At 69.1% G+C, this 54661-nt stretch carries 54 protein-coding genes; 32 read left to right on the forward strand and 22 right to left on the reverse strand.

Going from position 1 to position 54661, the window contains the following annotated elements; genetic code table 11:
* Window positions 1–530: LacI family DNA-binding transcriptional regulator (locus DW306_RS03520; protein WP_136054264.1), on the reverse strand; the 530-nt coding region annotated here is incomplete at its 3' end.
* A gap of 57 nt (window positions 531–587) precedes the next feature.
* Here DW306_RS03520 and DW306_RS03525 point away from each other — a divergent pair.
* Window positions 588–1433, forward strand: coding sequence for an NAD(P)-dependent oxidoreductase (locus tag DW306_RS03525; protein WP_136054265.1), 846 nt, complete (start codon window positions 588–590; stop codon window positions 1431–1433).
* Between the two features lie 115 nt (window positions 1434–1548).
* On the opposite strand, the gene DW306_RS03530 is transcribed toward DW306_RS03525, so the two are convergent.
* Window positions 1549–2808 (reverse strand): FAD-binding protein, encoded by a 1260-nt coding sequence (locus DW306_RS03530; protein WP_136054266.1) that lies wholly within the window; start codon window positions 2806–2808, stop codon window positions 1549–1551.
* A gap of 80 nt (window positions 2809–2888) precedes the next feature.
* Between DW306_RS03530 and DW306_RS03535 the strand changes: the two genes are divergently transcribed.
* From DW306_RS03535 to DW306_RS03555, 5 genes are all read left to right on the forward strand, one after another.
* Complete coding sequence (locus DW306_RS03535) at window positions 2889–3935, forward strand: LacI family DNA-binding transcriptional regulator (RefSeq protein WP_136054267.1); 1047 nt, start codon at window positions 2889–2891, stop codon at window positions 3933–3935.
* A gap of 142 nt (window positions 3936–4077) precedes the next feature.
* Complete coding sequence (locus DW306_RS03540; protein WP_136054268.1) at window positions 4078–5415, forward strand: extracellular solute-binding protein; 1338 nt, start codon at window positions 4078–4080, stop codon at window positions 5413–5415.
* Window positions 5412–6377 carry a sugar ABC transporter permease gene (locus DW306_RS03545; protein WP_240747042.1) on the forward strand — a complete coding sequence of 322 codons (966 nt, stop codon included), beginning with the start codon at window positions 5412–5414 and terminating at the stop codon, window positions 6375–6377. Before DW306_RS03540 ends, DW306_RS03545 begins: the two co-directional genes overlap by 4 nt.
* A complete protein-coding gene (locus DW306_RS03550) occupies window positions 6377–7300 on the forward strand; it encodes a carbohydrate ABC transporter permease (protein WP_136054269.1) in 924 nt (307 codons plus the stop codon). Before DW306_RS03545 ends, DW306_RS03550 begins: the two co-directional genes overlap by 1 nt.
* 53 nt (window positions 7301–7353) lie before the next feature.
* Window positions 7354–8889: an alpha-N-arabinofuranosidase gene (locus DW306_RS03555; RefSeq protein ID WP_136054270.1), complete on the forward strand. Its 1536-nt coding sequence runs from the start codon at window positions 7354–7356 to the stop codon at window positions 8887–8889.
* A gap of 78 nt (window positions 8890–8967) precedes the next feature.
* On the opposite strand, the gene DW306_RS03560 is transcribed toward DW306_RS03555, so the two are convergent.
* Complete coding sequence (locus tag DW306_RS03560) at window positions 8968–10308, reverse strand: MFS transporter (RefSeq protein ID WP_136054271.1); 1341 nt, start codon at window positions 10306–10308, stop codon at window positions 8968–8970.
* Window positions 10309–10447: 139 nt separating this feature from the next.
* Window positions 10448–11038, reverse strand: a complete 591-nt coding sequence (locus tag DW306_RS03565; protein ID WP_136054272.1) for a PadR family transcriptional regulator — start codon at window positions 11036–11038, stop codon at window positions 10448–10450.
* Window positions 11039–11212: 174 nt separating this feature from the next.
* Here DW306_RS03565 and DW306_RS03570 point away from each other — a divergent pair, with 174 nt between their 5' ends.
* Window positions 11213–12952, forward strand: a complete 1740-nt coding sequence (locus DW306_RS03570; RefSeq protein ID WP_136054273.1) for a sulfatase — start codon at window positions 11213–11215, stop codon at window positions 12950–12952.
* Here the strand turns inward: DW306_RS03570 and DW306_RS03575 are convergent.
* From DW306_RS03575 to DW306_RS03600, 6 genes are all read right to left on the reverse strand, one after another.
* Entirely contained in the window at window positions 12949–14418 is a 1470-nt protein-coding gene (locus DW306_RS03575; RefSeq protein ID WP_136054274.1) for an MFS transporter, read from the reverse strand. The two genes, DW306_RS03570 and DW306_RS03575, sit on opposite strands and share 4 nt — an antisense overlap.
* A 124-nt stretch (window positions 14419–14542) precedes the next feature.
* Window positions 14543–15733 (reverse strand): bifunctional 2-methylcitrate synthase/citrate synthase, encoded by a 1191-nt coding sequence (locus DW306_RS03580; RefSeq protein WP_136054275.1) that lies wholly within the window; start codon window positions 15731–15733, stop codon window positions 14543–14545.
* A gap of 2 nt (window positions 15734–15735) precedes the next feature.
* The gene (gene prpB / locus DW306_RS03585) at window positions 15736–16650 is read right to left on the reverse strand and encodes a methylisocitrate lyase (protein ID WP_136054276.1); all 915 of its coding nucleotides are present in this window, start codon (window positions 16648–16650) and stop codon (window positions 15736–15738) included.
* A complete protein-coding gene (locus DW306_RS03590; RefSeq protein ID WP_136054277.1) occupies window positions 16650–18176 on the reverse strand; it encodes an MmgE/PrpD family protein in 1527 nt (508 codons plus the stop codon). Before DW306_RS03590 ends, prpB begins: the two co-directional genes overlap by 1 nt.
* Window positions 18173–18832 carry a GntR family transcriptional regulator gene (locus DW306_RS03595; protein ID WP_136054278.1) on the reverse strand — a complete coding sequence of 220 codons (660 nt, stop codon included), beginning with the start codon at window positions 18830–18832 and terminating at the stop codon, window positions 18173–18175. Before DW306_RS03595 ends, DW306_RS03590 begins: the two co-directional genes overlap by 4 nt.
* Window positions 18833–19092: 260 nt before the next feature.
* Window positions 19093–20085, reverse strand: a complete 993-nt coding sequence (locus DW306_RS03600; protein WP_136054279.1) for a DMT family transporter — start codon at window positions 20083–20085, stop codon at window positions 19093–19095.
* 39 nt (window positions 20086–20124) lie between these two features.
* Here DW306_RS03600 and DW306_RS03605 point away from each other — a divergent pair, with 39 nt between their 5' ends.
* From DW306_RS03605 to DW306_RS03635, 7 genes are all read left to right on the forward strand, one after another.
* The gene (locus tag DW306_RS03605) at window positions 20125–20661 is read left to right on the forward strand and encodes a CGNR zinc finger domain-containing protein (protein WP_136054280.1); all 537 of its coding nucleotides are present in this window, start codon (window positions 20125–20127) and stop codon (window positions 20659–20661) included.
* Between the two features lie 158 nt (window positions 20662–20819).
* Window positions 20820–21395 carry a glucose-6-phosphate isomerase family protein gene (locus DW306_RS03610; protein WP_136054281.1) on the forward strand — a complete coding sequence of 192 codons (576 nt, stop codon included), beginning with the start codon at window positions 20820–20822 and terminating at the stop codon, window positions 21393–21395.
* An 8-nt stretch (window positions 21396–21403) separates the two neighbouring features.
* Window positions 21404–22894, forward strand: coding sequence for a xylulokinase (gene xylB, locus DW306_RS03615; protein ID WP_136054282.1), 1491 nt, complete (start codon window positions 21404–21406; stop codon window positions 22892–22894).
* Window positions 22894–23847, forward strand: a complete 954-nt coding sequence (locus tag DW306_RS03620) for an NAD(P)-dependent oxidoreductase (protein ID WP_240747043.1) — start codon at window positions 22894–22896, stop codon at window positions 23845–23847. Before xylB ends, DW306_RS03620 begins: the two co-directional genes overlap by 1 nt.
* Before the next feature lie 8 nt (window positions 23848–23855).
* Window positions 23856–24815, forward strand: coding sequence for a shikimate dehydrogenase (locus tag DW306_RS03625; RefSeq protein WP_136054283.1), 960 nt, complete (start codon window positions 23856–23858; stop codon window positions 24813–24815).
* Window positions 24815–25783, forward strand: a complete 969-nt coding sequence (locus DW306_RS03630; protein ID WP_136054284.1) for an aryldialkylphosphatase — start codon at window positions 24815–24817, stop codon at window positions 25781–25783. The genes DW306_RS03625 and DW306_RS03630 overlap by 1 nt, the downstream gene beginning before the upstream one ends.
* Window positions 25784–25900: 117 nt before the next feature.
* Complete coding sequence (locus DW306_RS03635) at window positions 25901–26197, forward strand: putative quinol monooxygenase (protein ID WP_136054285.1); 297 nt, start codon at window positions 25901–25903, stop codon at window positions 26195–26197.
* Between the two features lie 81 nt (window positions 26198–26278).
* Here the strand turns inward: DW306_RS03635 and DW306_RS03640 are convergent, their stop codons facing one another.
* The 4 genes from DW306_RS03640 to DW306_RS03655 form a co-directional block, all read right to left on the reverse strand.
* Window positions 26279–27280, reverse strand: coding sequence for an ABC transporter substrate-binding protein (locus tag DW306_RS03640; RefSeq protein WP_136054286.1), 1002 nt, complete (start codon window positions 27278–27280; stop codon window positions 26279–26281).
* Window positions 27281–27381: 101 nt separating this feature from the next.
* Window positions 27382–28416: an ABC transporter permease gene (locus tag DW306_RS03645; RefSeq protein ID WP_205814090.1), complete on the reverse strand. Its 1035-nt coding sequence runs from the start codon at window positions 28414–28416 to the stop codon at window positions 27382–27384.
* On the reverse strand, window positions 28413–29918 hold the full coding sequence (locus tag DW306_RS03650) for a sugar ABC transporter ATP-binding protein (RefSeq protein ID WP_136054287.1): 1506 nt from the start codon (window positions 29916–29918) through the stop codon (window positions 28413–28415). Before DW306_RS03650 ends, DW306_RS03645 begins: the two co-directional genes overlap by 4 nt.
* A gap of 198 nt (window positions 29919–30116) precedes the next feature.
* Window positions 30117–30986 (reverse strand): sugar phosphate isomerase/epimerase family protein, encoded by an 870-nt coding sequence (locus DW306_RS03655; protein ID WP_136054316.1) that lies wholly within the window; start codon window positions 30984–30986, stop codon window positions 30117–30119.
* 169 nt (window positions 30987–31155) lie between these two features.
* On the opposite strand from DW306_RS03655, the gene DW306_RS03660 reads away from it, so the two are divergent.
* Window positions 31156–32157, forward strand: a complete 1002-nt coding sequence (locus tag DW306_RS03660; protein ID WP_136054288.1) for a LacI family DNA-binding transcriptional regulator — start codon at window positions 31156–31158, stop codon at window positions 32155–32157.
* 24 nt (window positions 32158–32181) lie between these two features.
* On the opposite strand, the gene DW306_RS03665 is transcribed toward DW306_RS03660, so the two are convergent.
* Window positions 32182–33147 (reverse strand): aldo/keto reductase, encoded by a 966-nt coding sequence (locus tag DW306_RS03665; protein ID WP_136054289.1) that lies wholly within the window; start codon window positions 33145–33147, stop codon window positions 32182–32184.
* Window positions 33134–34429: an L-fuconate dehydratase gene (locus DW306_RS03670; RefSeq protein ID WP_136054290.1), complete on the reverse strand. Its 1296-nt coding sequence runs from the start codon at window positions 34427–34429 to the stop codon at window positions 33134–33136. The genes DW306_RS03665 and DW306_RS03670 overlap by 14 nt, the downstream gene beginning before the upstream one ends.
* Window positions 34430–34554: 125 nt before the next feature.
* On the opposite strand from DW306_RS03670, the gene DW306_RS03675 reads away from it, so the two are divergent.
* The 3 genes from DW306_RS03675 (at window position 34555) to DW306_RS03685 (ending at window position 37337) form a co-directional block, all read left to right on the forward strand.
* Window positions 34555–35415 carry a fumarylacetoacetate hydrolase family protein gene (locus DW306_RS03675; RefSeq protein WP_136054291.1) on the forward strand — a complete coding sequence of 287 codons (861 nt, stop codon included), beginning with the start codon at window positions 34555–34557 and terminating at the stop codon, window positions 35413–35415.
* The gene (locus DW306_RS03680; RefSeq protein ID WP_136054292.1) at window positions 35412–36179 is read left to right on the forward strand and encodes an SDR family oxidoreductase; all 768 of its coding nucleotides are present in this window, start codon (window positions 35412–35414) and stop codon (window positions 36177–36179) included. Before DW306_RS03675 ends, DW306_RS03680 begins: the two co-directional genes overlap by 4 nt.
* Window positions 36180–36350: 171 nt before the next feature.
* Window positions 36351–37337, forward strand: a complete 987-nt coding sequence (locus DW306_RS03685) for a hypothetical protein (RefSeq protein WP_136054293.1) — start codon at window positions 36351–36353, stop codon at window positions 37335–37337.
* Between the two features lie 114 nt (window positions 37338–37451).
* On the opposite strand, the gene DW306_RS03690 is transcribed toward DW306_RS03685, so the two are convergent.
* The gene (locus DW306_RS03690) at window positions 37452–38417 is read right to left on the reverse strand and encodes an amidohydrolase family protein (protein WP_136054294.1); all 966 of its coding nucleotides are present in this window, start codon (window positions 38415–38417) and stop codon (window positions 37452–37454) included.
* Between the two features lie 46 nt (window positions 38418–38463).
* On the opposite strand from DW306_RS03690, the gene DW306_RS03695 reads away from it, so the two are divergent.
* Window positions 38464–39141: a FadR/GntR family transcriptional regulator gene (locus tag DW306_RS03695; protein ID WP_136054295.1), complete on the forward strand. Its 678-nt coding sequence runs from the start codon at window positions 38464–38466 to the stop codon at window positions 39139–39141.
* Window positions 39142–39157: 16 nt separating this feature from the next.
* On the opposite strand, the gene DW306_RS03700 is transcribed toward DW306_RS03695, so the two are convergent.
* A complete protein-coding gene (locus tag DW306_RS03700) occupies window positions 39158–39841 on the reverse strand; it encodes a transaldolase family protein (protein WP_136054296.1) in 684 nt (227 codons plus the stop codon).
* Window positions 39842–39934: 93 nt separating this feature from the next.
* Between DW306_RS03700 and DW306_RS03705 the strand changes: the two genes are divergently transcribed.
* From DW306_RS03705 to DW306_RS03715, 3 genes are read left to right on the forward strand one after another with little or no spacing between them, the layout of a single operon-like run.
* Window positions 39935–40897 (forward strand): ribokinase, encoded by a 963-nt coding sequence (locus DW306_RS03705; RefSeq protein WP_136054297.1) that lies wholly within the window; start codon window positions 39935–39937, stop codon window positions 40895–40897.
* Window positions 40898–40920: 23 nt separating this feature from the next.
* Window positions 40921–41325: a D-ribose pyranase gene (gene rbsD / locus DW306_RS03710; protein ID WP_136054298.1), complete on the forward strand. Its 405-nt coding sequence runs from the start codon at window positions 40921–40923 to the stop codon at window positions 41323–41325.
* Window position 41326: 1 nt separating this feature from the next.
* Entirely contained in the window at window positions 41327–42142 is an 816-nt protein-coding gene (locus tag DW306_RS03715; protein WP_136054299.1) for a GntR family transcriptional regulator, read from the forward strand.
* 13 nt (window positions 42143–42155) lie between these two features.
* Here the strand turns inward: DW306_RS03715 and DW306_RS03720 are convergent, their stop codons facing one another.
* Window positions 42156–42467, reverse strand: a complete 312-nt coding sequence (locus DW306_RS03720; RefSeq protein WP_136054300.1) for a YciI-like protein — start codon at window positions 42465–42467, stop codon at window positions 42156–42158.
* A gap of 142 nt (window positions 42468–42609) precedes the next feature.
* Between DW306_RS03720 and DW306_RS03725 the strand changes: the two genes are divergently transcribed.
* The 5 genes from DW306_RS03725 (at window position 42610) to DW306_RS03745 (ending at window position 46201) form a co-directional block, all read left to right on the forward strand.
* Window positions 42610–42966 (forward strand): cytoplasmic protein, encoded by a 357-nt coding sequence (locus tag DW306_RS03725; protein ID WP_136054301.1) that lies wholly within the window; start codon window positions 42610–42612, stop codon window positions 42964–42966.
* Window positions 42967–43197: 231 nt separating this feature from the next.
* Window positions 43198–43884 (forward strand): hypothetical protein, encoded by a 687-nt coding sequence (locus DW306_RS03730; protein WP_136054302.1) that lies wholly within the window; start codon window positions 43198–43200, stop codon window positions 43882–43884.
* Window positions 43885–43906: 22 nt separating this feature from the next.
* Window positions 43907–44965: a PLP-dependent cysteine synthase family protein gene (locus tag DW306_RS03735; RefSeq protein ID WP_136054303.1), complete on the forward strand. Its 1059-nt coding sequence runs from the start codon at window positions 43907–43909 to the stop codon at window positions 44963–44965.
* 54 nt (window positions 44966–45019) lie between these two features.
* Complete coding sequence (locus tag DW306_RS03740) at window positions 45020–45535, forward strand: ACT domain-containing protein (RefSeq protein ID WP_136054304.1); 516 nt, start codon at window positions 45020–45022, stop codon at window positions 45533–45535.
* Window positions 45536–45553: 18 nt separating this feature from the next.
* Window positions 45554–46201, forward strand: coding sequence for a class I SAM-dependent methyltransferase (locus tag DW306_RS03745; RefSeq protein ID WP_136054305.1), 648 nt, complete (start codon window positions 45554–45556; stop codon window positions 46199–46201).
* An 87-nt stretch (window positions 46202–46288) separates the two neighbouring features.
* On the opposite strand, the gene DW306_RS03750 is transcribed toward DW306_RS03745, so the two are convergent.
* Window positions 46289–46972 (reverse strand): FCD domain-containing protein, encoded by a 684-nt coding sequence (locus DW306_RS03750; RefSeq protein ID WP_136054306.1) that lies wholly within the window; start codon window positions 46970–46972, stop codon window positions 46289–46291.
* A gap of 163 nt (window positions 46973–47135) precedes the next feature.
* Here DW306_RS03750 and DW306_RS03755 point away from each other — a divergent pair, with 163 nt between their 5' ends.
* From DW306_RS03755 to DW306_RS03770, 4 genes are all read left to right on the forward strand, one after another.
* Window positions 47136–48371, forward strand: coding sequence for an aminotransferase class V-fold PLP-dependent enzyme (locus DW306_RS03755; RefSeq protein WP_136054307.1), 1236 nt, complete (start codon window positions 47136–47138; stop codon window positions 48369–48371).
* Window positions 48372–48460: 89 nt separating this feature from the next.
* Window positions 48461–49771, forward strand: coding sequence for a sugar ABC transporter substrate-binding protein (locus DW306_RS03760; protein WP_136054308.1), 1311 nt, complete (start codon window positions 48461–48463; stop codon window positions 49769–49771).
* A 3-nt stretch (window positions 49772–49774) separates the two neighbouring features.
* On the forward strand, window positions 49775–50737 hold the full coding sequence (locus DW306_RS03765; protein ID WP_136054309.1) for a sugar ABC transporter permease: 963 nt from the start codon (window positions 49775–49777) through the stop codon (window positions 50735–50737).
* Window positions 50734–51639, forward strand: coding sequence for a carbohydrate ABC transporter permease (locus DW306_RS03770; RefSeq protein WP_205814091.1), 906 nt, complete (start codon window positions 50734–50736; stop codon window positions 51637–51639). The genes DW306_RS03765 and DW306_RS03770 overlap by 4 nt, the downstream gene beginning before the upstream one ends.
* Window positions 51640–51747: 108 nt before the next feature.
* Here the strand turns inward: DW306_RS03770 and DW306_RS03775 are convergent, their stop codons facing one another.
* Together DW306_RS03775 and DW306_RS03780 are read right to left on the reverse strand one after the other, a co-directional pair.
* Window positions 51748–52761 (reverse strand): aldo/keto reductase family protein, encoded by a 1014-nt coding sequence (locus DW306_RS03775; protein ID WP_136054310.1) that lies wholly within the window; start codon window positions 52759–52761, stop codon window positions 51748–51750.
* Between the two features lie 66 nt (window positions 52762–52827).
* Complete coding sequence (locus tag DW306_RS03780; protein ID WP_240747044.1) at window positions 52828–54312, reverse strand: PLP-dependent aminotransferase family protein; 1485 nt, start codon at window positions 54310–54312, stop codon at window positions 52828–52830.
* Between DW306_RS03780 and DW306_RS03785 the strand changes: the two genes are divergently transcribed.
* Window positions 54299–54661: hypothetical protein (locus DW306_RS03785; RefSeq protein ID WP_136054312.1), on the forward strand; the 363-nt coding region annotated here is incomplete at its 3' end. The two genes, DW306_RS03780 and DW306_RS03785, sit on opposite strands and share 14 nt — an antisense overlap.

Consider the following 54661-nt stretch of genomic DNA (forward strand, 5'->3'; position numbering starts at 1 on the left):
ACGGCGAGCCGGGCACCGGCGGCCTGGTCGACCGAGAGGCCGCGCGCGCCGTGGCCGGCCGAGTGCAGTGTGACGACCGGCACGCCGATCCGCAGGTCGTCGAGCGCCTCGAGGGTGCGCGCGTGAGGGGCGACGACGACGATCCCCTCGACCCCCTGGGCGATGAGGTGATCCACCGCCGAGACCACGGCCTCGGCATCCCCCGCATCCGCGAACGCGGCGCTCACCCAATACCCCGCCCTGCGCGCCGACGCCTCGAGCGCGGCGATGCTGCGCGACGGCCCGTACTGCAGCGCATCCGAGGCGAGCACGCCGAGCGTGCGGGAGCGGCGGGTGCCCAGGGCGCGGGCGGCGTTGTTCATCCGATAGCCGAGCTCGGCCATCGCCGCCTGCACGCGCTCGAGGGTCTCGGGCGCGACGTCGGGGTGGTCGTTGAGCACCCGCGACACGGTCTGCCTCGACACCCCGGCGAGCGCGGCGACATCGCGGACGCCGACCGTACGACCGGGGGTGCTGCGCGACTCACTCACGCCGACGAGTGTACGACGGCCGGCCTCCTCGGCTCGCAGTCGTGCCACTCTGGAGACATGCGCATCGCTCTCACGGGATCATCCGGCAAGCTCGGCCGCGTCGTCGCACGCGAACTCAGGTCGAACGGCTACGACGTCATCGGCATGGACGTCGCGGGCAGCCGCGGCCCGGACTTCGTCCAGGTCGACCTCACCGACTACGGGCAGGTCGTCGACGCCTTCACGGCGGTGGGCGACCGGCATGACGGCATCGACGCGGTCGTGCATCTGGGCGCGATCCCGGCCCCCGGCATCCGCTCCGATGTCGCGACGTTCCACAACAACATGCCCGCCACGTTCAACGTGTTCTGGGCGGCCGTGCGTCTCGGCATCCGTCGCATCGTCTACGCGTCGAGCGAGACGGTGCTCGGCCTGCCGTTCGATGTGCCGCCGCCCTACGTGCCGGTCGACGAGGACTATCCGGCCCGCCCGGAATCGGTGTACTCGCTCGTCAAGACGCTCGAGGAGCACATGGCGACCGAGCTCGTGCGCTGGCACCCGGAGGTGTCGATCACGGCGCTGCGCTTCTCGAACGTGATGGATCCTGAGGACTACGCGGCCTTCCCGGACTTCGACGCCGACGCGCTCGCGCGGAAGTGGAACCTGTGGGGCTACATCGACGCCCGCGACGGGGCCCAGGCCGTGCAGCGTGCGCTCGAGAACGCGGCTCCCGGGTTCGACCGGTTCATCATCGCCGCGGCCGACACCGTGATGACGCGGCCGAACGCCGAACTGCTCGCCGAGGTGTTCCCCGACGTGCCGGTGAAGGGCGAGTTCGGTCCGAACGAGACCCTGCTGTCGATCGACAAGGCCCGGCGCGTGCTCGGGTTCGATCCGCAGCATTCCTGGCGTGACCACGTCTGACCGACGCCGCTCCAGCCTGCTTCCGGTCGCAGTTCTTGCCGCTCCGGGACGCTCGTGACGGCCGAAACTGCGACCGGAAGGACGCGTGCCGGCCGAAACTGCGACCGGAACCCGACTACAGCCCCAGGCGCTCCAGGTACGGGTTGACCAGCCGGCGCTCGGGGTCGAAGCGGGCGGCGAGGGCGGCGAAGTCGTCGAAGCGCGGGTACCGCGAGCGCACCTCGGCGCCGTCGAGAGTTGCGACCTTGCCCCAGTGCGGGCGGGCCGTCGGCGGCAGGGCCGCTTCGATCGTCGGCAGCAGTGCGCGGACGGCGTCCTCCTCCGGCTTCCAGGTGAAGTGGATGCCGACGGCATCGGTCTCGAACGACGAGCTCAGCCAGAGCTCGTCGGCGCGCACGGTGCGGATCTCGTTGACGAGCAGCAGCGGGGCGATCTGCCCGGCGAGGGTGCGCACGGCCTGGATCGCGGCGACCGCGTCAGCGCGGGGCACGAGGTACTCCGTCTGGATCTCGGCTCCGGCCGAGGGCGTGAACTCGAGCCGGAAGTGCGGCAGCCGCTCGAACCACGGGCCGGCGACGCCCTGCTGTGCCGTGCAGGCGATCGGGTCGACGCCGAGGATCGGATGCCGCTCACCCTGGGCGGCCTCGGCGCCGAGTCGCTCGAACAGCGACTCGCGCGCCAGCTCGTGCGCCTCGGGAAGGCGCTGCTTGACCCAGATCTGATCGGCGATGTCCGTGCGCTGCCAGGTCGAGAAGATGCTCACGCTGGTGCCGCCGCCGGTCACGTCGTCGAAGTCCCGGAGGATGGCGTCCCAGTCCGGATGCTCGAACACGTGCTGCGCGATCTCATAGGTCGGCTCGACGTCGAGCGTGACGTCGACGACGGCGCCGAGCGCCCCGAGGCTCACGACAGCGCCGTCGAAGTCGGCGTCGCCGCGGCGGAGTGTCCGCGTCTCGCCGGCCGGCGTCACGATCGTGAGGCCGCGCACGGCGCTCGCGAGCGAGCCGATCGTGTCACCCGAGCCGTGCGTGCCGGTGGTGACGGCTCCGGCGACCGAGATGTGCGGGAGGGAGGCGAGGTTCGCGAGGGCGAGACCTTCGGCCTCCAGCTGCGGGGCGATGTCGCCGTAGCGGAGCGCTCCCGAGACCCGGACCGCGTCGCGCGCGTCGTTCACCTCGAATACCGGGGCGAGGGCGTCGAGGGCGATGAGCGTGCCGTCGGTGTCGGCGAGGTCGTTGAAGGCGTGTCGTGATCCCAGCATCCGCACCGGACCGCCCTGTGCGAGCAGCGCGGCCAGCTCATCGACCGACGACGGATGCTCCAGCCGTGATGCGCGATACGTGAGGTTGCCCGCCCAGTTGCGTTCGATGCCCATGGCGCCATGATAGCCAGGCCACGGATCGCTACAACGATGTAGTCCTGTCGTCGACGATGCTCCGCCAGTAGGCTGACCGGATGACTGCGACGCTCCCGCCACGCGCGACGATGAAGGATGTCGCCGCTCTCGCCGGGGTGTCGATCAAGACCGTGTCGAACGTCGTCACCGGCACGGTGTCGGTGCGGGAGGAGACCCGCGCCCGGGTCGAGTCGGCGATGATGCAGCTCGATTTCGTGCCGAATCTGAGCGCGCGGGGCCTCCGCAAAGGCCGCTCGGGCATCATCGCGGTCGCCCTTCCCGACCTCGCCACCGCCTTCTCCGCCGAGCTCATGCACCGCATCGTCGAGGCCGCCCACGAACGCGGTCTGGCCGTGCAGATCGAGGAGACCGCCTCGGTGCCCGAGCGCGAGAAGGAACTCGTCTCGCGGGCCAGGGCACACCTCGTCGACGGGCTGATCCTCAATCCGATCCGTCTCGAGGACAGCGTCATCAAGTACTCCGACCGGCTGCCGCCGCTGGTCGTGATCGGCGAGGTCGAGCAGAATCGCGCCGACCACGTGCGCATCGACAGCCGTCTCGCCGCCGCAGACGCCACCCGTCATCTGCTCTCGCGCGGAGCCACGCGGATCGCGGTCGTCGGCGCCGACGACGACCCGTCCGTCGCGACGGCGACCAGCCGCCTGCGACTCGAAGGCATCCACGACGCCCTGCGCGATGCCGGCATTGCGCGGGATCCGGCTCTCGAGGTGAATCGGCTGCCCTGGTCGATGGCCGGAGGAGCGGATGCCGCGCGCACGCTGCTCGCCCGCGGAGTCGCGTTCGACGGGATCGTGGCCCTCACCGACTCCCTGGCGCTCGGAGCGCTGCACACACTGCATGATCATGGCATCCGCGTGCCCGACGACGTGCTGGTCACCGGGTTCGACGACGTCGAGTTCTCGAAGTACACCTCCCCCTCCCTGACGTCGGTCGCCTTCGACCGCCGCGCGTTCGCGGAGGCCGCACTGGGTCTGCTCGAGTCCCGCATGGACGATCGCAGCACCCCGCCGCGCGCGCTCACCCTGTCGCACCATCTGCTCGAGCGTGCCAGCACCGACGGCCGTCCCCGCGGCTACCGCCCCTGAGCCCGCCTTCGAATCGCGCAACTGGTCGCTTCTTCGGCGACAAAGCGACCAGTTGCGCGATTCGAAAGTCTCGCTGCTTCTTGCGCGTCGATTACATCGATGTAATGATGAGGCGTCCACCCACGGTCACGAAGGAGTGACGATGACGCCCCCACTCGATCTGTCCCGCAGGCAGTTCCTGGCCGCCGCCTCGGTGGCCGCCGGCACGGCCCTGCTCGCCGGCTGCGCTCCCGGCGCCGTCTCTGGCTCCGCAACCCAGACGCTGCAGTTCTGGCACCTGCTCAGCGGAGGCGACGGTGTCACCATGTCGCAGCTGCTCGACGAGGTGAACGGCGCGCAGAGCGCGTTCCGCATCCGCCCCACCGTGCTCGCCTGGGGCACGCCGTACTACACGAAGCTGGCCATGGCGGGGGCCGGCGGTCGCGCTCCCGACGTCGCGATCATGCACGCGACCCGCACGGTCGGTTGGGCGCCCGGCGGACTGCTCGACCGGTGGGACCTCGACGAGCTCGCCTCGCGCGGCATCGACGAGTCGACCTTCCCCCAGCCGATCTGGGAGAAGGGCTTCGTCGGCGAGGGCATGTACAGCGTCGCACTCGACGCCCACCCGTTCGTGATGATGTTCAACACCGACATCTGCGATGCGGCCGGCGTGCTCGACAGCGACGGCAAGCTCCAGGAGACGTCCTCCCCCGAGGAGTTCCTCGACCAGCTGCGCACGGTCGGCGGCACGGCCGAGGGCCACGCGCTCTCGTACGGCTACCTCGGCGACGGCGCCCAGATGTGGCGGCTCTTCTACACCTTCTATACGCAGCACGGCGGTGCCATCGAGCTGCCGCCCGGCGGTCCCGCCGTGATCGACAAGGATGTCGCCGTCGAGTCGCTGTCGCTCATGCGCACCCTCCTCGACGGCGAGATCGCGCTCGCCCAGGCCGACTACGGCAGCGCGATCGCCGAGTTCGCCACGGGCAAGAGCGGGATGCTGTTCACCGGCGTCTGGGAGCTGCGCACGATGCAGGCCGCCGAACTCCCGTTCGACGCGACGATGATCCCGACCCTGTTCGGGACGCCAGCGGTCTACGCCGACTCGCACTCGTTCGTGCTCCCCCACCAGACCAACGCCGACCCGGTCCGCCGCACGCTGACCTATGACTTCGTCGCCGACATGCTGAAGAACTCCTTCGGCTGGGCCGAGGCCGGCCACATCCCCGCGTTCCTGCCCGTCACGGAATCGCCCGAGTACGCCGATCTCGTCCCGCAGGCCAACTACGCCGAAGCCGCGCAGTACGTCGTCTACGACCCGACGGCCTGGTTCACCGGCTCCGGCTCGAACTTCCAGGGCGAGTTCGGCGCCGCCGTGCAGAACGTGCTGCTCTCCGGCGACGACCCGGCCGCCGCGATCGACCGGTTCGAAGCCCGCGTGAACACGCTCCTCCGACAGCCGAACCCCGCCGATCCCGAAGGGACGTTCGGATCATGACCACCTCAGCGACCTCCATGAGCGCCACCGACTCCACCCGCACGATCGTCACCGGATCGAAGACCACGCCCCGCGGCCGCCGCGCCGGATCCCGCAACCGCGAGCAGCTCATCAGCTGGGCGTTCCTCGCCCCGTTTCTGGTGGCCTTCCTGCTCTTCCTGGTCTGGCCGATCATCCACGGCATCATCCTCAGCTTCACCGACCAGTCGCTGACCGGCGCCGGCGGAGCCTTCGTCGGCTTCGCCAACTACGCCGAGGCCCTCGGCGACCCGAAGATGTGGCAGTCGATGGGCAACACGGTGTGGTTCACGCTGCTCTCCACCGTGCCGCTCGTCGTGATCGCCCTCGTCATGGCGGCTCTCGTCGATCGCGGCATCCCCGGCCAATGGCTGTGGCGGCTGTCGTTCTTCATGCCGTTCCTGCTCGCCTCGACCGTGATTTCCCAGATCTGGGTGTGGATCTTCAACCCGCAGGTCGGCGCGGCCAACAACATCCTCGAATTCTTCGGGCTGGAGCCGCTGGCGTGGCTGCAGAATCCCGACACGAACATGATCTCCATCGTGATCGCGACCGTGTGGTGGACCGTCGGCTTCAACTTCCTGCTATACCTCGCGGCGATGCAGAACATCCCGCCGCAGCAATACGAGGCGGCATCCCTCGACGGCGCCGGCGCCTGGCGGCAGTTCTGGTCGATCACGCTTCCTCAGCTCGGCCCGGCCACGGTGCTGATCCTCATCCTGCAGATCCTCGCCTCGCTCAAGCTGTTCGATCAGGCGTACCAGATGCTCGGCGGGGTCGCGAGCGACACCACCCGTTCGATCGTGCAGTACATCTACGAGGCCGGATTCGTCAGCTACCGGTTCGGCTACTCGGCCGCCATCTCCTATGTGTTCTTCGCCCTCATCGTCATCCTCGGCGTCGCGCAGGCGCTCATCACGCGTCGCCGGAAGGAGCAGTTCTGATGTCCACCGCCACTGTCGCATCCCCCGCCACCCACACCGAGGCGATCACCACCGCCGACGCCGGCAAGCCCCGCCGCGCCCACCTCCCGGGACAGAAGCCGTTCGGTCCGCTCCGCATCGTCGCCTTCGTCGTGCTGCTGCTGCTCGCGATCGGCTGGCTGCTGCCGTTCCTGTGGGCGGTCGCGACCGCCTTCAAGACCGAGACGGATGCCGCGTCCGGCGATCCGGGATGGATCGGCGCGAGCGGTCCCACGACCGACGCCTTCACGGCGATCCTGTCGCAGGGCAACGTCTACACCTGGGCGCTCAACAGCCTGTGGACGTCGATCGCCATCACGCTGATCACCCTGACGATCTCGGCCCTGGCCGCCTACGCCTTCTCGCGCCTGGACTTCACCGGGCGCAAGTGGCTGTTCGTCGTCATCATCGCCTCGATCGTGGTGCCGCCGCAGGTGCTGATCATCCCGCTGTTCTACCAGATGCTCGCCTTCAACATGATCGACACCTACTGGGGGCTCATCCTGCCGCAGGTCGTCGCGCCGGCGATGGTGTTCATCCTGAAGCGGTTCTTCGACGCGATCCCGATCGAGCTCGAAGACGCCGCCCGCGTCGACGGCGCCAGCCGCCTGCGCATCTTCTGGTCGATCGTGCTGCCGCTGTCGCGTCCCATCATGGCGTCCGTCGGCATCTTCGTGTTCATCGCCGCGTGGAACAACTTCCTCTGGCCGTTCCTCGTCATCAACGACACCACGCTGATGACGCTGCCGGTCGGGCTGCAGACCGTGATCAGCGCCTACGGCGTGCAGTACGCGCAGGTCATGGCGCAGGCCGTGCTCGCGGCCGTTCCGCTGATCGTCGTGTTCCTCATCTTCCAGAAGCAGATCGTCAAGGGAGTCGCGACGAGCGGCTTCGGCGGTCAGTAGACCTGCCCTCGCGGCATCCGTTCCCCACCCCAGGCCCACTCACGAGGAGAGCTATGTCTCAGGCCCGCATCACCATCGACCGCGACTTCACGATCGCCGACGTCCCCCGGAGGCTCTTCGGGTCGTTCGTCGAGCACATGGGGCGCTGCGTCTACACCGGCATCTACGAGCCCGGCCACCCGCAGGCCGACGCCCGCGGATTCCGGCAGGACGTGCTCGCCCTCGTGAAGGAGATGGGGCCGACGGTCATCCGCTATCCCGGCGGCAACTTCGTCTCGGGATACCGCTGGGAGGACGGGGTCGGACCGGTCGAGGATCGTCCCGTGCGCATCGACGGCGCCTGGCACACGATCGAGACGAACGCCTTCGGACTGCACGAGTTCATGGACTGGGCGAAGGAGGCCGACGTCGAGGTGATGGAGGCGATCAACCTCGGCACCCGCGGCGTCGAGGAGGCCCGCGCGCTCGTCGAGTACGCGAACCACCCCGGCGGCACGTACTGGTCGGACCTTCGCCGCAGGAACGGCGCCGAGCAGCCCTTCGACATCAAGCTCTGGTGCCTCGGCAACGAGCTCGACGGGCCGTGGCAGATCGGCGGCAAGACCGCGTCGGAGTACGGGCGGCTCGCGCAGGAGTCCGCCAAGGCGATGAAGCTCGTCGACCCGTCGATCGAACTCGTCGCGGTGGGGTCGTCCGGTCGCTCGATGCCGACCTTCGGCACCTGGGAGCACACGGTGCTCACGCACGCCTACGACGAGGTCGACTTCGTCTCGATGCACGCGTACTACCAGGAGCACGACGGAGACGCCGAGTCGTTCCTCGCGGAATCCGTCGACATGGACGCCTTCATCGAGGGCGTCATCGCCACCGTCGACGCGGTCAAGGTCGCCGGAAAGCACACCAAGCAGGTCGACATCTCGTTCGACGAGTGGAACGTGTGGGACCAGACGAAGTACAACGACGTCGAGGCCGTCGAGATCGCGAAGGCCGGGTGGAAGCAGCATCCGCGCCTCATCGAGGACACGTACAACGTGACGGATGCCGTCGTCGTAGGCACTCTGCTCAACAGCCTCCTCCGCCACGGCGACCGGGTGAAGATCGCGAACCAGGCCCAGCTGGTCAACGTGATCGCGCCGATCCGCTCGGAAGAGGGCGGGGCCGCCTGGCGGCAGACGAGCTTCTGGCCGTTCGAGAGGATGGCGCGCCTCGCCAAGGGCCGCATCCTGCGGCTCGCGGTGTCGGCGCCGCAGATCGAGACGAAGCGCTACGGCGGCGTCGACGCGGTCGATGCGGCCGCGACCTGGGACGAGGCGACCGGCCGGGTCGTCGTCTTCGTCGCGAACCGCTCCCTCGACGAGTCGAGCGACCTCACGATCGACCTGCACGGTCTCGGCGACCTGCGGGTCGTGAGCGCCGAGACGCTCACGATCCCCGAGGGCGGCGATCGGCACACCGCGAACCTCGAGACCGCCCCCGACACCGTGCACATGGTGCCGCTCGACGGCGCCGCGGTCGCCGACGGCGCCGTGCGCGCCACGCTGCCTCCGCTGTCGTGGTCGGTGATCGAGCTCGACGCCGCTCGCCGCTAGGCGGTTCGAATCGCGAGAAGGCCCCGATACTTCGAAGTATCGGGGCCTTCTCGCGACCGGGATCAGCGGCGACCGGGATCAGCGGCGACCGACGGCATCCTCCACGAGACGGCTCGCGATCAGATCGTCGACGCGCTTCCGGTCCCGCGGGTAGAAGCGGTACAGCAGTCCGAGGAATGCCGCGTTCACCAGCATCATGATCACGAGGATCCAGAGGAAGACCGCCTGCAGGCTGAAGGCGTCGGCCAGGACCCCGGCGACGAAGGTGAACGCCGCCCATCCGATGACCTCGAAGATCGTCAGGTAGATGACGAAGCCCTGAGCACGGAGCTCGGGCGCCATCACCGACATGAGGATCGGTCGGTTCACCCCGGGGTTGAGGCCCTGGGCGATTCCCATGAGTCCCCAGAACACCGCGTAGAAGCCGATCGAGGCGACATCGAACTGCGTCGCGAAGAACGCCACGATCGCGAACAGCACCTGGGCCGTCTGCAGGAAGACGACGCGACCGTTGGGCCCGCCGCGGCGGTCGAGCGCCGAGACGACGAACCCGCCGCCGACGGTGCCCAGGAAGTATCCGATGCCGAACGGCAGCGCCACGATGGCGGCGACGGCGTTGTCGAATCCGCGCTCGGTGACGAGGAACTGCACGCCGAAGACCGCGATGAGCAGGTGCCCGGAGAGCAGTCTCGAGCCCATCATCACGCTGAAGGTCGGGATCTTCATCAGCGCGAGGGAATCCTTGAGGCGGGGGCGGGCGTATTCGATCCGCGCGACCTGCGCGCCGTAGTCCGCCGCGCCCACCTCCGGTTCGCGGAACAGCACCAGGACGAGGACGCCGGTCGCGATCAGCAGTGCACCCACGCCCCAGAAACCCCAGCGCCATCCGGCGTCCCAGAGCGAGAGCAGGCCGATGATGGGCCCGATGATGGAGCTGAGGATCGCCGAGATCCCGTAGAGCATCCCGACGGCGCGGCCGCGCGACTTGTCATCGAAGGAGTCGGCGATCACGGCATTCGTGATCGGGGTGAGTCCGATCACCGCACCGGCCTGCAGCGTCTGCAGCAGCAGGAGCAGGAGGAAGTTCTCGGCGAAACCGGATGCCACGGCGAGGGCGCCGCTCACCAGCGTGCTGACGAAGATCGCCTGGCGTCGCGTCGTGCGATTCGCGTACCAGACCCAGAAGGGTCCGAAAGGGACGCCGACGAGGCGGCCGAGCGTCGAGAGGAGCCCGAGTTCGGTGTTGCCGAGGCCGAGGGTCTTGGCGATCGCAGGGAACAGCGTGGTGGTGAGACTGCCCTCGCCGCTCTCGACGACCGTGACGCCGATGAGGGTCGAGAGGTTGCGCCAGCGCCCCTTCACCTTCGCCGGCGCCGGCGAGGCGGCAGGGTCCGTCGACACCGAGATGGCCGTGTTCATGTGAGTCCCTTTCGTCATTGAAATGGTCGACGGCGAGCGCGTCAAGTCATTACACAAGTGGAATGGACACATACTCCACTAGTGGAATGCTCGTGTCAACAGTCGGGTTCCAGGGACGCGAGGAGTGCCGAACCCCGGATCAGCGCGCGGCGGCGGACGGCTGCGGGACGGGGAGCGTACCGTCGAGCAGCTCTCGCCGGAGCTCCTCCAGCTGCGCGATGTGCAGGTCGATCTGCTGCGTGCCGTGCTGATGGAGCCGCTCGCCGACGGCGGCGGCGAGGACGCGATCGAACTCGACCGGCGTGCCCTCCGCGATCGAACGATCGCGGAACCGGTACTTGGCGACCTGGTCGCGCCGCGCTTCGAGCTCGACCTCGACGAGGGCGATGAGCTGCTCGGGCGTGAGGTAGCCGGCGAACCCGAGCCGCGCGGCGAACTCGGGATCCTGGAAGCGGCTCGGCGGCGAGTAGGGACCCTCGAGCCAGTCCCGGAAGACGGTCATCCCCTCGGGCGTGACGCGATAGATCTTCGCGTCCTGCGCCCCCGCGCGTTCATCGACCGAGTACGCCACCCATCCGCGCTCCGTCATCGAGGTGAGCGAGCGGTACACCTGGCTCATCGTCGTGTTCGAACGGAGGAATCGACCGTGGGTGTCGAGGAACTTCTTGATCTCGTACCCGGTGCGCGGCATCTCGCCGAGGAGACCGAGGAGGAGGTGCTCTAGCTTCATGGGTCCGGTCCGAGGTCGGTGGTGTGCGGAATTCCCGAAGAATGACACAAGTGTCATGAGGTGTCAACGCGCGGCGACGTTGACACGTCCACGTCCCCGTGTCAGAGTGGGTTCACTCTATTCCACAAGTGTCATGGTCGTCTGAACGTCGGACGGCCAGAGGGAGACGCAACGATGCGCGCCATCATGGTCATGTTCGACAGCCTCAACCGGCACATGCTGCCGCCGTACGGGTCCGATGAGATCGATGCGCCCAATTTCCGCCGACTGGCCGACCGGACCGTCACGTTCGACAACTTCTACGCCGGCTCGATGCCCTGCATGCCGGCACGACGCGAACTCCACACCGGGCGACACAACTTCCTGCACCGCAGCTGGGGACCCCTCGAGCCCTTCGACGATTCGATGCCCGAGATCCTCGGACGGCACGGCATCCACACCCACCTCGCCAGCGACCACCCGCACTACTGGGAGGACGGCGGAGCGACCTACCACCCGCGCTACACGACGTGGGAGTTCTTCCGCGGACAGGAAGGCGACCCGTGGAAGGCGCAGGTCGGCGGCGACGACGGTTCGGCCGGCGGCTTCAAGGGTAGGATGCACCGCCAGGACGCGATCAACCGCGGCTACCTGCGCCGCGAAGCCGACCACCCGCAGACGCTGACGTTCGACGCCGGTGTCGAGTTCCTGCAGACCAACGCCGACGCGGACAAGTGGTTCGTGCAGATCGAGTGCTTCGACCCCCACGAGCCCTTCTTCACCTACGACGAATACAAGAAGCTCTACCCGCACGACTACGACGGTCCGGAGTTCGACTGGCCGCCCTATGCCAAGGTCACCGAGTCCGCCGACCAGGTCGAGCATGCCCGCTTCGAGTACAAGGCCCTGGTGAGCATGTGCGATCGCTCGCTCGGGCGGGTGCTCGATGCGATGGACGAGCACGACATGTGGGACGACACCCTCCTCATCGTCAACACCGACCACGGCTTCCTCCTCGGCGAGCACGGCTGGTGGGCGAAGAGCGTACAGCCCTGGTTCGACGAACTCGTGCACCTGCCGGCGTTCGTGTGGGACCCCCGCACGAAGCGCGCCGGCGAGCGCGACGCCGGCCTCGTGCAGACCATCGACATCGCGCCGACCCTTCTGGACTTCTTCGACGTCGCGCCGACGGGCGACATGCTGGGCGCGCCGCTCGCGTCCGTCACACGCGACGGCGCACTTTTCGGCATCCACGGCGGGCACGTGAACATCACGGATGGACGGTACGTCTACATGCGGGCGTGCGCGACCCCGGAGAACGCCCCGCTCGAGGAGTACACCCTCATGCCCACGCACATGCGCGGCCGCTTCGCCCCCGCCGAGTTCCAGGGCGCCGAGCTGGCAGAGCCGTTCTCGTTCATGAAGGGGATCCGCCCGCTGCGGCTCACCGGCCGCGCGCAGATCAACCCGTACACCTACGGCACGCTGCTCTTCGACCTGCAGGAGGACCCGGCGCAGGAGCATCCGCTCGACGACGCCGACCTCGAACTGCGGATGCTGCGCCTGCTCGCGCGCCTGCTCCGGGAGAACGATGCGCCGGAGAGCCAATTCCTCCGCCTGGGGATCCCGATCGACGGCGACCCGACGGAGGAGCACCTGCTGGTGCACGCCCAGCGCGACCGCGCCGCGGCCGCCGCCCTCCCCCTGCCCTCCCTGGACGACTTCGCCAGCGGAGCGTTCGGACTGGCGACCTCGGTCCCCGAGCTGCTGGCCCACCCGCGCTCGCGCGAGGTCGTCACGAGGTACGCGCCGATGCTCGGTCAGAGCGAGATCCTCGGGATGCTGGGCAGCACGAGCCTCTACAACCTCGCCGCCGTCATCGGGCTGCCCGTGCCGCAGCTGCACCGCATCGCCGACGAGCTCGCCGCCATCTAGGGGCTCTCCTTCTTCTCCTCCGACGCCACGAGCGAGAGCGGATCGGCGATGTCCTCGAGCGACTTGCCGGCGGCGCTCACCCCGAAGATCCCGCAGACGATGCCGCCGAACATCATGATCGCCGCACCCAGGACATAGCCCCAGAACAGCGGACCCCGGTCGCCCGTCTCCGCGCTCTCTCCGATGAGAGCCCCGTACAGCACCGGAGCCGCCGCGCCGACGAGCTGCCCGATCGAGAACACGTACGAGATCACCTGGCTGCGCAGTTCGAGCGGGAAGATCTCGCTGACCGTCAGGTACGCCGCCGATGCCCCCGCCGACGCGAAGAAGAACGACGCGCACCAGAACGCCGTGTGCGTCGCCGCGTTCAGCGTTCCCGCGTTGAAGAGGAAGGCGCTCACGAGAAGGATGAGACCCGCCAGCATGTACGTGCCGAACAGCATCCGCCGTCGACCCCAGGTGTCGAAGAAGTGGCCGAGCACCAGTGCGCCGGTGAGGTTCCCGACGGCGAACACGATGAAGTACTGCGACGCGGAGGCGGGTGGGGTGTCGTAGAAGTTCTCCAGCACCAGCGCGTACGTGAAGAAGATCGCGTTGTAGAGGAACGACTGCGTCACCATCATCGTGATGCCGACCAGGGTGCGCCGGGGGTACTTCTTGAACAGCACCTTCACGATCACGAGGAACGGGACGCGGCCGTACTCCTTGACCGTGATGGCCTTCGACTCGTCCACGGGAGGGATGGTCTTGCCCTCGTTGCGGATGCGCTCCTCGATCTCATCGACGTTGCGCTCGGCGGCCCCCTCGCGGCCGTGCGTCATCTGCCAGCGCGGGCTCTCCGGGATGTGGCGGCGCAGCCAGATGATGAGCACGCCGAGCACGGGACCGAGGAAGAAGCTGAGCCGCCAGCCGATGTCGGCGGGAAGGATGTCGGTGTTGAGGAAGAACACGTTCGCCACGGCGCCGAGAGCTGCACCGCCCCAGTACGTGCCGTTGATCGCGATGTCGACACGACCGCGGTACTTCGCCGGGATGATCTCGTCGATCGCCGAGTTGATCGCCGCGTACTCGCCGCCGATGCCCGCACCCGCGACGAACCGCCAGATGTAGAAGAACCACGGCGCGAAGGCGAGCCCCGCGACGGCGGACCCGATCAGGTACACGGCCAGCGAGACGAGGAACAGGTTCTTCCGTCCGAGGCGGTCGGTGAGCCGCCCGAACACGAGGGCGCCGAACACCTGCCCGAGCAGATAGCACGTGCCCGCCAGCCCCACCTCCGCCGGGCCCATGCCGAGCGTGGCCGCGTAGCCGTTCGCGGCGACGATCTGCACCTCGAGGCCGTCGAGGATCCAGGAGAACCCCAGTCCGACGACGATCATCCAGTGGAATCGCGACCACGGCAGCCGGTCCAATCGTGCGGGGACGAGTGACCGGACCTCCTTGACGGAAACGTCGGACGCGGACATGGAGCCTCCCTCTCGAGGGGCACGCCGTGGCCCCGGCATCCGTCTTACTCCTCCCGGCCGGCCCGATGCACAGGGTTGACCGAGAGACGGATGCCGCGCTAGGGAAGCCGTCGCAGCCGGCGGCTCAGCCGGCGGCCTCCTCCGGCCGCTCGAGCACGTCGATCGCCGCAGTGTCGGGCTCGTACTCGTCGATGTGCCGCTCGTCCGGACCGTCGTACGCCGACAGCGGGCGGATCAGGGCGTTCGAGGACTGCTGCTCGATGATGTGCGCGGTCCAGCCGGTGATCCTCGCCGCGACGAACAGCGGCGTGAACGTGAGCGTGTCGAAGCCGATGAGGTTGTAGGCCGGCCCCGAGGGGTAGTCGAGGTTCGGGTAGATGCCCTTGCGCTCGACGAACTCGCTCTCGAGCTTCTCGTACAGCTCGCCGACAGCCGGCTTGTCGTAGTGCGCGACGAGCGAGTCGAGCGCGACCTTCATGGTCGGCACCCGCGAGTCGCCGCGCTTGTACACCCGGTGCCCGAAGCCCATGATCTTGCGCTTCTCGGCGAGCGCTTTGTCGAGCCAGGCCTCGACCTGGTCGGCCGTGCCGATCTCGTCGAAGATGTGCATGACGGCCTCGTTCGCGCCGCCGTGCAGCGGACCCTTGAGGGCGCCGATGGCTCCCACGACGGCCGAGTACAGGTCGCTGAGCGTCGAGGTGATCACGCGGGCCGTGAACGTCGAGGCGTTGAACGAGTGCTCTGCATAGAGGATCATCGAGCGGTTGAAGGCGTCGACCACCACGGGGTCGGGCTCCTCGCCGAACGTGAGCCAGAGGAAGTTGGCGGCGTAGTCGAGGTCGTCGCGGGGCTCGACCGGCTCCAGGCCGCGACGGCGACGCTGGCCGTACGACACGATCGCCGGGAGGGCGGCGAACAGGGTGAGGCTGCGCTCGAGGTTCTCCTCGGGCGTGCCCACCGCATCGAGCACGTTGGCGATGCCGGCGGTCTCGATCGCGCCGATCACGCTCACGGCCGTGCGCACCTCATCCATCGGATGGGAGTCCAGCGGCAGCCGGTCGATCGCGTCCTTGACGACGGGCGAGAGCGCGCGGTGCGTGCGCTCGGTCAGCCGGAACGCGGCCAGCTCCTCGGGAGTCGGCAGCTCGCCGTTCCAGAGCAGATAGGCCACGGCCTCGAAGGGCTGCGTGGCGGCCAGCTCCTGCACGGGGTAGCCGCGGTAGAGCAGGCTGTTCGTCTCAGGGTTGACCTTCGAGACCGCCGTCGTGTCGACGACGACGCCTGCGAGGCCCTTCTTGATGTCCGGCTCGGTCATGGTCACTCCTTCGTGGGTTCCCGCTCGATCGTGAAGTTGAAGACGCCCGAGTCGAAGTGGTTGTAGGACTCGTAGTCGATGAGGTCGTAGAGATCGGCGCGGTGCTGCATCTCGCCGAGCTTCGAGGTCAGATGCCCCTCTGCGTTCAGAGTATCCAGTGCGCGCCCGGATGCCCCCATCGAGATGCGCAGGAGCGACACCGGCCAGATGACGAGAGCGACGCCGGCATCCCTCAGCTGGTCGGTCGAGAACAGCTCGCTCTTGCCGAACTCCGTCATGTTCGCGAGGATCGGCACGTCGAGCGCGTTCGCCATCGCCTCGAATTCGGCGAGGGAGCGCATGGCCTCGGGGAAAACGGCATCCGCTCCGGCATCCACCAGCGCCTTGGCGCGGTCGATCGCGGCATCCAGTCCTTCGATCGCGCGGATGTCGGTGCGCGCCATGAGGAGGAAGTTCGGGTCGCGACGGGCGTCGGCGGCGGCGCGGATGCGTTTGATCGCGGTGTTCTCGTCGACGACGCTCTTGCCGTCGAGGTGACCGCAGCGCTTCGGGTTGATCTGGTCCTCGATGTGGGTGCCGGCGAGTCCGGCATCCTCGAGCTCCTGGATCGTGCGGGCCACGTTCATCGGCTCGCCGAAGCCCGTATCGGCATCGACGATCGCGGGGAGCTCGGTCATGCGGGCGATCTGCTTCGCACGACCGGCGACCTCGGTCAGCGTGGTGAGGCCGATGTCGGGCAGGCCGAGGTCGGCGGCGAGCACCGCGCCGGAGATGTAGACCCCGTCGAAGCCCTTCTGCTCGATGAGCCGGGCGCTCAGCGGGTTGAACGCTCCGGGGAAGCGCAGCAGCTCGCCGCTCGCGAGCCGCTCGCGGAAGAGGCGCCGCTTCTCGGCGGGGGTCGTGGTCGAGTACAGCATCAGAACAGCCCCTTCGGCGCGTCGGCGCCCTCGAGCAACCCGGCCTTCGCGACGATCGACAGCTCGCCGACCTCGGCGGCGGTCAGCTCGGGAAGGCGCTGCACGAGCGCGAGGAAGCGCTCGATCTCGGCGGGCTCGAGCACGGGCTCTGCGAGCAGCCGGAACTTCGCGATGTAGTTCTCGCGCGCGAACGGCCGGGCGCCGAGCGGGTGCGCGTCGGCCACTGCGATCTCGTCGACCACGGTCGTCCCGTCGGTCAGCTGGAACTCGACGCGGCCACCGAACGCCTTCACGTCGGGGTCCTCGGAGTGGTAGCGGCGAGTCCACTCGGCATCCTCGGCCGTGGTGATCTTGTGCCACAGCTCGACGGTGTCGGGGCGTGCCGCGCGCGCCGGGGCGTAGGAGTCGACGTGGTGCCAGCCGCCGTCCTGCAGCGCGACGGCGAAGATGTACGGGATGGAGTGGTCGAGCGTCTCGCGCGATGCCGTCGGGTCGTACTTCTGCGGGTCGTTCGCCCCCGAGCCGATCACGTAGTGGGTGTGGTGGCTGGTGTGCAGCACGATCGAGGCGATGTTCGCGGGGTCGCGCAGCGCCGGGTTCTCGGTGCCGAGCTTGCGGGCGAGGTCGATCCAGGCCTGCGCCTGGTACTCGGCCGAGTGCTCCTTCGTGTACGAGTCGAGGATCGCGCGCTTCGGCTCGCCGGCCGCGGGCAGCGGCACCTCGTAGGCGGCGTCCTTGCCGTCGAGCATCCAGGCGATCACGCCGTCTTCGCCTTCGTAGATCGGCGCGGGGCTGGTCTGCCCGCGCATCGCCCGGTCGACCGCCTCGACGGCCATCTTGCCGGCGAAGGCCGGGGCGTGCGCCTTCCATGTCGAGATCTCGCCCTTGCGGCTCTGCCGCGTGGCGGTGGTGGTGTGCAGGCCTTGACCGACCGCCTGATAGATCGTCTCGACGTCGAGGCCGAGGAGCGTGCCGATGCCGGCCGCTGCCGACGGGCCGAGGTGCGCGACGTGGTCGATCTTGTGCTTGTGCAGGCAGATCGCGCGCACGAGGTCCATCTGGATCTCGTAGCCGGTGGCGATGCCGCGCACGAGTGCCCGGCCGTCCTTGCCGGTGTGCTGTGCGACGGCGAGGATCGGCGGGATGTTGTCTCCCGGGTGCGAGTACTCCGCGGCGAGGAACGTGTCGTGGTAGTCGAGCTCGCGCACGGCGACGCCGTTCGCCCAGGCCGCCCACTCGGGGCTCGTGCGGCGGTCGAGCGCGGCGCCGAAAAGGTTGGCCCCGACGCCGCCGGTGGAGACCGGGTGGCTGAACGCCTGTGCACGGGCCGCGTCGATCGGCGCACGGGTGAGGGATGCCGCGGCGACGGAGGCGTTGTCGATGATGCGGTTGATGATCATGTCGACGACGGGCTGCTCGACCTCGACCGGGTCGGCGGCGACCTCGGCGATCTTCCAGGCGAGCTGTTCTTCGCGGGCGAGGTTCTCGTCGCTGCGGTGGACGCGGACGTGGTGCGTGACGGTCATTTCTGTCCTTCGTTCAGGGTCTCGAGGATGCCGGTGAGCGCGTTGTGCAGGTGCACATGCGTGGCGTGGGCGGCGAGGTCGCCGTCGCGGGCGGCGAGCGCCTGCGCGATGGTGCGGTGCTCGGCGGCGGATGCCGCGAGCCGCGCCGGCTTGTCGCGCGCCATCCGCCGCACGCGCACGAGGTGGGTGCGCACGGTGCGGAGGGCGGAGGCGATGTAGTCGTTGGCGACGGCCGCGTCGAGCGCCGCGTCGAAGCGGGCGATGAGTGCGTAGTAGGCGTCACGCCCTTCGGCGGCGGTGAGATCGACATGGGCGAACTCGTCGGCGAGCGCGGCGAACAGCGCGGCATCGCCGCGGGTCGCGGCGAGACGGGCGGAGGTCTCCTCGAGCGCGCGGCGGATCTCGAACAGGGAGCGGATGTCGTCGGCATCCAGGTCCGCCACGACGGTGACCCGGGGCGACTGCTGCACGACGAGGCCGTCGGCGATCAGGCGGCGGAGCGCCTCGCGCATGGGGGTGCGGCTGACTCCGAGTCGGGCCGCCTGTTCGACCTCGCCGAGCACGGCACCCGACGGGAGATCACCGGATTGGATGCCGTCGAGCAGAGCCATATATGCGCGATCACTCGCGGACGTGCGCTCGACGGAGAGGCTCATTCCCCCAGTGTATACATAAACGGGATATCACAGCCCGCGTCACGTCCGAGAGTATTCCCTCGTATACATTCGTCGCGTCCGGTACCGCGGCCACGCTGAAAGCATGAGCCTGCGGTCGAGGCCGGCGGCTCCGTCGCTTCGGAGGAGATCAGCGCTTCGGAGGTCCGATCGGGCGCGATCCGCCCTCCCGAGTGCAGATCTCCTCCGAACCGGCGGGCGGATGACGGCGAATCACCGAGCGGATGCCGCGCGGCTGCCGATCACGGACGAGCGGCGGAGGCATCCGGCAGGGGCTCGACGAACTCGGCGGGGGCGGGCGGCACCGGCTCGCCGAGCTTCACCACGACGACACCGGCGAGCACGAGCGCGCCGCCGAGGGCCTGCAGTGGGCCGGGCACCTGTCCGAGCAGCAGCCACCCGAACAGCAGGGCGGCCACGACCTCGGCGAGCGCGACGAAGGAGGCGAGGCGCGATCCCAGCATCCGGGTCGAGGCGATGCCGAGGAAGTACGCGACCGCCGTCGCGAGCACTCCCATCGCGAGCACCGGCACGAACCACGGCAGGCTGCCGAATCGGTAGGCGATGTCGTCGGTGCTCCAGGCGATCGGCAGCACGCCGACGGCGCCCGCGATGGTCAGACCGACGGCCCCGAGCAGCAGGCCGCTGCCGGCCAGCGCCAGCGGAGGGAGCCCGGTGTCGGCACGGGCCGACAGCACGAAGTACGCCGCCGCGCCGACCATGGCTCCGAGAGCCCAGAGGATGCCGGCGCCGTTCACCGTCGCCCCCGTGAGGATGTCGAGCATGAGCACGAGGCCGACGAAGGCGATCGCCGCGCCGAGCACGCTGCGCCGACTCGGCCGCTCGCCGCGACGGACCCAGAGCCAGAGGATCACCGCGACCGGCGCCGTGTACTCGATGAGCAGCGCGATGCCGACATCCATCACGGCCACCGCCTGGAAGTAGAAGAGCTGCGTGGCCGTCACGGCGAGGAGTCCGTAGGCGGCGATCATGCCGGCGTTCTTCCGGAGCAGACCCCAGCGACCGCGCAACGACAGGATGGTCGGGATCAGCAGCACCAGAGCTGCGACCCAGATGCGTGCGGTGACCGCGGCGCCGGGCGTCCAACCCGCATCGATGAGACCTCGAGCCCATCCGCCGGACATCCCGAAGGCGAAGGCGGCGCCGATCGCGAGCGGCAGCCCGAGGCGGACGTTGCGCGCACCCAGCGAGACGTCATTGGTCACAGTGCTCATGGGATGTGACGCTACGCGCATCGGATGTAAGATGTCAACATGATCTTCACCGATGACACGGAAGAGGCCCTCCGCTCGGCCGTCTGGCTCGTGAACTCGGCGGAGGATCCCGAGACACTGGCCGACCTCGCCGACTACGAGGGGTTCCTCACGGAGTTCCCGTATACCGGGCGCATCGACCGGGACGAGGCGGAGCTGGCCTCCCTCCAGGCGCTGCGGCCGCGACTGCGCGCCATGCTCCTCGCATCCCGCGACGACATGGTGATCCGAGTGAACGACGCGCTCGACGAGAGCACGCTCACCCCGCACCTCGTCCGGCACGATGACACGGACTGGCACCTGCACGCGGTCGCCGACGACAACCCTCTCGCCGAACGCGTGCTGATCGAGACGGCGATGGCCCTGATCGACGTCATCCGCGCCGACGAGGGCTCCCGCATCACCGTCTGCGACGACGACACCTGCGAGGCGCTCGCCCTCGACCTCTCGCGCAATCGCTCGAAGCGCTACTGCTCGGCGACCTGCGCCAACCGCAACGCGGTCGCCGCGTACCGCGCCCGCCGCTCCGAGGCCTGACGCCCCGGCATCCGCGCCTCCGCCCTCGCACCACCCACCCGCGCACCGCGCCGTGCGCGGATGCGCAGCGTGCCCTGGACGCGAACCTGTCATCACAGGTACACTCAACTTGTCATTACAGGTTGCGCAGCGCCGCAGCATCCTCGCAAGGAGCACCGATGCCCGAGTTCCACACCCCGCCGATCTCTCCCCTGGCGATCGCCTTCGATGCGGAGAAGCTCACGCTCTCCCCGGAGGGGCCGACCCTCACCCGGCGGATGTCCGACCTCGAAGGCCTCTTCCTCGACGCCGACGCCTGGGCTGCCGCCGCACAGGGCGAGAACCCGGTCGTCTACACCGTCGTCAGCTCCCCCGTGCCCGAGATCGACCGCGAACTCCCCCAGTCGATCACCACGATCATGCCGGGCGACACGTCCGGCGAGCTGTGGATGACCAAGGGGCACCAGCATCCGAACCACCAGGGCGAGATCTACCTCGCGCTGAAGGGCCGCGGCGGACTGCTCATGTTCGACGGCGAGCGCACCGAATGGCTCGACATGCTGCCCGGGACCATCGGCTACATCCCGCCGGGCTGGGCGCACCGCTCGGTCAACACGGGCGACGAGCCCTACGCGTTCCTGGCCGTCTACCCCGGCGGTGCCGGGCACGACTACAGCTGGGTGCTGGAGCACGGCATGGGCTCGCGCGCCTACCGCGCGGCAGAGGGCGTCGACCTGCGCCCCTACGCCGGATAGGCCCGACCATGCTGATCGCGCACGACCTCGGAACCACCGGCAACAAGGCGTCTCTCCACCACGACGACGGCCGTCTCGTCGCCTCGGTCACCGTTCCCTACCCCGCGCACTTCGCCGCGGGCGGCATCGCCGAGCAGGATCCGCACGACTGGTGGAACGCGGTCGTCGCCGCGACCCGCGACCTGATCGCCCGCACCGAGACCGCCCCGGCCGATGTCGCCGGCCTCGTCGTCAGCGGGCAGATGATGGGCGCGGTGCTGCTCGACGCCGACGGAGAGCCGGCGCGTCCCGCCATCATCTGGGCCGATACCCGTGCCGGCGCTCAGCAGCGCGAGCTCGAAGCCGCTCTGGGCGCCGAGCATGCGTACGGGATCCTCGGGCACCGACTCAACCCGACCTACTCCCTCGAGAAGGTCATGTGGGTGCGCGACAACGAGCCCGAGACGTGGGCGCGCGTGCGCCGGGTGTGCGTGGCGAAGGACTTCATCGTGCTGCGCCTCACCGGACGCCTCGCGACCGACCGCTCCGACGCCTCGGGCACCAACGCCTACGATCAGGCCACCGGCACCTGGTCGCACGAGGTGCTGCAGGCGGCACGCCTCGACCCCGCCCTGTTCCCTGAGATCCTCGACTCGACCGCGATCGCGGGAGCGCTGACGGATGCCGCCGCCGAAGCTCTCGGACTGCCGACGAGCGTGCGCGTGGTCATGGGCGGCGGCGACGGTCCGATGGCCGCCGTCGGCTCCGGCGTGGTCGCTCCCGAGGACGGCGCCTACGTCTGCCTCGGCACCTCATCGTGGATCTCGTTCGCCGCGGATCAGCCGCTGCACGACCCGGCGATGCGCACCTTCACGTTCGACAACGTCGTGCCGGGCTCGTTCGTCCCGACCGCGACGATGCAGGCGGGTGGCGCCTCCGTGCAGTGGATCGCCGAAGCCCTCTCCCCCGACCCCGCCCACCCCGAGACCGGTCGCCTGATCGCCGAGGCCTCGGGCGACGTCGACACCGACGACCTCTACTTCCTCCCCTACCTGCTCGGCGAGCGCTCTCCGCTGTGGGACCCCGACGCTCGTGGCGCCTTCGTCGGCATCGCACGCCACCACACCCGGGAGCACCTGGTGCGGGCGGTGCTCGAGGGCACGGCGTACAACCTGCTCACCTGCATCCAGGCGTTCCGCGCGTCCGGCGCCGTGATCGATCGCATCGACGCCGTCGGCGGGGGCGCGCAGAGCGACGTGTACCTGTCGGTGCTCGCCGACGTCTGGGGCGTGCCGGTCCGCCGGCGCACGATCGTCGAAGAGGCGAACAGCCTCGGCGCGGCGATCACGGGTGCGGTGGGTCTCGGGCTCGCCGACTTCTCGGCCGCGCGCGCGCTCAGCGAGGTCACCGCCGAGTTCACGCCGGATGCCGGGCGTCACGCCGTGTATGCGGAGCGCCACGCCCGCTTCACCGACGCGTACACCGCGCTCGCCCCCTGGTTCGCGGGGCGGCCGAGCTGATGGGCGTGATCCTCGTCACGAGCCGGTCGTTCTCCGACGGCGACCTCGACCTCGTCGCACGGGCCGCACAGGCGGGGCACCGCATCCTGCGCGGACCCGCCCACCACGACCTCGACGAGCTGCGCTCGCTGCTGCACGGCGCCGACGCGTGGATCGCCGGCACCGGGCCGATCACCGACGCGCACCTCGATGCGGCGCCGAAGCTGAAAGTCATCGCCCGGTACGGCGTCGGCACCGAGGCCGTCGATCTGGAGGCGGCCCGGCGTCGCGGCATCCCGGTCACGAACACTCCCGGCGCCAACGCGGATGCCGTCGCCGACCACGCCACAGGTCTCATGCTGGCCGCACTGCGCTTCGTCCCCGACGGCGACCGCCGTGTCCGCGACGGCGATTGGGGCGTGCGTCGCGGACGCGAACTGGGAGCGGCCGTCGTCGGCATCGTGGGCTTCGGCCGCATCGGCCAGGGCGTCGCAAAGCGCCTGAGCGGATTCGGTCCGCGCGTCGTCGCCGCCGACCCCTTCCTGTCGGCGGAGCTGATCCGCGCGAACGGTGCGGAGCCGATCGACGTCGACGAGCTGTTCCGCGTCGCCGACGTCATCACTCTGCACGCCCCGGGGGGCCAGCTGCTCGTCGACGCGGGGCGCCTCGCCCACATGCGTCGCGGCACCGCCCTGGTGAACACCGCCCGCGGCGATCTCGTCGACGAGTCCGCGCTCGCGGAGGCTCTGCGCGACGGCATCCTGTCCGCCTACGCCGCCGATACGCTCGACGGCGACACCGCCGCTCAGGCCAGCCCGCTGCTCGATCCGGTCCTCGCCGACCGGGTGATCGTCACCCCGCATCTCGGCGCGCAGACCACGCAGGCCGTCGACAACATGGGTTCGCTCTCGCTCGACGACGTGATCGCCGTGCTCAAGGGCGCCGAGCCCGCCCACCCCGTGATCGCCCGCTAGGAGACCCGATGACCTCGTCCCTCACCACAGATCCTGTCGCCCCCGCGACGACACAGGCCGACTACATGGGCTTCGTCGGCGTCACGACCGCGTCGTCGTCGATCATGAAGGTGTTCCCGCTCTGGGCCGACATCCTGGGCCTCCCGACCCGCACCCTGATCGGCCACGACCTGCCGATGGACGCCGACCCGGCGCAGTACCGCGCGATGGTCGAGCAGATCCGCGACGACCCGCACCACCGCGGCGCCCTCGTCACCACGCACAAGATGAACGTGTACGCGGCGGCATCCGATCTCTTCGACGAACTCGACCCGTTCGCGGTGTCGTGCGCCGAGATCTCGAGCATCTCGAAGCGCGGTCCGCTGCTGTCGGGCCGGGCGAAGGATCCGATCACGGTCGACCTGGCGCTGAACGACTTCCTGCCCGCGGACCACTTCGCCCGCACGGGAGCCGAGGTCGTCATCCTCGGGGCCGGCGGCTCGGGGACGGCCCTCAGCTGGGCGCTCGCGGAGCGCGCCGACGCGCCCGCCCGCATCACCGTGACGGCACGCTCGCAGGACAAGCTCGACCACCTGCGCGAGGTGCACCGCCAGCACGGCACGCGCGAGGGACTGATCGACTACGTGGTCACCGAGACGCCGGAAGACGCGGATGCCGTGGTCGCGGCAGCCCCCGCCGGGTCAGTGATCGCGAACGCCACGGGGCTCGGCAAGGACCGCCCGGGCTCTCCGCTGACCGACGCGGTCGTGTTCCCCGAGGGCGCGTACGCGTGGGAGTTCAACTACCGCGGATCGCTCGAGTTCCTCCACCAGGCGCGGGCGCAGGCGGCCGAGCAGCCGTTGCACGTCGTCGACGGCTGGCGCTACTTCATCCACGGCTGGTCGCAGGTGGTGGCCGACGTGTTCGAGCTCGACCTCACCCCCGACGTGGTCGAGCAGCTCGCCGAGGCCGCGGAGTCGGTGCGCTGATGCCCGTCGTCCGCACGGTGCTCGGCGACGTCGAGCCGGCGGCACTCGGGCGCGTGAACTACCACGAGCACCTGTTCCAGGTGTCGCCGCTGCTGCCCGGTGACGAGCTCGACGACGAGGCGGCCTCGGGGGCGGAGGCCGGGCTCCTCAAGGGGAGCGGCTTCGCGACGATGGTCGACGCGACCCCGTTCGGCCTCGCCCGCGATCCCGCCGCCCTGGCACGGATCAGCACGGCGACCGGCCTGCACATCGTCGCGACCACGGGCCGGCACCGCGAGGCGCACTACGGCGCCGACCACCCGATGCAGGTCTGGAGCGCGGATCGTCTGGCGGCGCTGTTCGTCTCGGACATCACCCGAGGGATGCCGGAGTCCGACGCCGCCGTGTTCGAGACGCCGGAGGTGCAGGCGGCCGTGGCTCCGGGCGGCATCCCCGTGCGCGCCGGGATGCTGAAGGGCGGAGCCGACTACTGGCGCATCAGCCCCTTCGAGCGCACGACCCTGCTCGCGGTCGCGGCGGCCCACCGCGAGACCGGTGCGCCCGTGATGGTGCACCTCGAATTCTGCACCGCCGCGCACGAGGTGCTCGATCTGCTGGGGGCCGAGGGCGTGGCCTCCGACCGCGTGGTGCTCGCGCACGCCGACCGCGATCCGGATCCGGGGCTGCACGTCTCGCTCGCCGAACGCGGCGCGTACCTCGGGTACGACGGCTTCGCACGGCCGCGAACGCGCTCGGATGCCGAGCTGCTCGTGCTGACGGCCTCCGTCGTCGAGCGCGGCGCCGGAGACCGTGTCTTACTGGGCGGCGACGTCGCGCGGCGCAGCCGATATATCGCGTACGGAGGGATGCCGGGACTCGCCTACCTGGGCGAGCGCTACCTGCCGCGACTGCGCGACCTCGTCGGCGAGGACGCCGTCGACCGGATGCTGGTCGCCAACCCCGCCCGCCTGCTCGCGCTCTCGGCCTGAGTCGCGGCATCCGCCCGCCGTCGGGAGGAGTTCTCTCCCGTGGGAGGAGACTGGACCCCACAGCATCCGCCCGACGACGAGATCTCCGCCCGAACCGCATCCACCCGAGGAGCCCCCATGACCGAACCGACCATCCTGCACGCGACCTTCACCGCGCAGCCCGGGCAGGCCGACCGCGTCGCCGGGCTGCTCCACGACTTCGCCGAGGTCGTGCGCGCCGAGGAGGGCACGATCATGTTCGACGCCACCCGCCTCGTCGACGACCCCGATCGGTTCTTCGTGTACGAGGTCTACCGCGACGACGAGGCCTTCCAGGCGCATCTGTCGGCTCCCGCCGGCGTCCCCTTCAATGCCGAGCTGCAGACGCTGATCGTCGAACCCGCGTCGCAGCTCACCTTCCTCCAGCGCGTCTGACTGCTCCCGCCTGAACCGCGCGCCCCGCACACGAAGAAGCCCCCCACCCGAAGGTGAGGGGCTTCCGTCGATCTCGGCAGGTCACTCGTAGAGGACTGCGGCGATCTTCGGGTCTTCGAGGTTGGACTTGTCGTACCAGTACGAACCGGTGTCGTAGAACTCCTCCACCGAGTCGCCGTTGGCCGCGTCGTACGCCGCCTGCACGACCTGTTCGCCGATGCCGATCGGGTCCTGCGTGATGGCGCCGGCCATCGTGCCGTCCTTGATCGCGTTGATCTGCGCAGCGCCGGAGTCGAAGCCGACGATCGTGATCTTGCCCTTCTCGAGGCCGAGCTCGTTCACCGCGTTGACGACGCCGATGGCGGAGCCCTCGTTGGTGCCGTAGATGCCCTTGAGGTCGGGGTGCGCCGCGATCAGCGTCTTCGCGATGTCGGCCGACTTCAGGTGGTCGCCGTCGCCGTACTGGATGTCGACGATCTCGATGTCGGGGTAGTCGGCCTCCATCTTCTCGACGAAGCCGTCACGACGCTCGACACCGGTCGAGTTGATCTGCGAGTGGCCCACGATCGCGACCTGGCCCTCACCGCCGATCAGATCGGCCATGTGCTCTGCGGCCAGGGCACCCGCGACCTTGCTGTCGGTCGCGGAGAGGCTCAGCCCGACGTCGCCGTTGCAGGGAGCGTCGAAGTAGACGACCGGGATGTCCTTCGACTTCGCCTGCTCGAGCGGGGCGACGCACGCCTCGGGGTCGAGGGCGGCGTAGGCGATGGCGTTCGGGTTCTTGTCGATCGCCGCGGTCAGCATCTCGAGCTGCTGCGCGATCTCGGTCTCGGCCGCGGGGCCTTCGAACGTGATGCGGACACCGAGCTCTTCGGCCTTCTGCTCGGCGCCCTTCTTCACGGCCTGCCAGAACTGGTGCTGGAAGCCCTTCGAGACCAGGGCGATGTACATCTCTCCATCGCCGCCGCCGGCGTCGCCGCCGCTGCCTTCTTCGATCACGTCACCGCCGCCGGCGCAGCCGGCGAACACCAACGCGGATGCTGCCACGAGTGCCGCGAATGCGGTCTTCTTGCCGAATTTCATGGAAACTCCATTGTTCTCTGTGGGTACCGGCCAGGGCCGGCGGTGGACTGCTTGGTGCGTATTCAGTTGAGTCGGGAGAGGCGCGTCGGGACGCGCGGGTGTCAGGTCCGCTGGCGGTTGCGCAGCGAGTCGAGGAACACGGCGAGCAGCACGACCACGCCGACGACGATGTTCTGCCATTCGGTCTGGATCGACAGGATGCGCAGGCCGTTGACGAGCACGCTCATGATGAGCGCGCCGATGACGGTGCCGAGGATCGACCCGCGGCCGCCGAGCAGCGAGGTGCCGCCGATGATCACGGCCGCGATGGCCTGCAGTTCGTAGCCCATGCCGATCTGCGGCTGCGCCGAGTCGAGGCGGGAGGCGATCACGATTCCCGCGACGCCGGTGAAGGCCCCCGCGAACATGTAGATGAGGATCGTCCAGCGGCGGGTGTTGACGCCGGAGAGGCGGGTGGCCTCCTCATTGGAGCCGATCGCGAACGTGTACCGGCCGAGCAGCGTCTTCGACAGCACGAGCCAGGCCACGACCGCGAGAGCCGCGGTGATCAGCACGGCGTTCGGGATGCCGGGGATGATCACGCCGAGCGCGATCTTCTTGAAGTCCGGCGCCGAGGTCGAGAAGTAGATCGGCGCGACGTTGGAGATCACGAGGGCGAGACCGCCGGCGATCATCATCATCGCCAGGGTGGCGATGAACGGAGGGAGTCGCAGGAACGTGATGTTCACGCCGTTCACGAGTCCCATCAGCACACCGGTCAGCACGCCGCCGATGACGCCGACCCAGACCGGGAGCCCCATGTTGGTGACGATGACGCCGGTCATCACGGCGCACAGCGCCATGCCGGTGCCGATCGACAGGTCGATGCCGCCGGTGATGATCACGAACGTCGTGCCGAGGGCGAGGATGCCGATGACCGCGGTCGAGAGCAGCACCGTGGCGATGTTGCTGAAGGTGAAGAAGTTCGGGCTGGCGATCGTGAAGAAGATCAGCAGCACGATGAGGGTTCCGAACGCCAGCGACTGCTGCACCTGACGCTTGAGGAACCCGACGACGTCGCGCTTGTCGGTGTTCTCGTCGACGGCCGTCTGGATGATCGTCGTCGTCGACGATCCGGTCTTCTGTGGGGTGCTCATTCGTCTTCCTCCCCGTGGGCTGCGAGTTGCATGATCTTCTCCTGGCTGGCTTCCTCGTTGCGGAGCGTTCCGGTGATGCGTCCGTTCGCGAAGACCGCGATGCGGTTCGCGACGCGGAGGATCTCCGGGAGCTCCGATGAGATGACGATGATGGACTTGCCCGCCTCGGCGAGCTGCTGCATGAGGCGGTAGATCTCTTCCTTCGCGCCGACGTCGATGCCTCGGGTCGGCTCGTCGAAGATGAGGATGTCGCAGTCGCGCATCAGCCACCGGGCGATGACGACCTTCTGCTGGTTCCCTCCGGAGAGCAGCTTGACGACCTGGTTCACCGAGGGCGTCTTGACCCGCAGCTGCTGGACGTACTCCTTGGTGCGGTTCTTCGCCTTGTTGTCGCCCATCCAGCCGATGCCGTTGGCGTACGAGCCGAGCGACGCGAGCACCGTGTTGAAGGTGACGTCCTGCTCGAGCATCAGTCCGAGGAGCTTCCGGTCCTCGGAGAGGTAGCCGACGCCGTGCTTGACGGCATCCGCGGGCTGGGCGATGCGCACCGGTCGGCCGCTGACGGAGATCGTGCCGCCGTCGCGGTGATCGGCGCCGATGACGGCGCGAGCGGTCTCGGTGCGCCCGGCGCCCATGAGCCCGGCGAAGCCGAGGATCTCGCCGCGGTGCAGCTGGAAGGAGACGTCCTTGAGCAGGTTCCGCGTCGACAGCCCCTGCACGTCGAGCACGACCGGATCGTTGATGTGCTCGCGCGCCACGGGGCGGGTGCCCTCGTCGATCACGCGGCCGACCATCATCTCGATGATCTTGGGGATGGTGACATCCGCGCGGTCGAGTGATCCGATGTATGTGCCGTCGCGGAGCACGGTGACCCGGTCGGCGAGGCGGCGGAGCTCGTCCATGCGGTGGGAGATGTAGACGATGCCGGTGCCGCTCGCCTTGAGCTGCTCGATCAGCACGAACAGCGTCTCGACCTCGGTGTCGGTGAGGGCCGACGTCGGCTCGTCCATGATCAGCACCTTGGCGTTGAACGACAGCGCCTTCGCGATCTCGACCATCTGCTGCTCGGCCACCGTGAGCTCGCCGACGAGCTGACGCGGTTCGAGGTGGATGTCGAGTCGCTTCAGCAGCTCCGCGGTCTGCGCGTTGAGCTTGCGCTCGGAGAGGAACGGGCCGGAAGTCGGCTCGCGGCCTACGAAGATGTTCTGCGCGACGGTGAGGTCGGGCATCAGGTTGAGCTCCTGATGGATGATCGTGATGCCGAGCTCCTGGGCCTGCAGCGGGCTCGTGAGCTCCACCTCCCGACCCTCGAACGTGATGGTGCCCTCGTCCTTGGTGTAGATCCCGGAGAGGATCTTCATCAGCGTCGACTTGCCCGCGCCGTTCTCTCCGACGAGCACCAGCACTTCGCCGGCACGCACCTCCATGTGCACGTCTTTCAGCGCCTGCACACCGGGGAATCCCTTGCTGATCCCCTCCACTCTGAGAATGGGCTCAGTCATGTGCTCACCTGCTTCCTTGAAGGTCGTGTTGCGGTTCCGATGCGGCCGGCCGCAGTAAACATCGGATCAATTCTGCGGCCTGCGCATCATCCGCGCAAGTTGTATCTAAATGTATCTAACCAACCGCGTGAGCGGAAGACCTGTAATGACATCTTGATCTTTCCTCCGATCACGGATGCCGCGCGTCAGTGCCTCGCGTCAATGGAGTCGGATGGAATCGACCGCGACGAGCTTGTCGCGGATGTACGCGTTCGCGTGCGCCCCGAGCTCGTCGTTGTCGGTCCACAGGTTGCGCCAGATGCCCAGCATGCGACTGAGATCGGGAGCGACGACGGCCGACGAGAACGACTCGAAGACGATCGGACCGTCGTAGCCGATCCGGCCGAGGGCCTTGAAGAACGTGTCGAAGTCGACCGTGCCCGTGCCGAGGTAGCCGCGGTGGCTCTCGCCGATGTGCACGTAGCGCAGAGCCGGAGCGGCGTCGAGGACCGGTGCGAACATATCCGACTCTTCGATGTTCATGTGGTACGTGTCGAGGTGCACGCCGAGGTTGGGCCGGTCCACCTCCGCGAGGTAGCCGAGCGCCTGTCGCGCCGTGTTCAGCACGTTGGTCTCGTAGCGGTTGACGACCTCGAGCGAGACCGAGATCCCTCGTTCGGCGGCGCGGTCCGCCACGCGGCCGATGACCGCCCGACTGCTCGCCAGCCCCTCCGGCGTCGCGGGCTCCATGTACTTCTTCATGGCGCTGTAGATCACGCCGCAGAAGTGCTCGCCGCCCACGGCGGCGAGCACGTCCACCGCCCGGATCAGCAGCGCCTCCCCAGCCGCCGCGATCTCGGGGTCGGAGCTCGTGACGTCGGTCGCGTCCGACAATCCGAGCGAGGCGCTGACAGCGAGATCGTGCTCCTCGAGGGCTTCCTTCGCGGCCGCCACATCGAAGGAGAAGGGATCCATCAGCGGGAACTCGATCAGGTCGAAGCCCGCCTGCTTCGTCTTCTCCACAGCGAGACGGATGCCGTCGGCATCGAAGTTCCCGGTCCAGACGAGCCCGTGGCAGCCGATGTTCATGAGGCCTCTCGCAGGCGGGTGTGCGGCACCGTCGCCTCGTCGAGTTGGCACGTGCCAAGTCGACGTTCGAGTCACGCTACGTGGGTCGACGGAGGAAAGTCAAGAGTTTTGTTGGCACGTGCCAATTCTCCCGATAGCCTGGTGTCCCCGAACCGGAACGAGGAGCCCGATGCCCGCGAGCGTCAAAGACGTCGCCGCCCTCGCCGGGGTGTCCTCCTCGACCGTCTCGAACTACCTCAACCACCCGCATGTGCTCGGCGCCGCGAGCCGGAAGCGCGTCGAGGCCGCCATCGAGCAGCTCGGGTTCGTGCCGAACGAGTCTGCCCGGCAGCTGCGCGCCGGCTCGAGCAAGGCCCTCGCACTCATCCTCCTCGACGCCTGGCTGCCCTACTTCAACGAGCTCTCCCGCGGCGTCGAGGACGTCACCCGCGAAGGCGGCTGGTCGCTGTTCTTCAGCAACAGCAACCGTGACGGCGCCCAGGAGCTGCGCAACATCGACATGTTCGAAGCGCACCGGGTGCAGGGGATCGTGATCTACCCGCTCGGCGATGTGGTACCCCGCCTCGAGCGCCTGGCCGAGCGCGGCATCCGCTCGGTCGTCGTCGGTCCCATCCGGGACTCCGCCACCGTCGCGTCGGTGCTGTTCGACGACCGCGGAGGCGGCCGGCTCGCCGGCGAGCACCTGCTCTCGCTCGGTCGACGGCGCATCGCGTTCTTCGGCAGCTCCACCGTCAGCCAGTCGAACGATCGCCTGGCCGGCCTGCAGGATGCCGTCGCGAACGGCCCCGCGACGATCACCGTGGTCGACGTGCCGCACCTCGCGACCGAAGACGGACTGCACGCCGCCGAGCAGATCATCGCCCTGCCCGCGGAGGAACGCCCGGATGCCGTGTTCGCCGCGAACGACATGGTGGCGCTCGGGGTGCTCACGCAGCTGCTGCGCCACGGCATCCGCGTGCCCGAGGAGATCGCCCTGGTCGGCTTCGACGACGTGGACCAGGCGCATCAGAGCGTCGTGCCGCTGACGAGCGTGCGCCAACCGGGCTACGAGATCGGGCGCGCCGCCGGAGCCGCGTTGCTGCAGCAGCTCGCCGATCCGACGGCCGCCCCGCCCGCCACGACCCCGTTCCCCGCCGAACTCATCGTGCGCGAGTCGACGATCGGGCGCTGAGAGCGCCGAGCCGTCACCGCACGCTCAGGCCGGGATCAGCCCGTCGGCGGCGAGGTTCTCCCAGAGCTCCTCCGGGATCGACAGGGCGGCGTACTCGGCGTTCTGCCGCAGCTGCTCCGGGCGGCTCCCGCCCACGACGACCGAGCGCACGCCGGACGCCTGCAGGGGGAACTGCACGGCGGCCGCCGGCAGCGGCACCCCGTGGTCGGCGCAGACCGCGGCGATCCGCACGAGCCGGTCCCACAGCTCGTCGGGCAGCTCACCGTACTCGTAGCGGCCGTCGCGACGGGGCTCGTTCGCAGCGAGCAGTCCGGAGTTGAAGACGGATGCCGCGACGATCCCGGTCCCGGTCTCGACGCACGCGGGCAGGACGTCGACGGCGGCGGGCTGTTCGAGGAGCGTGTAGCGGCCGGCGACCATGATCAGGTCGAGGTCGGCGCTGCGGACGGCCGCGGCCAGAGCATCCGACACCATCGAGCCGATGCCGATCGCCGTGACCTCGCCGTCGGCGCGCAGCCGCTCGAGCGCGGGGAAGGCCTCGGCGAGCGCGAGGTCGAGGTCGTGCCGCTCCGGGTCGTGCAGGTACAGCAGGTCGATGCGCTCGATGCCGAGGCGCTCGCGCGACTCGTCGAGGCTGGCGCGGATGCCGTCTGCCGAGAAGTCCCACACGCGCTGGACGTCGTCGGGCACATGGAAGGCGTTCTCGGTGTCGAGGCCGCCGGCGTACGCGGGGTTCGGGCGCAGCAGCCGTCCGGCCTTGGTCGACAGCACGTACTCGTCTCGCGGCTTCGTCTGCAAGAAGGCGCCGAGTCGTCGCTCGGACAGGCCGAGCCCGTAGTGCGGGGCCGTGTCGTAGTAGCGGATGCCGCTCTCCCACGCCGCGTCGAGCACAGCCCACGCCTCCTCGTCGGAGAGCGCGCGGAAGAGGTTGCCGACGTTCGCCGCCCCGTAGCCCAGGGGCGGGACGGTCAGGCGCTCAGGCGACGACATGCGCGCCCGTCCAGGTGTAGGTCGCGATACTGTCGGCCTTCATCTCCATGCCGGCGCCCGGCTGCGTCGGGGGCATGTATGAGCCGCCCTGGATGTCGGTCGGCACGACGAAGTGCTCGTGCAGATGATCGACGAACTCGATCATGCGCCCCTCGCGGGTGCCGGTGACGGCGACGAAGTCGAACATCGAGAGGTGCTGCACGGCCTCGCACAGTCCGACGCCGCCGGCGTGCGGGCAGACCGGCACGCCGAACTTCGCGGCGAGCAGCAGGTTGGCGATGTTCTCGTTCACGCCCGCGACGCGCACCGCATCGATCTGCATCACCGAGATCGCCTCGGCCTGCAGCAGCTGCTTGAAGATGACGCGGTTCTGCGCGTGCTCGCCGGTCGCGACGCGGATGGGCGCCACTCCCCGGGCGATCTCGGCGTGGCCGAGCACATCGTCGGGGCTCGTCGGCTCCTCGATCCACGCGGGGTGGAACTCGGCGAGGGCGTTCACCCACTCGATGGCCTCCGACACCTCCCAGCGCTGGTTCGCGTCGATCGCGATCGGGAAGTCGGGTCCGCACACCTCGCGGGCCTTGCGGAACCGGCGGATGTCGTCGTCGAGGTCGGCGCCGACCTTGAGCTTGATCTGGGTGAAGCCGTCGGCCATCGCCTCGCGGGCGAGACGCTCGAGCTTCTCGTCGGAGTAGCCGAGCCATCCGGGACTCGTCGTGTATCCCGGGTAGCCGGTGGAGAGCAGCTGCTGCTCGCGCTCCGCTCGGCCCGGCTCGGCGGCTCGGAGGATCTCGAGGGCGTCCTCGCGGGTGAGGGCGTTGGTGAGGTAGCGGAAGTCGACCAGGTCGACGAGCTCCTCCGGCGTCATCCGCGCCAGCAGCTGCCAGAGCGGCAGCCCCGCACGCTTGGCCTTGATGTCCCACAGCGCGTTGATGACCGCGCCGATGGCCATGTGCATGACGCCCTTCTCGGGTCCGAGCCAGCGCAGCTGCGAGTCGCCGATGATGTCGCGGAACGTGCCGCCCATGTCGTCGAGGAGCGGCTCGAGCTCGCGTCCGACGAGGTGGCCGGCGAGGGCGTCGATGCCGGCGACCTGCACGTCGTTGCCGCGGCCGATCGTGAAGACGAAGGCGTGGCCCTCGATGCCGTCCTCAGCATCCGTCCGCACGATCACGTACGCGGCCGAGTAGTCGGGGTCGGGATTCATCGCATCCGAACCGTCGAGGCTGAGCGACGTGGGGAAGCGGATGTCGGTGGTGTCGAGGGCGACGATGCGGCTCACGGGGATTCCTCTCCATGCGCGAGGTGTCTTCTTCGCGCGGATCTCTTGGAGTGTAAACATCGGATGTCTATACTGTCAACGAGACAGGCCGCGCTGAAGCGGCCATCCGACCGATCAGGAGAATCATGAAGTTCGCGCGGCTGGGCACCCCAGGATCCGAGATCCCCGTCCTCGTGGAGGGCGACCGCTATCTCGACCTCCGCTCCGTGACATCCGATGTGAACGGGGATTTCCTCGCCGGCGACTTCGCCGCGCGCGTCTCCGCCGCGCGCGACGCCGGTGAGCTTCCGGAGCTCACGGATGCCGCGGCTCTCCGCATCGGCGCCCCGATCGCCCGGCCGAGCGCCGTGATCTGCGTCGGCATGAACTACGCCGCGCACGCGGCCGAATCGGGGTCGCAGCCGCCGACCATCCCGATCATCTTCCTGAAGACCCCGAACACGGTCGTCGGCCCGAACGACGCGGTCACCATCCCCCGCGGCAGCGAGAAGACCGACTGGGAGGTCGAGCTCGGCATCGTGATCGGCGCCCGCGCCGCCTACCTCGACTCCCCCGAGGAGTCGATGGCGCACGTGGCCGGATTCGTGGTGGCCAACGACGTCTCCGAGCGCGCATTCCAGATCGAGGTGTCGGGCGGGCAGTGGTCGAAGGGCAAGATCGCACCGGGATTCAACCCGACCGGGCCGTGGCTGGTCACCCCTGACGAGGTCGACCACCACGCCCTCGGTCTGCGCAGCTTCGTGAACGGCGAGCCGCGGCAGGACTCGAACACGAGCGACATGATCTTCTCGGTCGAGCACATCGTGCACCACCTGTCGCAGTACGTGACCCTCGAGCCGGGCGACCTCATCCTCACCGGAACCCCGCAGGGCGTCGCGCTCTCGGGCAACTTCCCCTACCTCGCGGCGGGCGACGTCGTCGAGGTCGAGATCGACGGCCTCGGCCGACAGCGTCAGGAGTTCGTGGCATGGGAGGCACAGAAATGACCCTTCGTCAGGCTCAGGGACCGATTCAAGGACTCGTCGCGATCGTCACCGGCGGAGCCTCCGGCATCGGCGCCGCGATCGCGCAGCGTCTGCATGCCGACGGCGCGCAGATCGCCGTGCTCGACCGCGACACCTCGGGAGCGGATGCCGCCTTCGCGGCGTTCACGGCCGACGTGTCGGACCGCGCGAGCGTGGATGCCGCCGTCGCGGCCGTGGCCGAGCAGTTCGGCCGCATCGACATCGTCGTCAACAACGCCGGAATCGGTGCCACCGGAGACGTCTCCGCGAACAACGACGACGAGTGGGCGCGCGTCCTGTCGATCAACGTGACCGGCATCGCGCGCGTGACCTCGGCGGCACTGCCCTGGTTGCGGAAGTCGCCGTCGCCCGCGATCTGCAACACGGCATCCATCGCCTCGACGACCGGCCTGCAGCAACGGGCGCTCTACACCGCATCCAAGGGAGCGGTGTCGGCACTCACCCGTGCCATGGCCGCCGACCACCTGAGTGAGGGCATCCGCGTGAACGCCGTCAATCCGGGCACGGCCGACACCCCGTGGGTCGGACGGCTGCTCGACGCGGCATCCGATCCTGCGGCGGAGCGTGCCGCGCTCGAGGCTCGCCAGCCGCACGGGCGCCTGGTCAGCCCCGACGAGGTCGCCGCCGCCGTCGCCTACCTGGTCAGCCCCGCGGCCGGTTCGACGACAGGCACCGCCATCGAGGTCGACGGCGGCATGGCTCGCCTCCGCGTGCGCCCCCAGTAGCGGTCGGTCGCAGCATCCGTCCCCCGGGTTCCGGTCGCACTTTCGGTCGCCTCGGAGGCCGAATGACGGCATCCATTGCGACCGGAACTCCCGCGATCCTTCCTGCGCGCGCGGCTCCGGACCTGTGGAAAGCAGAAGCGGCACTTCCCGCAAAACTGCCATCGTGAGGCGATGACCCGTCCTCGCCCGCTGCCCGCCCATCTCGGCCCGCGTTTCACCGTGCAACAGGCTCGCAACGCCGGTGTCGCCTCCGGCCGACTGCGCCGAGCGGATCTCGAGGCGCCGTTCCACGGGGTGCGGGTGAGAAGCCGCCGAGATGTCGCACCCGACGATCTCGATCCGTTCGAGCGGCAGCGCATCGGACGTCTTGCGCGCGCCTACGAATATGCGCCTCGGCTGCGCGAAGGCCAGTTCCTGAGTCATGAGAGCGCCGTCGCTCTGTGGGGCGGTCCGCTGCCGTTGACACTGCTCGACGGGAAACCGGCAGACGGGCGCAGTCTCCCTGTGCACGTCACGACGCTCGGCGACGGGCCGCTGGTTCGGGCCGACGGTGTGCGCGCGCACCGGGATCGCCGCGGCACCATACGACTTGCTCGGCCACCGGGACTCACCGTCTCGACTCCCGCGTCGACGTTCGCCACGCTCGGCGAATGGAAGCTGATCGATCTGGTGACGCTCGGGGACTACTTCTGCCGCGCCTGGCGGATCGGCTACGGGCGGCCCGATGCCGGCAGGCAGCCGTATGCGACGATCGACCGACTGCGCGAGGCGGTGGACGGCGCCCGGCGGGTCGGTGCCCCGCGTTTGCGGGAAGCGGTGAACCTCATCCGGGAGGACTCATGGTCGGCGCGGGAATCGCAACTGCGCTGCCGCATCGTCTGGGCTGGGCTCCCCGAGCCGGACCTCAACCTCGACATCTACACGCCCGAGGGACGCTTCCTCGGCTGCGCTGATCTCGCTTATCCGCAATGGAAGCTGGCGATCGAGTACCAGAGCATGCTGCACGCCTCGCGGTACGCGGAGGATGTCGAGCGGATCGCGGGCCTGCGCGCCGCCGGGTGGACGGTCATCGAGGTCACCAGCGCGCTTTTCGCTCGACCCGAGGAGCTGATCCGACGCATCCGCGGAGCGATCGCGGCCGCGAAGTCGGCGCGCTGACCGTTCAGCGTTGCTCCGGTCGCACTTTCTGTCGCCATTTCGTCGCGGAGGCGGCATCCATCGCGACCGGAACGGATGCCGGCGGCAACAATGGCGACCGGAACCGCGAGATCGTCACTCCCCGCGCAGCCAGCCCAGGATGCCGCGGCGCGGGGTGTCGTCGGCGTCGTCGGCCACGGCGCCGGCCCCGTAGAAGCTCTCGGCGTTCGCCCAGAGTATCGCGTCGAGGTCGTGCCCGCGTGCCTCGGCCCAGGCGACGATGACGTCGAGCCAGCGGGTGCGTGCGGTCGGCTGGTAGGTGGCGGAGCCATCCGCGGGCGCGTGCGGGTCTCCGTGCTCTGCGGGGCCGATCACCGACACCGGCCAGTCGCTCCCCCACATCAGTCGCTCCACGCCGAACGCGTCGGCGGCCACGTCGAGGAACGGTTCGAGCTGCTCCCGGCTCCAGTTGCCCGAAGCCTCGGCCGGCAGACCGGACAGCTTGCAGAAGACCTGCGGATGCCGTGCCAGCTCGTCGAGGTCCCGCACCCATTCCACCGACGGCGTGCGCGGGGCATCCGCCGTGCCGACCTCGGGTTTGCCGAGGTGATCGAGCACCATGCGCAGCTCGGGGATCGCTCCGGCGAGGCGGGCGACGTCGGGCAGCTGCGTCGACCGCACGCAGGCGTCGAAGGTCCATCCGCGGGCGGCGACCTCGCGCGCTCCGGTGACGAAGGCCGTCGAGACGGCGAGCCCGTCCTCCTCGTTCTGCAGGTTGTGCCGCACTCCGACGACGAGCGGATGGGCGGCGAGCTCGTCGAGGTGCGTGATCGTGTCGACTCCGCGGTCGAGGCGCACGCCCGCCACGATCGCGAGCACGCCGACCCGCGCGGCCAGCTCCGAGACCCAGCGCACCTCATCGAGGAAGCGGTCCTCGGCGGTCTCGGCCTGCACGAAGACGGCTTTCTCCTCGGCGACCCCGCCCAGCCGGTCGCGTTCGATCTCGGCCTCGGCGAACCGGGCGTCGTACGGCCCCTCGAGCCAGGTGTACTCGAGGACATCCGGATCCCACAGGTGCAGATGTGAATCGATGACGCGCATGCGTCCATCCTGCCTCAGACATCCGATCAATCGCTAGGATGACGCCATGGCTGTCACCGACGAGGCGATCGAGAAGATCAAGGCGATGATCGTATCGGGTGAGCTCTCGCCCGGCGATCGGCTCCCTCCCGAGAAGGAGCTGTCCGACCGGCTGGGCCTGTCCCGCAACTCGATGCGCGAGGCCGTGAAGGCGCTCGAGGTGATCCGCGTGCTCGACGTGCGCCGCGGCGACGGCACCTACGTGACGAGCCTGGAGCCGCATCTGCTGCTCGAGGCGATCTCGTTCGTCGTCGACATGCACGACGACGACTCGATGCTCGAGATCTTCGCGGTGCGACGGATGCTGGAATCCCAGGCGACCGGCCTCGCCGCGACCCTCGGGACCGAAGAGGCGATCGCGGAGCTGGTCGCCGAGATCGACGGGATCGACGCGTCCGTCACGATCGAGGAGCTCGTGGAGCACGACATCCGCTTCCACCGCGACATCGTCCGGATGGCGGGGAACGCCTACCTCGCGAGCCTGATCGAGCACCTCAGCAGCCAGACCGTGCGGGCCCGCGTGTGGCGCGGCCTCACCGAGGGCGGCGCCGTGGAGCGCACCCTGTCTGAGCACCAGGCGATCGCCGAGGCCATCGCGCAGCACGACTCGGCCCTGGCGACCTCGCTGACGACAGCCCACATCGCGGGCGTCGAGCGGTGGCTGCGTCAGGCGGCATCCGCCTGACCATCCTCCGGACCGGTCAGGCCCCGAGGCGCTCCATGGCGGCATCGAACTCGGCGGCCGAGCTGTCGCTCACCTCGTGCGTGAGCATCCGCTCGATCACGTCGGGAGCAGCCGTGAAGTAGGGCACACCCAGCATCCGCAGGCCCACGATGTCCTCCGGGGAGCGCAGCGATGCCGCGAGCACGTTGGTGCCGCTGCCGATGCACACGTCCTGCATCCGCGCGATGACGTCCTCCGCACCCGGGCCCGAGAAGCCCGTCACGGCGGCCGCGTCGCGCATCCGTCCGAGGTACGGCGCGATGTACTGCACACCGATGCTCGCGGCCGCGAGCGCCTGCGCGACCCCGTACACGGCCGTGACGAGAACCGAGGCGCCATCGCGGACGAGGGCGGATGCCGCGGCGAAACCGTCTGTCGTCGCCGGCACCTTCACCGCCACCCGATCGCCCAGCGCACGGATGCCCTCGGCATTGCGCAGCATGGCTGCGGTGTCACTGCCCCAGGTCTGGAAGAAGACCTCCTGCGCCCCCTCGGACACCCAGCGCGCGTAGAGGTCGGGGATATCGGCAGCAGTCCGGCCCCCGCGCTCGAGGATGGTCGGATTCGTCGTCACGCCGTGCACGATGCCTCCGGCGAGGAGCCGCGATACGCGGTCGACGTCGGCGCTGTCGACATACAGACGGGGGGCGATCGCGGTCATCGGTTCTCCAGGGTCGGAACCTGTCGTTACAGGTTCGGCTTCGGCTAATGTAATGACAGCCGCAGACGTGAGTCAAAGAGGATCAGGAGTGCCATGACCCCCGCAGAACCAGGAGATCGCTCCGGCGTCGTCATCGTCGGCAGCGTCACTGCCGATGTGACCACCTTCTCACGTCGACTGCCGGCTCGCGGCGAGACGATCCTCGGCGACGAGTTCACGCTGATGCTCGGCGGCAAGGGCGCCAACCAGGCGGTGGCCGCAGGTCGCTCCGGCGCTCGCACGAGCTTCGTCGGCTGCGTCGGCGACGACCTCTTCCACGACCTCGTGGTCGACGGCCTCGGCGAGGCGGGTGTCGATCTCACCCACCTGCGCACCGTCCCCGGCCCGACCGGCATCGCGCACATCCGTGTCGACGCCTCGGCGCAGAACGACATCGTGATGGTCCCGCTCGCCAACGCCGCGCTGAGCACCGAGCAGATCGACGCGGCCCTCGGCGCCCTCGCCCCGACGACGTCCGTCCTCCTGACGCAGCTCGAGACGCCGTCCGCTCTCACGGCCCACATCACCGCACGCGGGCGCGAGCACGACATGACCGTGATCCTCGACCCGGCCCCGGCGGCCGAGCTCCCGCCCGAGATCTGGCAGAGCGTCGACATCGTCACGCCGAACGAGACCGAGGCCACGCTGATCAGCGGCATCGAGGTGACGGATGCCGCGTCGGCAGAGCTCGCCGGCCTCTGGTTCCTCCGGCAGGGAGTCGGCGCCGCGGTCATCACGCTCGCGGGGCAGGGCTCCTGCGTCGTGACCGGCGAGGGCGCGACGATCGTCCCGCCGTTCCCCGTCGAGGCGGTCGACACGACGGCCGCCGGAGACGCCTACGCCGGCTACCTCGGCGCCGCCCTCGCGAACGGCAGCACGCTGACCGAGGCCGTGCGCCTCGCCACCGCGGCCGGCGCGCTGACCGTGACCAAGCAGGGCGCTTCGCCGAGCCTGCCGCACCGAGCCGATGTCGACGCCTTCCTGGCGGAGCGGGAATCGGCGCCCGCCGTCCACTGAGTCGGCCGCAACGGAGGAGAACCATGCGCAAGTCCGCCACCACGATCAACCCCGCACTCTCGCGCGTGATCAGCGAGACCGGGCACACCGACCTGCTCGTCGTCACCGATGCGGGGCTGCCGATCCCCACCGGATCGGAGCGCATCGACCTCGCCTACCGCCCCGGGGCGCCGGCGTTCCTCGACGTGCTCGACACCGTGCTCGCCGAGCTCGTGGTCGAGGGTGCGACGGTCTCCGCCGAGGTCGCCGAGAAGAGCCCCGAGGTGCTCGACGCCCTGCGCGAGCGCTTCGCCGGCATGGGCTTCGAGATCGAGCTCGTGCCGCACGTCGAGTTCAAGAAGCTCACACAGGGTGCACGCGCGTTCGTGCGTTCCGGCGAGTTCACGCCGTATGCGAACGTGATCCTGCACGCGGGAGTCGCGTACTGACATGAGCGTCACCAGCCCCGACACGATCGATCGGCACTCCGCCGCCCCGATGTACGACCAGCTGCGCCAGCTGATCATCGAGGGCATCGCGCGCGACGGCCTGCAGCCCGGCGACCCTCTTCCCGGCGAGCACCGGCTGTGCGAGCGCTACGGCATCTCCCGCACCGTCGTGCGGCAGGCGCTCGCTCAGCTCGAGCATGAGGGGCTCGTCGAGCGCGTCAAGGGCAAGGGCACGTTCGTCTCACGACCGCGGACCAGCGAGAGCCTGGTGCACACGCTCGTCGGTCTGTACGACGATGTCGAACGCCGTGGCGGCCACGTGCACAGTGATGTGCTGCGTCATGAGCGGACGACCGCCGACGAGGAGATCGCCGTCGCGCTCGAGCTCCCGGTCGGGTCGCCGGTCGTCGCACTCGAACGACTCCGTCATGTGGACGGCGAGCCGTGGTCGCTGTCGACGACGTGGATGCCGGATGCCGTCGGCGCCGTCACGCTCGGCGCCGATCTGTCCGAGGCGTCGCTGTACCGCCTCCTCGCCGACAACGGCGTCGTCGCGACGCACGGGGTGCGGTCGGCGGAGGCCACCGTCGCGACGCATGAACAGGCACAGCTTCTCGGCGTCAGCGCGGGGTCGGCCCTGCTGCGGCTGCGCAGCGTGAGTCGCAGTGCCGACGGCACCCCGATGGAGTACTTCATCGCGTACCACCGCGGCGACCGCTCGCGCTTCGAGTTCCAACTGCAGCAGGAGCAGTCGCAGGCATCTCTCCTGCACGTCGACGGCGATGGCGGCGCTTCTCCGGCAGGCACGGTCGGCTGAGCGGACCGGCCGATCAGTCCGGTCGCACCGGGGCGGCCGCCGCGGCCCCGACGACGGTCGTCCAGGGCCGGGCCGTCCACTCCGTCACGAGTCCGCCGGTGACGTACGGGTCCGCCGCAGCGAAGGCTCTAGCGCGCTCGAGGGCATCGTCGCCGGTGAACACGATCAGGGCGCTGAACGGTCCATCGTCCTCCCCCACGGCTCCGCCGAGGAGCAGCTCGCCCCGCTCGACGGCCGCCCACGCCACGGCGAGGTGCTGCTGACGGAAGGCGTCTCGGCGTCGGACGTAGTCGTCGACATACGTGTATTCGAGGACGGCGTGCATGGACCTTCTCTCTTTCGATCGGGGTGCGTCAACCCCGTTCGGGCGGTCAGGACCACGATACCGACGACGGAGACCGCTCCCGCGGGCACGGCCGTCGCAAGTGGGTCTGCCGCCGGCATCCGGTCGGGTGTACCGTCGCCGCATGATCACCGACGATCCCACCCTGACGAACCCGGATCACTACCGCACGCTCTGGGAGAACGAGCACGTCCGTGTGCTTGAGTACACCGACGAGCCGGGCGATCGGACGACGCCGCACGACCACCCCAACAGCGTGATGGTCACCCTCAGCGACTTCTCGCGCCGCCTCAGCGCCGGCGAGCGCACGTTCGACACCGCCCTCACCACCGGCCAGGCCGTCTGGCTGCCCGCGCAGCGGCACTTCGGCGAGAACACCGGGACGACGCCGACGCACACGATCCTCATCGAGCTGAAGGGGGATGCCGCAGGCGAGCCTTCTTCCGGGACTCTGGGACCCGAGCGCCCTGGAGCCGCCTGAGCGACTTCTCCTGCACGTCGACGGCGACGGGAGCGCCTTTCCCCAGGCGTGGCTGTCTGAGCAGACCTGCCCGTACCGTCCCGGACGGAACCGGCTACCTTTTCGGAGAGGGGCATCCGGTGGGTGCCGTCGATCCGGGGGAGAACGATGACAGACGGGACATCGGGCGGTGCTGACTCTGAGCGGGTCATCCCTCCGCCCCCACCGACAGTGCAGGATGCGTCCCCGTCGTTGCCTCCCGTCGTTCCGCTGGCGCCCTCGCTGAGCGGACCACCGGCTGCCGCGTCGCCCGCCGTGATGCCGCCGTACGCCGCCGGCATCCCGTCGACGCCGCCGGGTGGCGGATACCCGGTGCCGGCCGGTCCTCCCGCGCCGACTCGGTCGTCGAACACCCTCGGCGTCGTGCTGGCCGTGGTCGGCGGTCTCGTGATCTTCGCGGTCGTGGGCGTGGCGGTGCTCGTGGGCCTCCTCGTGCGAGGGCCGGATGCGAACCCTGCGCCGGTGGCGCCCAGCCCTACCGCGTTCGCGGAAGATCCGGAGGCGCCCTCCGACGAGCCCCCGTCCGACGGCGACGAGCCCGCCGACGCCGATACCTCCGCCATCGCGGAGCGGCTCGACGCGAAGATCGACGAGTACAAGCGCCTTCGCGACTCCGGAGCGCTCTGGCAGACGATCCCCGACAACGAGTTCAACCGCACCGCCGTCTCGGCGTACCTGTATCTGATGACCGACATGAAGGTCGCGACGATCTGGGGCATCGACGCCGAGCAGGCGCAGGAGTACGACGAGCGGATGACGATGCTCGAAGAGAAGCTCCTCGCGCAGGAGCCGCTCGGCGACGACATCACCATCACCCTCGACGACCGCATCTTCACCTATGACGGCGAGACCGGCGAAGGAGGCTACACGGACAAGTGAGCGGGCGCGTTACGCTCGATCGGTGACCACCTGGACCAGCACCGCGATCGCCCTGCTGGAAGCCGACGCCAATCGCAGCGCCGACACGCACCTGCACCTGTTCCCGCTTCCGCCCGAGTGGGGCATCGATCTGTACCTGAAGGACGAGTCGGTGCACCCGACCGGATCTCTCAAGCACCGCCTTGCCCGCTCGCTCCTGCTCTATGGACTCGTCAACGGCCGCATCCATGAAGACACGACGCTCGTCGAGTCGTCCAGCGGGTCGACCGCGGTGTCGGAGGCCTACTTCGCGCGGATGCTGGGACTGCCGTTCGTCACCGTCGTGCCGCGCTCGACCAGCCAGGAGAAGATCGACCTCATCGAGTTCTACGGCGGTCGCTGCCACTTCGTCGACCGCGCCGAGGACATGTCACCCGAGGCGCAGCGCCTCGCGTCGGACTGCCATGGGCACTACCTCGACCAGTTCACCTTCGCCGAGCGGGCGACCGACTGGCGCGGCAACAACAACATCGCGGAGAGCGTGTTCAGCCAGTTGGCGCAGGAGCGGCATCCGATCCCCCGCTGGATCGTCGTGGGAGCCGGCACGGGCGGCACGAGTGCGACCTTCGGTCGCTACGTGAAGTACCGCCGTCACGAGACGCAGATCGCCGTCGTCGATCCGGAGGGCTCGGCGTTCTACGACGGCTGGGCCGGAACGGTGGATCCGCCCGCTGGACGACCCAGCCGCATCGAGGGCATCGGCCGGCCCCGCGTCGAGCCGTCGTTCGTGCCGAGCGTGATCGACGAGATGATCCGTGTGCCGGATGCCGCCTCCATCGCCGCGATCCGGATGCTGCGCGACCGCACCCTGCACTGGGCCGGCGGGTCGACGGGAACGAACCTCTCCGGCGCGTTCCAGCTGATCGCCCGCATGCGCGCGGCCGGCGAGACCGGCAGCGTCGTGACGCTGATCTGCGACAGCGGCATCCGCTACGCCGGCACGTACTACTCCGACGAGTGGGTCGCCGCGCAGGGCTGGGACCTCGCCCCGCACCGTGCGCGGCTGGAGTCCTTCCTCGAGACGGGCGTCTGGGACGACTAGCTCACACCTCGACCCCGCGGGTCTGTGCTGGTCGACCAGGTTACGCTGGGCCGCATGACTACTCTGATCCTCACCGTCGCGGGTGCAGACCGTCCGGGCCTCGTCGCCGCCGTCGCCGAAGTCGTCGACGCGCACGGCGGCAACTGGGAGAACAGTTCGCTGGCCGAGCTTGCGGGCACGTTCGCCGGAGTGATCGAGGTCTCGGTCGCCGAGGATCGCGCGGCCGAGCTGCAGACAGCACTGCGCTCCCTGCAGGGCCAGGGACTGCTGACCCTCGCCGTGCTGACCGGCACCACGGCCGCCGACCTCGACGACGAGCAGCTGCTCACGATCCAGGTGCTCGGCAACGACCGCCACGGCATCGTCCGCGAGATCTCGAATGTGCTGAGCTCTCACGCCCTGAGCATCGAGGAACTGGCGACCGAGACCCGGGATGCCGCGATGGCCGGCGGCCGCCTGTTCGAGGCATCCGTGACCGCGCGGGTTCCGGCATCCGTCGATCTCGACGCACTCCGCGCCGACCTCGAGCGCATCGCGAGCGAGATCCAGGTCGACATCACCCTCGCCTGATCCGGTCCCCCGGGCACGATGGGATTCCTGGCAGCACTCGGCCGCCTGAACGCCGCTCACCCGTGGTCGCACAACGATGCGTACGCCGGTTTCGTCCTGCGGCACGCACGTGCGGTGCGGCGTGCCGGCGGAGAGACGGCTGTGGATGTCGGCTGCGGCACGGGCAAGCTGGTGGCCGCGCTGGCGGGTGTGTTTCCGTCGGTGATCGGCATCGAGCCGGACCCGACCACCGCCGCGATTGCTGCCCGCCGGTTCGCGGGGACGACGGTTCAGGTCCACGCCCGCGCCTTCGGATCCGAGCCCGCAGAGGCTTACGACCTGATCGTGTTCGTGGCGTCGCTGCATCACATGCCGCTGCGTCGGGCGCTCCAGGAAGCTCGCGCCGCTGTTCGCCCCGGCGGTCGCGTGGTGATCATCGGCGTGGCCAGAGAGACGTCGAGCGACGCGTTGCGCTCCGTGGTGTCGCTGTTGCTCAATCCGCTGATCGGCCTGCTGCGGCATCCGGCCCGTGCGACGGATGTCCCTGCGCACATGAAGGCGCCCACCGCCCCGGCGGACCAGTCGTTCGACGAGATTCGACACGTCGCGGCCAAGCTGCTCCCCGGCATCCGGATGCGTCGCCGCCTGTTCTGGCGCTACACCGCCTCGTGGGTGGCGCCGACCTGAGGTGCGCGGTCGACTCGGCTTTCGAATCGCGCGAATGGTCGGGTTTCGGCCGGATCAGCGACCAGTTGCGCGATTCGAACCCCGCCGTCAGTCCTCGACTTCGGTGTACTTCCGCACCCAGTACTCGGTGTACGCGACGTGCGCCGACGCGGCCGCCGACGCCGCGACGGGGTCGGCATCGGCGAGCCCGCGCAGGATCGCGCGGTGCCCGGCGTCGGAGTGCAGCTTCAGCTCCGCCGCGTCGTGCACGTCGTGGATCCGATAGGCGCGCGACCGCGACCGGAGCACGTCGATCAGGCTCGTGAGAGCGTCGTTGCCGGCGACCCGGGAGATCGTCATGTGGAACTCGTGGTCGAGCCGGGAGTGGTCCTCGAAGTCATCGCTCTGCTCGATCTCGACCAGGAGTGCGTCGAGCTTCTCGACCGTCTCGGCATCCATCCGCGCCGCGGCGAGCGCGGCGGCGTGCGGTTCGAGCACTCGTCGCAGCTCGGTGAGCTCGAGCACACCCGCCATGGGAAGCAGTCCTACCGTGAGCGACAGGCTGCCGATGAGGTCGGCCGCACGCAGCTCGCTGACGTAGCTGCCTGATCCGTGTCGCGTCTCCAGCACGCCGAGAGCACCGAGCGTGCGGATCGCCTCGCGCAGCGATCCGCGGGAGACCCCGAGCGTCTCGCACAGCTCGCCTTCGCTCGGCAGCCGGTCTCCCGGCCGCAGCGCGCCGTCGGCGATGAGCGCCCGCAGGCCGTGCAGCGCCTTGTCCAACGCGCTCATCGTGTTCCTCTCTGGCACCCGGATCTCCTGTGAGTCTGTCGGACGCGGACCGCGCAACCAACTCGTATGACGACTTTGTGAAATTATGCGCGATTTCTGGTTATCTCGTCGATGCTGTGGCAAAGTTGTGCAACAACTCCCCCCGATATACCGACGAGGATCCATGCCGGCCACTGCTTTCCCCGCTCCGCTCCGACTGAGGTCGTTCGACCGCGCGCGAGATGCCTGGCCGCTGGATCCGGACATCATCCACCTCAACCACGGCTCGTTCGGGGCCGTGCCGACATCCGTCGTCGCCCAGCAGGACGCCCTGCGGCGGCGGGCCGACCTCAGCCCCGTGGAGTGGTTCCCCCGCATCGCCGACCGGGTCCGCGCGGCCCGTGAGCGCACCGCCCCGTTCGTCGGCGCCCGTCCCGAGGACAGCGCCTTCGTGCCCAACGCCTCCGCGGCGGCGACCGTCGTCTACAACGCCCTCCGCCTGGAGCACGGCGACGAGATCCTCGTCACCGACCAGGGCTACGGCGCGATCACGATGGGGGCGCAGCGCCTCGCCCGCCGCTTCGGCGCCACCGTGCGCGTCGTCGAACTTCCCCTGCTGGGCTCGGATGACGAGATCGTCGAGCTCTTCTCCGACGCCCTCACCCCCCGCACGAAGCTCATCGTGATCGACCAGATCACCTCCCCCACCGCGCGCGTGCTGCCCACCGCGCGCATCGCCGAGCTCGCCGCCGAGCAGGGAGTGCGCACGCTCGTCGACGGCGCGCACGCCCCCGGCCTCATTCCGGATGCCGCGGCGGCGGCGGGCGGCGACTGGTGGTTCGGCAACCTGCACAAGTGGCCCTGCGCTCCGCGCGGCTCGGCGCTTCTCGTCACCGAGACCCATGATCGCGAGGAACTCTGGCCCCTCATCGACTCCTGGGCCGCGCACGAGTCGTTCCCGACGCGCTTCGACACGCAGGGCACGATCGACGCCACGACCTACCTCGCCACCCCGGCCGCGATCGACTTCATCGAGAGCGAGTACGGATGGCAGGGCGCCCGCGAGACCATGGCGGTCATGGCGGATGCCGGTGCCGAGATCATCGCGGAAGGGTTCCGTCCCTTCGCCGACGAGGACCCGCTCACCCCACTGCCCTCCCCCGTGCCGTCGATGCGCCTCGTCCGACTCCCGCTCGGCCTCGGCTCCACCCGCGAGGAAGCCGATGCACTGCGCATGGAGCTGCTCGACGAGACCGGCGTCGAGACGGCATTCACCAGCTTCCGCGGCATCGGCTACTTCCGCCTGTCGGCGCACCTCTACTCGGAGTCCTCCGACTTCGAGGCCTTCGTGGACCGCTGCATCCCGCAGATCCTCCAGCGCGCCGGCATCCGCCCCGCGTCGTCCGTCACCGTCTCCTGATCCGCACCTCCACCCGAAACGCACCCACCCGAAACACGCACCCGCCCGAAACACGCACCCCACCCGAAACACTGAATGAGAGGCACATCGTGAAGAACAAGATCTTGACGACAGCAGCAGGCATCGGCACCGTCGCCGTTCTCGCGCTCACCGGCTGCTCCGCCGGCGGCGGCCCGTCCGCCGACGGCACCGTCACCCTGCAGATGGTCGAGAGCCTGACCAACCCGGCGCGCACCGATCTCATCCGCGGCCTCCTCGACGAGTTCGAGAAGGAGAACCCGAAGATCAAGGTCAACCTGGTCTCGCCGCCGACCGAGCAGGCCGACGCGAAGATCCAGCAGATGCTGCAGTCCGGCAAGGGCGTCGACCTGCTGGAGGTGCGCGATATCACCGTCGGCCCGTTCGCCAACAACGGCTGGCTGTACGACCTCGGCGACGACCTGAAGGACTGGGACGGCTGGGACGCTCTGACCGACAACGCGAAGTCCGCCTCGGTCGCCGAAGACGGCAAGAGCTACTTCGTGCCCTACGGCTTCTACGGCCTGTCGCTGTTCTACCGCACAGACCTCGTCGCCGACGCGGGCTTCGACGGCCCGCCGAAGAGCTGGGAAGACCTGCTCGAGCAGGCATCCGCCATCCAGGACCCGTCGAACAACATCTACGGCTACGCCTTCCGCGGCGGCCCCAACGCGAACAGCAACGTCGTCGCCGCGATCGAGGCGTACACGATCGACGACCTGAACGTCGACGACGCGTTCCTCATGAAGGACGGCTCCACGATCTTCGCCGCCCCCGAGGCGCAGGATGCCGTCGACGACTACTTCGACCTCTTCACCGAGGCGTCGCCGCCCTCGGCCGTGTCGTGGGGATACCCCGAGATGGTCGCCGGCTTCACGAACGGCACCACGGCGTTCCTGCTGCAGGACCCCGAGGTCATCGCGACCGTGCAGGACTCGTCGCTGACTGAGGACCAGTGGGACACCGCTCCGCTGCTCGTCGGCCCGTCCGGCAAGGCCGCGCAGCCCCTCGCCGTCGCCGGCTGGGGTGTCGCCGAGGCCAGCGAGAACAAGGAGGCGGCCGTGAAGCTCGTCGAGTTCCTCTCGTCGGCCGAGCCCGCCACCGAGTTCGCACAGGCGAACAGCCTCGTGCCGATCATCACCGAAGCCGCCGATGACGACTTCTACTCGACCGGCCCGTGGACGAGCTACGTCACCATGACGGAGAACCCGGACACGTACATCAACGTGCGTCAGCCGCGCGGTGTCAGCTGGTGGACCGAGTGGATCCAGAAGTCCGACCAGGATGTGCAGAACGTGCTGCTCGGCAACATGTCGACGAGCGACCTGCTGACCTCGTGGGACGAGTTCTGGACCGAGAAGTACGCCGCGGAGAAGGGCTGACCCGTGGCCCTGACCGTTCGTGAGGGAGGTTCCGTCGGCATCGCGTCGAAGCGCGCGGCCGGCGGGGCCTCCCCCGGCCCGCGCCGCCGGCAGTTCCGCGGCCGCCACGCGCTGACGCTCCTGGCCTTCATGGCCCCGGCGATCGTCTTCGTGTGCTGGTTCACGTACTGGCCGATGCTGCAGGGCGCCCGCATGGCCTTCCACGACTGGAACCTCTGGGACCTGACCTCGACCCCGTTCGTCGGCTTCGACAACTTCGTCGCGGTGTTCCAGGACCCGGCATTCCCGGTCGTGGCCGGCAACTCGGTGCTCTGGGTGGTCGGCTCGCTCGTGCCGCAGCTCGTGATCGGCTTCCTCATCGCGCTGGCCCTGCGCAAGCGGTTCCGCTTCCGCGGTCTGTACCAGGCGCTCGTGTTCTTCCCGTGGGCCGTTTCCGGCTTCCTGATCGGGATGCTGTTCCGCTGGATGTTCAACGCCGAGTTCGGCGTGGTGAACGACCTGCTCATGAAGGCCGGGCTGATCGACGCCCCGCTGCCCTGGCTGGCCGATCCGAAGCTCGCGATGTTCGCCGTGATCGTGGCGAACATCTGGTACGGCGTGACGTTCTTCGCGATCATGATCCTTGCCGCCCTCCAGTCCGTCCCCGACGAGATGCTGGAGGCCGCGAGCCTCGACGGCGCCGGCAAGGTGCGGCAGCTGTTCTCGATCATCATCCCGTACATCTCGGTGACGCTGCTGCTGACGATCCTGCTGCGCGTGATCTGGATCTTCAACTTCCCCGACATCATCTACGCGATGACCAACGGCGGACCCGCGAACCAGACCCACATCATCACGACCTGGATGATCAACTACACCCAGCAGGGCAACTACGGTCTCGCGAGCGCGATCGGCCTCATCGTCGTGGCGTTCCTGTTCGTGTTCTGCGCGTTCTACCTGATGGCGATGCGGAAGGCCCAGCGATGACCGTCACTGCGACCACCATGACCGAGACCCGTCGCCTCACCGTGCCGGATCCCGCGAAGGCCCCGCGCCCGAAGCGCCGGGTGACCGTCGGCGGCGTCGTCCGCGTCGTCGGACTCGGCCTCTGGCTCGTGATCACGCTCTTCCCGCTGTACTGGATCGCGCTCACGTCGTTCAAGTCCCCCGGCACGATCAACAGGTTCCCGATCGAGTACTGGCCCAGCGAGCCCTCGTTCGAGAACTACGTCAGCCTGTTCCAGCAGAGCTCGTTCGGGGTCTTCCTCGGCAACTCCGCGCTCGTGGCGATCGTCGCCGGAGCCGTGGCGACGCTGATCGCTCTGCTCAGCGCCTACGTGATCGCCCGGTTCGAGTTCCGCGGCAAGGGCGCGGTGCTGATCGCCTTCCTGCTCACGCAGATGATCCCGGCGTTCATCGCGCTCGGACCGCTGTATTCGATGATGACCGACCTCGGTCTCGTCGACACGAAGCCCGGCCTGATCCTGGTCTACATCGCGATCTGCATCCCCTTCTCGACCGTGATGCTGCGGGGCTTCTTCGAGAACGTGCCCGACGCGCTGGAGGAGGCGGCGATGATCGACGGATGCTCCCGCCTCGGCGCCCTGTTCCGTGTGCTGGTCCCGGTCATGACCCCGGGCATCATCGCGGCGTTCATCTTCAACTTCGTGAACTGCTGGAACGAGCTGTTCCTTTCGGTCGTGCTGATGAACACCGATGCGAACCGCACGGTCCCGTCGGCGTTGAACGGCTTCATCTCGACGTTCAACATCGACTGGGGCTCGATGAGCGCCGCAGCCGTCCTGACGATCCTGCCGACCATGGCGATGTTCGCGCTCGCGAGCCGCTGGATCGTGCAGGGCCTGACGGCCGGCGCGGTGAAGGAGTAGCCCCTGCCCCTGTGCCGAGCCACCCCCTTCGACACGAACCGGCCCCCTTCGCACGCGCGAAGGGGGCCGGTTCGGTCATGAAGGGGCCGCTCGGCAGAAGCGCGCAGCTCAGGTCAGGCGCGACTTCGGCGAGGTCGAGTACGTGGCCTCGGCGTCGCGGTTGACCGTGTCGCCCAGCGCCGCGTCGATCGCGGCGAGCGTGTCGGCGTCGAGCTTCACGCCCGAGGCCTTCACGGTCTCGGCGAGCTGCTCCGGGCGGGACGCACCCACCAGCGCCGCGGCGACGTTCGGGTTCTGCAGCACCCACGCGATCGCGAGCTGCGGCATCGACAGCCCCGCCTCCTCGGCGATGGGCTTGAGCTTCTGCACCGCGGTGAGGATGTCGTCCTGCAGGAAGCTCTTGATGAAGTCCGCGCCGCTGTGCGGGTCGGTCGCGCGGGAGCCCTCCGGCACCGGCTGACCGGGCAGGTACTTGCCGCTCAGCACGCCCTGCGCCATCGGCGACCAGACGATCTGCGAGATGCCGAGCTCTTCGGATGCCGGCACGACCTTGCCCTCGATGACGCGCCACAGCATCGAGTACTGCGGCTGGTTCGAGATGAGCTGCACCCCGAGCTCCCTGGCGAGCGTGTGGCCGTCCTGCAGCTGCTCGGCCGTCCACTCCGAGACGCCGATGTACAGCGCCTTGCCCTGGCGGACGACGTCGGCGAACGCCTGGAACGTCTCCTCGAGCGGGGTCTCGTAGTCGAACCGGTGTGCCTGGTAGAGGTCGACGTAGTCGGTGCCGAGGCGCTTCAGCGAGCCGTTGATCGACTCGAGGATGTGCTTGCGGCTCAGGCCGGTGTCGTTCGGGCCCTTCGGCCCGGTCGGGAAGTAGACCTTCGTGAAGATCTCCAGGCTCTCCCGACGCTGACCTTCCAGCGCCTTGCCGAGCACGACCTCGGCGGCCGTGTTGGCGTAGGTGTCGGCCGTGTCGAACGTGGTGATGCCGGCGTCGAGGGCTGCGTGGACCGTCTTGACGGCGGCGTCGTCGCCGACCTGGGATGCATGGGTGACCCAGTTGCCGTACGTGATCTCCGAGACCTTGAGACCACTGTTTCCGAGATAGCGATAGTTGACCATGTTTCCACGCTACTGCCGTCTGATATGCGAGGGCCGAGATTCCGTGACCGGTCTCAGATCGCGCTTCTAGGAAGCGCGCCCGAGAGTCTCCCGATATTCGCGCCAGGCCTCGCCGAGCCGGCGGATGCCCTCGGTGAGCACGTCCTCGGGGGCGGTGAACGGGATGCGGATGTGGTCGTCGGCGGAGACGGATGCCGCGAACGCGGCGCTGCCGGCGATCGAGACGCCGTGGGTGGCGGCGGTCCGCGCCAGAGCATCCGCAGATCCGGCCGGCAGGGCGACCCAGAGCGACAGGCCGCCGCGCGGCGGGTCTACCTGCCAGTCGGGCAGATGCTCGGCCATCAGGCGCAGAAGCAGACGGAGGCGTTCCTGGTGGATGCGGCTGTTCTCACGCCGCAGCTCCTCGGCGTGCCCGATGAGGTCGAGCGCGATGAGCTGACCCGGCACGCTTGTCGACTGGTCGGCGAGCTGCCGTGCACCCCGCAGCCGCCGCACGAGCACGGGGTCGGCGCGCAGCCACCCGATCCGCAGGCCCGCCCACGCCCACTTCGACACCGATTCGACGACGATGATCGGGGCATCCGGGCGCTCGGCGGCGAGGGTGGGCGGCACGACGCCGTCGAAAGAGATGCCGGCGACGACGCGGTCCTCGATCACCGGCACCCCGTACAGCGCCGCGAGCTCCGCCACCCGGTGGCGTGCAGCGGCAGGGAGACGCGTGCCGGTGGGGTTCTGGTGGTGCGGGTTGATCGCGACGAGGGCGGGCCGCAGTCGGGCGAGCGCCTGCTCGAGCGCGTCGACGTCGAGTCCGTCCGGACCCATCGGGATGCCGTGCACCGTGCCGCCGCGCAGGCCGACGGAGTCCGTGACGCCGGGCCAGGTGATCTCCTCGGCCAGCACGACATCGCCGGGGCCGACGAGCGCGTTCACGACGAGGCTGATCGCCTGCTGCGCGCCGTGCGTGACGAGGATCTGCTCCGGCGTGGTCGGCGTGCCCTCGGTCCGATACATCTCGGCGATCAGCTCGCGCAGCACGGGGAGCCCGGCCGGATCGGTCTCGGGCAGCAGCGCGAGGTCGAGCCGGGGCTGGTGGTCGCGGATCAGCTGCACGGCGAGCTCGGGGATCTGCGGCACCGTGCGCAGCAGATCTATCGCGTTGGGGAGCGCGGAGAACAGCGCCTCGCCTCGCCCCGGCCGCTGCAGAGGACTGACGGATGCCGTGGCACCGGCGATCCGCGTACCGCTCCCCTGTCGCCGTTCGACGAGACCGCCGTCGGCGAGGTCCGCGTAGGCCGCGACGACGGTGCCCCGGGAGACCGATCCGGCTGCCGCGAGCGCCCGCTCCGGAGGAAGGCGGTCACCCGGTCGCAGCTCGCCGGTCGCGATGAGGGCCTCGATCCCGCGCGCGAGTCGACGGGCCAGTGTGCCGTCGCCGCGCGTCCAGCGTCCTAGCCGGGCGGCGAGGGCCTCCGATGAGACGTCGCCGGAGTGAACCGATGTCGGCGAGGTGACCGATCTCTGGTCCAGTGGCCCACCATTGGCCCTGTTCATCGTGTCCATAGCATCCGATTCTGGACCAATGACTCCGCCAATCACCACTCTCGACGATGTTCTTGCGCCAATCATCCCCGATTGGACCATTCGTGATCTCCTCGAATGGCTCGGCGACGACGCCCGCGCGAACGACGACGCCCTCCGTCGCCCGCTGGCGATCATCGAGGCCGCTCTGACCGGCTCGCCGTGGACTCGCGAGCCGTCGGCGGTCGCGCTGACCCGTTCGATCGCGTCAACTGTTCAGGCGTCTCCCCGGCTGCGGAACATGCGGCTCGACGACCTGCTCGACGTTCGAATCACGCAAATGGTCGCTGAACCGGTGGCTGAGCGACCAGTTGCGCGATTC

The organism is Microbacterium sp. K24, assembly GCF_004794465.1.
GTDB lineage: Bacteria > Actinomycetota > Actinomycetes > Actinomycetales > Microbacteriaceae > Microbacterium.

Coding starts and splice junctions, on each gene's coding strand:
- DW306_RS03605 (WP_136054280.1), top strand. CDS start 20,125: ATGATCTTCACCGATGACACGGAAGAGGCCCTCCGCTCGGCCGTCTGG.
- DW306_RS03530 (WP_136054266.1), bottom strand. CDS start 2,808: ATGGGCATCGAACGCAACTGGGCGGGCAACCTCACGTATCGCGCATCA.
- DW306_RS03695 (WP_136054295.1), top strand. CDS start 38,464: ATGGCTGTCACCGACGAGGCGATCGAGAAGATCAAGGCGATGATCGTA.
- prpB (WP_136054276.1), bottom strand. CDS start 16,650: ATGCTGTACTCGACCACGACCCCCGCCGAGAAGCGGCGCCTCTTCCGC.
- DW306_RS03580 (WP_136054275.1), bottom strand. CDS start 15,733: ATGACCGAGCCGGACATCAAGAAGGGCCTCGCAGGCGTCGTCGTCGAC.
- DW306_RS03690 (WP_136054294.1), bottom strand. CDS start 38,417: ATGCGCGTCATCGATTCACATCTGCACCTGTGGGATCCGGATGTCCTC.
- DW306_RS03645 (WP_205814090.1), bottom strand. CDS start 28,416: ATGAGCACCCCACAGAAGACCGGATCGTCGACGACGACGATCATCCAG.
- DW306_RS03745 (WP_136054305.1), top strand. CDS start 45,554: ATGGGATTCCTGGCAGCACTCGGCCGCCTGAACGCCGCTCACCCGTGG.
- DW306_RS03610 (WP_136054281.1), top strand. CDS start 20,820: ATGCCCGAGTTCCACACCCCGCCGATCTCTCCCCTGGCGATCGCCTTC.
- DW306_RS03555 (WP_136054270.1), top strand. CDS start 7,354: ATGTCTCAGGCCCGCATCACCATCGACCGCGACTTCACGATCGCCGAC.
- DW306_RS03780 (WP_240747044.1), bottom strand. CDS start 54,312: ATGAACAGGGCCAATGGTGGGCCACTGGACCAGAGATCGGTCACCTCG.
- DW306_RS03755 (WP_136054307.1), top strand. CDS start 47,136: ATGCCGGCCACTGCTTTCCCCGCTCCGCTCCGACTGAGGTCGTTCGAC.
- DW306_RS03565 (WP_136054272.1), bottom strand. CDS start 11,038: ATGAAGCTAGAGCACCTCCTCCTCGGTCTCCTCGGCGAGATGCCGCGC.
- DW306_RS03685 (WP_136054293.1), top strand. CDS start 36,351: ATGACCCGTCCTCGCCCGCTGCCCGCCCATCTCGGCCCGCGTTTCACC.
- DW306_RS03600 (WP_136054279.1), bottom strand. CDS start 20,085: ATGAGCACTGTGACCAATGACGTCTCGCTGGGTGCGCGCAACGTCCGC.
- DW306_RS03620 (WP_240747043.1), top strand. CDS start 22,894: ATGGGCGTGATCCTCGTCACGAGCCGGTCGTTCTCCGACGGCGACCTC.
- DW306_RS03630 (WP_136054284.1), top strand. CDS start 24,815: ATGCCCGTCGTCCGCACGGTGCTCGGCGACGTCGAGCCGGCGGCACTC.
- DW306_RS03560 (WP_136054271.1), bottom strand. CDS start 10,308: ATGAACACGGCCATCTCGGTGTCGACGGACCCTGCCGCCTCGCCGGCG.
- DW306_RS03575 (WP_136054274.1), bottom strand. CDS start 14,418: ATGTCCGCGTCCGACGTTTCCGTCAAGGAGGTCCGGTCACTCGTCCCC.
- DW306_RS03550 (WP_136054269.1), top strand. CDS start 6,377: ATGTCCACCGCCACTGTCGCATCCCCCGCCACCCACACCGAGGCGATC.
- DW306_RS03535 (WP_136054267.1), top strand. CDS start 2,889: ATGACTGCGACGCTCCCGCCACGCGCGACGATGAAGGATGTCGCCGCT.
- DW306_RS03705 (WP_136054297.1), top strand. CDS start 39,935: ATGACCCCCGCAGAACCAGGAGATCGCTCCGGCGTCGTCATCGTCGGC.
- DW306_RS03655 (WP_136054316.1), bottom strand. CDS start 30,986: ATGAACATCGGCTGCCACGGGCTCGTCTGGACCGGGAACTTCGATGCC.
- DW306_RS03545 (WP_240747042.1), top strand. CDS start 5,412: ATGACCACCTCAGCGACCTCCATGAGCGCCACCGACTCCACCCGCACG.
- DW306_RS03570 (WP_136054273.1), top strand. CDS start 11,213: ATGCGCGCCATCATGGTCATGTTCGACAGCCTCAACCGGCACATGCTG.
- DW306_RS03525 (WP_136054265.1), top strand. CDS start 588: ATGCGCATCGCTCTCACGGGATCATCCGGCAAGCTCGGCCGCGTCGTC.
- DW306_RS03720 (WP_136054300.1), bottom strand. CDS start 42,467: ATGCACGCCGTCCTCGAATACACGTATGTCGACGACTACGTCCGACGC.
- DW306_RS03660 (WP_136054288.1), top strand. CDS start 31,156: ATGCCCGCGAGCGTCAAAGACGTCGCCGCCCTCGCCGGGGTGTCCTCC.
- DW306_RS03625 (WP_136054283.1), top strand. CDS start 23,856: ATGACCTCGTCCCTCACCACAGATCCTGTCGCCCCCGCGACGACACAG.
- DW306_RS03770 (WP_205814091.1), top strand. CDS start 50,734: ATGACCGTCACTGCGACCACCATGACCGAGACCCGTCGCCTCACCGTG.
- DW306_RS03635 (WP_136054285.1), top strand. CDS start 25,901: ATGACCGAACCGACCATCCTGCACGCGACCTTCACCGCGCAGCCCGGG.
- DW306_RS03715 (WP_136054299.1), top strand. CDS start 41,327: ATGAGCGTCACCAGCCCCGACACGATCGATCGGCACTCCGCCGCCCCG.
- DW306_RS03590 (WP_136054277.1), bottom strand. CDS start 18,176: ATGACCGTCACGCACCACGTCCGCGTCCACCGCAGCGACGAGAACCTC.
- DW306_RS03665 (WP_136054289.1), bottom strand. CDS start 33,147: ATGTCGTCGCCTGAGCGCCTGACCGTCCCGCCCCTGGGCTACGGGGCG.
- DW306_RS03740 (WP_136054304.1), top strand. CDS start 45,020: ATGACTACTCTGATCCTCACCGTCGCGGGTGCAGACCGTCCGGGCCTC.
- DW306_RS03595 (WP_136054278.1), bottom strand. CDS start 18,832: ATGAGCCTCTCCGTCGAGCGCACGTCCGCGAGTGATCGCGCATATATG.
- DW306_RS03650 (WP_136054287.1), bottom strand. CDS start 29,918: ATGACTGAGCCCATTCTCAGAGTGGAGGGGATCAGCAAGGGATTCCCC.
- DW306_RS03675 (WP_136054291.1), top strand. CDS start 34,555: ATGAAGTTCGCGCGGCTGGGCACCCCAGGATCCGAGATCCCCGTCCTC.
- DW306_RS03680 (WP_136054292.1), top strand. CDS start 35,412: ATGACCCTTCGTCAGGCTCAGGGACCGATTCAAGGACTCGTCGCGATC.
- xylB (WP_136054282.1), top strand. CDS start 21,404: ATGCTGATCGCGCACGACCTCGGAACCACCGGCAACAAGGCGTCTCTC.
- rbsD (WP_136054298.1), top strand. CDS start 40,921: ATGCGCAAGTCCGCCACCACGATCAACCCCGCACTCTCGCGCGTGATC.
- DW306_RS03775 (WP_136054310.1), bottom strand. CDS start 52,761: ATGGTCAACTATCGCTATCTCGGAAACAGTGGTCTCAAGGTCTCGGAG.
- DW306_RS03750 (WP_136054306.1), bottom strand. CDS start 46,972: ATGAGCGCGTTGGACAAGGCGCTGCACGGCCTGCGGGCGCTCATCGCC.
- DW306_RS03640 (WP_136054286.1), bottom strand. CDS start 27,280: ATGAAATTCGGCAAGAAGACCGCATTCGCGGCACTCGTGGCAGCATCC.
- DW306_RS03700 (WP_136054296.1), bottom strand. CDS start 39,841: ATGACCGCGATCGCCCCCCGTCTGTATGTCGACAGCGCCGACGTCGAC.
- DW306_RS03540 (WP_136054268.1), top strand. CDS start 4,078: ATGACGCCCCCACTCGATCTGTCCCGCAGGCAGTTCCTGGCCGCCGCC.
- DW306_RS03725 (WP_136054301.1), top strand. CDS start 42,610: ATGATCACCGACGATCCCACCCTGACGAACCCGGATCACTACCGCACG.